General features: G+C 42.6%; 47 protein-coding genes and 3 tRNA genes. 41 read left to right on the top strand and 9 right to left on the bottom strand.

The features are described from left to right. On the top strand, nt 1–798 hold a 798-nt coding region (locus tag O3629_RS08595; protein ID WP_371609033.1), incomplete at its 5' end, for a hypothetical protein. A 212-nt stretch (nt 799–1,010) separates the two neighbouring features. Then, nucleotides 1,011–1,970: a hypothetical protein gene (locus O3629_RS08590; RefSeq protein ID WP_021153102.1), complete on the top strand. Its 960-nt coding sequence runs from the start codon at nt 1,011–1,013 to the stop codon at nt 1,968–1,970. Between the two features lie 121 nt (nt 1,971–2,091). Here the strand turns inward: O3629_RS08590 and O3629_RS08585 are convergent, their stop codons facing one another. Beyond that, nucleotides 2,092–3,000, bottom strand: coding sequence for a LysR family transcriptional regulator (locus O3629_RS08585; RefSeq protein WP_003007102.1), 909 nt, complete (start codon nt 2,998–3,000; stop codon nt 2,092–2,094). Between the two features lie 241 nt (nt 3,001–3,241). On the opposite strand from O3629_RS08585, the gene O3629_RS08580 reads away from it, so the two are divergent. From O3629_RS08580 to O3629_RS08480, 21 genes are all read left to right on the top strand, one after another. Beyond that, nucleotides 3,242–4,678, top strand: a complete 1,437-nt coding sequence (locus O3629_RS08580; RefSeq protein ID WP_371609032.1) for a DUF6688 family protein — start codon at nt 3,242–3,244, stop codon at nt 4,676–4,678. A 184-nt stretch (nt 4,679–4,862) separates the two neighbouring features. Next, nucleotides 4,863–5,669: a dihydroorotate dehydrogenase electron transfer subunit gene (locus O3629_RS08575; RefSeq protein WP_195423141.1), complete on the top strand. Its 807-nt coding sequence runs from the start codon at nt 4,863–4,865 to the stop codon at nt 5,667–5,669. Nucleotides 5,670–5,678: 9 nt separating this feature from the next. After that, nucleotides 5,679–6,617, top strand: coding sequence for a dihydroorotate dehydrogenase (locus O3629_RS08570; RefSeq protein WP_021153106.1), 939 nt, complete (start codon nt 5,679–5,681; stop codon nt 6,615–6,617). Nucleotides 6,618–6,796: 179 nt separating this feature from the next. Next, nucleotides 6,797–7,489, top strand: a complete 693-nt coding sequence (gene pyrF / locus O3629_RS08565; protein WP_003014774.1) for an orotidine-5'-phosphate decarboxylase — start codon at nt 6,797–6,799, stop codon at nt 7,487–7,489. 437 nt (nt 7,490–7,926) lie between these two features. Next, nucleotides 7,927–8,559, top strand: a complete 633-nt coding sequence (pyrE, locus tag O3629_RS08560) for an orotate phosphoribosyltransferase (protein ID WP_003003338.1) — start codon at nt 7,927–7,929, stop codon at nt 8,557–8,559. Nucleotides 8,560–8,701: 142 nt separating this feature from the next. After that, nucleotides 8,702–9,301, top strand: a complete 600-nt coding sequence (locus tag O3629_RS08555) for a hypothetical protein (RefSeq protein ID WP_371609031.1) — start codon at nt 8,702–8,704, stop codon at nt 9,299–9,301. A 55-nt stretch (nt 9,302–9,356) separates the two neighbouring features. Beyond that, nucleotides 9,357–9,848, top strand: a complete 492-nt coding sequence (locus tag O3629_RS08550; RefSeq protein ID WP_371609030.1) for a DUF3592 domain-containing protein — start codon at nt 9,357–9,359, stop codon at nt 9,846–9,848. Between the two features lie 121 nt (nt 9,849–9,969). Beyond that, a complete protein-coding gene (locus O3629_RS08545; RefSeq protein WP_371609029.1) occupies nt 9,970–11,475 on the top strand; it encodes a glycosyltransferase family 39 protein in 1,506 nt (501 codons plus the stop codon). Between the two features lie 130 nt (nt 11,476–11,605). Continuing rightward, nucleotides 11,606–12,259: a uracil-DNA glycosylase gene (locus O3629_RS08540; RefSeq protein ID WP_371609028.1), complete on the top strand. Its 654-nt coding sequence runs from the start codon at nt 11,606–11,608 to the stop codon at nt 12,257–12,259. Nucleotides 12,260–12,268: 9 nt separating this feature from the next. Further along, nucleotides 12,269–12,733 carry an 8-oxo-dGTP diphosphatase gene (locus O3629_RS08535; protein WP_195529506.1) on the top strand — a complete coding sequence of 155 codons (465 nt, stop codon included), beginning with the start codon at nt 12,269–12,271 and terminating at the stop codon, nt 12,731–12,733. A gap of 11 nt (nt 12,734–12,744) precedes the next feature. Beyond that, a complete protein-coding gene (locus O3629_RS08530) occupies nt 12,745–14,013 on the top strand; it encodes a dihydroorotase (protein ID WP_013903504.1) in 1,269 nt (422 codons plus the stop codon). 14 nt (nt 14,014–14,027) lie between these two features. Next, a complete protein-coding gene (locus O3629_RS08525) occupies nt 14,028–14,870 on the top strand; it encodes an SGNH/GDSL hydrolase family protein (protein ID WP_371609027.1) in 843 nt (280 codons plus the stop codon). Continuing rightward, nucleotides 14,839–15,471, top strand: coding sequence for a YpmS family protein (locus tag O3629_RS08520; RefSeq protein ID WP_134974481.1), 633 nt, complete (start codon nt 14,839–14,841; stop codon nt 15,469–15,471). The genes O3629_RS08525 and O3629_RS08520 overlap by 32 nt, the downstream gene beginning before the upstream one ends. A 656-nt stretch (nt 15,472–16,127) precedes the next feature. After that, nucleotides 16,128–17,690, top strand: a complete 1,563-nt coding sequence (locus O3629_RS08515; RefSeq protein ID WP_371609026.1) for a 2-isopropylmalate synthase — start codon at nt 16,128–16,130, stop codon at nt 17,688–17,690. Between the two features lie 12 nt (nt 17,691–17,702). Beyond that, a complete protein-coding gene (gene leuB, locus O3629_RS08510; RefSeq protein ID WP_371495094.1) occupies nt 17,703–18,740 on the top strand; it encodes a 3-isopropylmalate dehydrogenase in 1,038 nt (345 codons plus the stop codon). A gap of 1 nt (nt 18,741) precedes the next feature. Next, nucleotides 18,742–19,020, top strand: a complete 279-nt coding sequence (locus tag O3629_RS08505) for a DUF1294 domain-containing protein (protein ID WP_195529509.1) — start codon at nt 18,742–18,744, stop codon at nt 19,018–19,020. Between the two features lie 24 nt (nt 19,021–19,044). After that, nucleotides 19,045–20,427 (top strand): 3-isopropylmalate dehydratase large subunit, encoded by a 1,383-nt coding sequence (gene leuC, locus O3629_RS08500; RefSeq protein WP_049486216.1) that lies wholly within the window; start codon nt 19,045–19,047, stop codon nt 20,425–20,427. A gap of 11 nt (nt 20,428–20,438) precedes the next feature. Next, on the top strand, nt 20,439–21,029 hold the full coding sequence (gene leuD / locus O3629_RS08495; RefSeq protein ID WP_049486217.1) for a 3-isopropylmalate dehydratase small subunit: 591 nt from the start codon (nt 20,439–20,441) through the stop codon (nt 21,027–21,029). Between the two features lie 98 nt (nt 21,030–21,127). Next, nucleotides 21,128–21,913, top strand: coding sequence for an L-threonylcarbamoyladenylate synthase (locus O3629_RS08490; protein ID WP_003003291.1), 786 nt, complete (start codon nt 21,128–21,130; stop codon nt 21,911–21,913). Nucleotides 21,914–22,012: 99 nt separating this feature from the next. Then, nucleotides 22,013–22,378: a hypothetical protein gene (locus O3629_RS08485; RefSeq protein ID WP_049486218.1), complete on the top strand. Its 366-nt coding sequence runs from the start codon at nt 22,013–22,015 to the stop codon at nt 22,376–22,378. A 56-nt stretch (nt 22,379–22,434) separates the two neighbouring features. Further along, on the top strand, nt 22,435–22,845 hold the full coding sequence (locus O3629_RS08480) for a hypothetical protein (protein ID WP_049486224.1): 411 nt from the start codon (nt 22,435–22,437) through the stop codon (nt 22,843–22,845). 57 nt (nt 22,846–22,902) lie between these two features. Here O3629_RS08480 and plsY read toward each other — a convergent pair whose 3' ends face one another. After that, nucleotides 22,903–23,547: a glycerol-3-phosphate 1-O-acyltransferase PlsY gene (gene plsY / locus O3629_RS08475; protein ID WP_049486219.1), complete on the bottom strand. Its 645-nt coding sequence runs from the start codon at nt 23,545–23,547 to the stop codon at nt 22,903–22,905. Between the two features lie 187 nt (nt 23,548–23,734). On the opposite strand from plsY, the gene parE reads away from it, so the two are divergent. The 10 genes from parE to O3629_RS08425 all read left to right on the top strand — a co-directional run bounded on the left by parE (nt 23,735) and on the right by O3629_RS08425 (nt 33,093). Continuing rightward, a complete protein-coding gene (gene parE / locus O3629_RS08470) occupies nt 23,735–25,684 on the top strand; it encodes a DNA topoisomerase IV subunit B (protein ID WP_371609025.1) in 1,950 nt (649 codons plus the stop codon). A gap of 56 nt (nt 25,685–25,740) precedes the next feature. After that, nucleotides 25,741–26,559, top strand: coding sequence for an aminoglycoside 6-adenylyltransferase (locus tag O3629_RS08465; RefSeq protein ID WP_371609024.1), 819 nt, complete (start codon nt 25,741–25,743; stop codon nt 26,557–26,559). Between the two features lie 172 nt (nt 26,560–26,731). Beyond that, nucleotides 26,732–29,185 (top strand): DNA topoisomerase IV subunit A, encoded by a 2,454-nt coding sequence (gene parC / locus O3629_RS08460; RefSeq protein WP_371609023.1) that lies wholly within the window; start codon nt 26,732–26,734, stop codon nt 29,183–29,185. A gap of 175 nt (nt 29,186–29,360) precedes the next feature. After that, nucleotides 29,361–30,383: a branched-chain amino acid aminotransferase gene (locus tag O3629_RS08455; protein ID WP_070661419.1), complete on the top strand. Its 1,023-nt coding sequence runs from the start codon at nt 29,361–29,363 to the stop codon at nt 30,381–30,383. A 236-nt stretch (nt 30,384–30,619) separates the two neighbouring features. Beyond that, nucleotides 30,620–30,850, top strand: a complete 231-nt coding sequence (locus O3629_RS08450) for a DUF2969 domain-containing protein (RefSeq protein ID WP_003003589.1) — start codon at nt 30,620–30,622, stop codon at nt 30,848–30,850. A 52-nt stretch (nt 30,851–30,902) separates the two neighbouring features. Then, nucleotides 30,903–30,983 (top strand) — tRNA-Tyr (locus O3629_RS08445). Between the two features lie 49 nt (nt 30,984–31,032). Next, nucleotides 31,033–31,104 (top strand) — tRNA-Gln (locus tag O3629_RS08440). Nucleotides 31,105–31,272: 168 nt separating this feature from the next. Continuing rightward, nucleotides 31,273–32,472, top strand: coding sequence for a 30S ribosomal protein S1 (rpsA, locus tag O3629_RS08435; protein WP_003011990.1), 1,200 nt, complete (start codon nt 31,273–31,275; stop codon nt 32,470–32,472). Between the two features lie 76 nt (nt 32,473–32,548). Then, nucleotides 32,549–32,620, top strand: a tRNA-Arg gene (locus O3629_RS08430). Between the two features lie 56 nt (nt 32,621–32,676). Then, on the top strand, nt 32,677–33,093 hold the full coding sequence (locus O3629_RS08425) for an NUDIX hydrolase (protein WP_021153136.1): 417 nt from the start codon (nt 32,677–32,679) through the stop codon (nt 33,091–33,093). Nucleotides 33,094–33,138: 45 nt separating this feature from the next. Here the strand turns inward: O3629_RS08425 and O3629_RS08420 are convergent, their stop codons facing one another. Beyond that, nucleotides 33,139–34,125 carry an L-lactate dehydrogenase gene (locus tag O3629_RS08420; protein WP_021153137.1) on the bottom strand — a complete coding sequence of 329 codons (987 nt, stop codon included), beginning with the start codon at nt 34,123–34,125 and terminating at the stop codon, nt 33,139–33,141. 198 nt (nt 34,126–34,323) lie between these two features. Here O3629_RS08420 and gyrA point away from each other — a divergent pair, with 198 nt between their 5' ends. The 4 genes from gyrA to radC all read left to right on the top strand — a co-directional run bounded on the left by gyrA (nt 34,324) and on the right by radC (nt 38,723). Continuing rightward, entirely contained in the window at nt 34,324–36,780 is a 2,457-nt protein-coding gene (gyrA, locus tag O3629_RS08415; RefSeq protein WP_371609022.1) for a DNA gyrase subunit A, read from the top strand. Nucleotides 36,781–36,793: 13 nt separating this feature from the next. Continuing rightward, complete coding sequence (locus O3629_RS08410; protein ID WP_014713268.1) at nt 36,794–37,537, top strand: class A sortase; 744 nt, start codon at nt 36,794–36,796, stop codon at nt 37,535–37,537. A gap of 169 nt (nt 37,538–37,706) precedes the next feature. Beyond that, nucleotides 37,707–37,985, top strand: a complete 279-nt coding sequence (locus tag O3629_RS08405) for a hypothetical protein (RefSeq protein ID WP_049474901.1) — start codon at nt 37,707–37,709, stop codon at nt 37,983–37,985. A 54-nt stretch (nt 37,986–38,039) separates the two neighbouring features. Further along, the gene (gene radC / locus O3629_RS08400) at nt 38,040–38,723 is read left to right on the top strand and encodes a DNA repair protein RadC (RefSeq protein ID WP_371609021.1); all 684 of its coding nucleotides are present in this window, start codon (nt 38,040–38,042) and stop codon (nt 38,721–38,723) included. 201 nt (nt 38,724–38,924) lie between these two features. On the opposite strand, the gene O3629_RS08395 is transcribed toward radC, so the two are convergent. From O3629_RS08395 to O3629_RS08370, 6 genes are all read right to left on the bottom strand, one after another. Beyond that, on the bottom strand, nt 38,925–39,572 hold the full coding sequence (locus O3629_RS08395) for a redox-sensing transcriptional repressor Rex (RefSeq protein WP_024055729.1): 648 nt from the start codon (nt 39,570–39,572) through the stop codon (nt 38,925–38,927). A gap of 129 nt (nt 39,573–39,701) precedes the next feature. Then, complete coding sequence (locus O3629_RS08390) at nt 39,702–39,917, bottom strand: DUF4649 family protein (protein WP_049490891.1); 216 nt, start codon at nt 39,915–39,917, stop codon at nt 39,702–39,704. Between the two features lies 1 nt (nt 39,918). Next, nucleotides 39,919–40,266, bottom strand: coding sequence for a DUF1831 domain-containing protein (locus O3629_RS08385; RefSeq protein WP_009730974.1), 348 nt, complete (start codon nt 40,264–40,266; stop codon nt 39,919–39,921). A 9-nt stretch (nt 40,267–40,275) separates the two neighbouring features. Next, nucleotides 40,276–41,388: a cysteine desulfurase family protein gene (locus O3629_RS08380; RefSeq protein ID WP_371609020.1), complete on the bottom strand. Its 1,113-nt coding sequence runs from the start codon at nt 41,386–41,388 to the stop codon at nt 40,276–40,278. A gap of 9 nt (nt 41,389–41,397) precedes the next feature. After that, the gene (locus O3629_RS08375; protein WP_003007186.1) at nt 41,398–42,354 is read right to left on the bottom strand and encodes a ribose-phosphate diphosphokinase; all 957 of its coding nucleotides are present in this window, start codon (nt 42,352–42,354) and stop codon (nt 41,398–41,400) included. Between the two features lie 72 nt (nt 42,355–42,426). Beyond that, nucleotides 42,427–42,984, bottom strand: a complete 558-nt coding sequence (locus O3629_RS08370; protein WP_371609019.1) for a CYTH domain-containing protein — start codon at nt 42,982–42,984, stop codon at nt 42,427–42,429. A 95-nt stretch (nt 42,985–43,079) separates the two neighbouring features. On the opposite strand from O3629_RS08370, the gene O3629_RS08365 reads away from it, so the two are divergent. Genes O3629_RS08365 through pta form a run of 4 tightly spaced genes read left to right on the top strand, consistent with a single transcriptional unit; the run spans nt 43,080 to nt 46,439 of the window. Beyond that, nucleotides 43,080–43,751 carry a GTP pyrophosphokinase family protein gene (locus tag O3629_RS08365; RefSeq protein WP_023918039.1) on the top strand — a complete coding sequence of 224 codons (672 nt, stop codon included), beginning with the start codon at nt 43,080–43,082 and terminating at the stop codon, nt 43,749–43,751. After that, the gene (locus O3629_RS08360; protein WP_282188909.1) at nt 43,735–44,553 is read left to right on the top strand and encodes an NAD kinase; all 819 of its coding nucleotides are present in this window, start codon (nt 43,735–43,737) and stop codon (nt 44,551–44,553) included. Before O3629_RS08365 ends, O3629_RS08360 begins: the two co-directional genes overlap by 17 nt. Next, nucleotides 44,550–45,443, top strand: a complete 894-nt coding sequence (locus O3629_RS08355) for an RluA family pseudouridine synthase (RefSeq protein WP_371609018.1) — start codon at nt 44,550–44,552, stop codon at nt 45,441–45,443. The genes O3629_RS08360 and O3629_RS08355 overlap by 4 nt, the downstream gene beginning before the upstream one ends. A gap of 21 nt (nt 45,444–45,464) precedes the next feature. Beyond that, nucleotides 45,465–46,439, top strand: coding sequence for a phosphate acetyltransferase (gene pta, locus O3629_RS08350; RefSeq protein ID WP_070665862.1), 975 nt, complete (start codon nt 45,465–45,467; stop codon nt 46,437–46,439). The last annotated feature ends 143 nt before the right edge of the window (nt 46,440–46,582 follow it).

Here is a 46,582-nt window from a genome sequence, read left to right as displayed (position 1 = left end):
ACCTTACAGGATATTCATATCGAGTTTATTCATTTTGGAAAAAATAAATCTGTGGACGGTCAATGGAAAGAATCTACAAGAACAGACATAAAAACTGATGGGAATTGGCATTATAGTATTTTACATCTAACCTTTAGTGATAAAACTAAATTAGATATTCTATTTGACGAATATAAAACTGGTTATCTGTTTCAATCGGATAACAATAATTATAAACAATTTGAAAAGTTATCACTTCGTTTTCCAGGAATTGAGCAAGGTGATGGTAGAGGGTTTAGAAGCTATCTGATGATGTATCAGGGAGATACGATCTATCAAAATAATGATAATCAATATGTAGTTACAAGTTTCCAGATAAAAAATCCCAAAACTCATAAACTTCAAACATATTATGATTACGGTGTTGCACCAAAGTCTAATATTTTTCCACCAGTATATTTTTTACAAGATAAGAAAAATTCAGCAAAAGAACGCCAAGAATTTTTTGATGACTATCGACCTAATGATAGGATAAATTTTTGGAACCGAGGTCTTTATAATTCTGATAGCATTTTTAATAATCGGTTAAATATTGAGGCAGAGTGGTATAAGTCTCAATTATTTTATTCTGAACGGTTCGAGAACCTACCCATTTATCTTGGGATGACAGGTGATAAATTTAAGACGACTATCACAGATACCTATGTTATAGATGGTCAGAACGACACTAAAAAGGGAATCCGAGTTCAATCTAGATCAAAAACTTATACAGAGGAAAACAAAGACCAATTTGTAAAAGAAGTTCTTAACCAGAAATAAAACCAACTCCAGATCACAAACACGATCTGGAGTTATTTTTTTAGGTTATATTTCTCTTAAGAAATCTATAGCGATATATAAAGGTATTCCAATATGTATTTATTCAAGATCGTTTCATTTCAAAACTTAGTCTTAACTTTGAAAAAAGTAAGTGTTTATGGTTTAATGGAATGGAATCCTATTATTATCACATCATTTTTCAGGAGGTGAAGATGAAGAAGTTAAAACTTAAAAAGAGATATATTGTACTTAGTTTGATAGCAGCCTTGACAATTGTCTACTTCGGACTTCGGTATTACATTAGGCCAGACTGGTTTGATTCAAAGTATATTTACCATAAGGTTTATCAATACAAAGTTAGTACAATCAAACCCCAGAAAAAGATTATCAAAGAGATTAATATCGAAATTATTCACGATCGAAAGGAACAAAAACCTACGGAAGGACAGTGGCAAGAGTCCACCAGAACGGACTTAGTAGGCTTAAATGGCTTGCCTATCTTACATGTTACTTTTACAGACAAATCTAAGGCTGATATTCCCATAGAGACAGGTATAATTGGTCCTGCATTTAGTCAGACGAATGTGGACAGAAAATTATATCAAAAACTCTCATATCGCTTCCCGAAATTACAGCTACTAGGCGAAACTCATCGTGATGTACTCTCCACTCTTCTGATGCTTTACCAAGGTGATACCTTGTTTCAAATTCCTGAGGAAAGTACGGTTATTCAATTCCAAGTGAAAAATCCAAAGAACGGCAAGCTACAAACCTACTATCAGTATGGGTCTGATCCTGATTTTGATTATTTCCGCCCAGTATTCTTTTTACAAACAAAATCGAGTTCATCCAAAGAAAAACAAGAATTCTTTGATGATTATCACCCATCCACTCAAAAGAATTATTGGGATAGAAGTCTTGATTTTAGTTATGATAATTTATCTGTTTCACAAAATTCTCACTTTTATAAATTATTTTATTCCGATCGATTTAGCAATCTTCCACTAGGAGTCAGCCCAACAGGAAATACATTTAAAACTACAATTACAGATACCTATATCTTGCCAGATGAAAATCGAAATAGCGAAGGAGTAAGAGTAGCATCACAATCGAAAACATACACAGATAAAAATGAATACACAACTGAAATACTTAGTAAAAATGTTAACTAATTTCAGAAATTATGGATGTCGGAATAAGTTTGTGTATACAAGTTGTTGACCCATATTGATTTCTAAATATAGAGATGACCATAAAAAATATCTGAGTGAACATGGATCACTCAGATATTTTTTACTTATCAAACTTCACTTCCTCAAGCAAGTACTCGATGAATTTTTCTCCCATTTTTGAGAGGGCTGTTTTTTCATGTTTGATATAGACCAGCTCGATCGGGTCTTCGATATCAAGGGGGATGGAGACGATGTTATCGCCATTGAGATTGCTGTTGAGGATCCCGGTCGCAATGGTGTAGCCATCCAAACCAATCAAGAGATTAAAGAGGGTTGCCCGGTCACTGACGACGATGGATTTCTTATGATGCTCTTGAGAGAGGATCTCTTCTGAGAAGTAGAAGGAGTTGTGAGTCCCTTGGTCATAGCTAAGGTATGGGAAATCTTCCAGATCTGACAAGTGAACGATCTCTTTCTTGGCAAGAGGATTGGTCTTGCTGACAAAGATATGAGGTTGCGCTGTAAAGAGGTGGGTGGCAATCAGGTGATTATCATCCAGCATCTTAGAGAGGACATCGCGGTTGTAGCTATTCAAAAAGAGTACGCCAACCTCGCTGCGGAAGTTCTTGACGTCATCGATGATCTCCCAAGTCCGCGTCTCCCGTAGGAAGAGCTCGTATTTTTCCATGTCGCTTTTCTTCAATAGTGAAACGAAGGCCTCAACCACGAAGGCGTAGTGCTGTGAAGAGACGCTGAAAAGCTCACGAGAGCCCACAGGATTTTTATAGCGCTCGGACAAGAGGTCAATCTGCTCCACCACCTGGCGGGCATAAGAGAGGAACTCCATCCCATCGCGGGTCAAAGTGATCCCTTTGGGATTTCGGATAAAGATTTCAATTCCCATCTCATTTTCCAAGTCCTTGACAGCATTGGAAAGGCTAGGTTGAGTGATGAAGAGTTGTTTTGCGGCCTCATTCATAGAGCCGGTTTCGACGATTTTGATAATGTATTGTAATTGTTGTATTCTCATGCTTTTATTTTAACATAAAATAGCGCGTTTTTCCCGTAAAATGTGGTCTTTCAAGGACTGTATGAGAATAAGACAGGCTGAGGTAGGTAATAGGAAGTAGGCTAGATCAAATAGTTAAAAAATAGAAGATTGGAAACAAAATCTACATCTGGGGACTGATTTTGATGGAAAAATACAGTTTTGCCTTGCTGAAGGTAAGATCTGATTGATAGAATGGTAAAAAATTGATTGAGGAGATCTTATGAAAAAACTCGTTTCCTGGTATAAGAAAAAGGATAAGGAATTGGAAACCCATTTCACAGCTGGTCTGTTGCAGATCAATTTTGTGACCAATGCTCTGATTCTATTGGCCTTTTACATCTATTTGGTTATTAGTCAGTCGCTCTACGCAATAAAGGATCCATTCATTCAATTTAGTGTTTGGGAGGTCATTGCCTTCACCATGGAGATCTTTCCTTACGGTTTGACTCTGGCCCTCTTTGTCCCCAATATTTTTGTCATCATTTATGGGATTGGTCGGTGGTCTAGCCTCCAGTTCAAAGAATCTGAGGAAGAAGCTCTCAAAGATCCAGAACTGTTTGAGGATAGAGGGCCAAAAGAAGGAGAAAGGACAAGAGAAGATGACGCATTCCTTATGAAGGAAAAGCAGGAATCACCTAGTCCTAAGCCTGTCAAAAAGAAAAAGCAACAGCCTACAATTGTTCTTTGGTTTGGTCTCTTTGGTTGCTTTCTCGAAGCGATTTTCATTTACATCGTCAAGGAGATGACTTTTTACGATTGGAGTGAAAGTTTGATCAATTCGCAGAAGCATGCCCTGATCTGGTCTGGCGCCTATCCGACCTTCTTCACACTGGCAGCTCTTACTTTACTAGCCTTGATTATCTATTCCTACCGGGATGCGAATTCACTCTCGCCGTTAGCAAATGTCTTCTGCATCAGTGGCATTCTAGGAGGAGTGGTTCTTCTCTTAGTTTCTGATAATCAACTGCAGGTAGCAAGTTTTCACACCTTTTTCTTACTGATCTATTCCATCCATCTTTTATGGGTTCGCATCAGGGAGTGGCAGGAAGATCGAACAGAGATAAGCTATGAGAATCGTCTGTTTCAATGGCTCCATCAGCTCTTAAACAAGTCGCGTAACTGGCCATGGCTAGCAGTTCTGGTTGCCCTTCCGACCCTAGCCCTTGTTGTCCTCGTTCTCATGCTCTTTGGGCAGCAGCCGGATTCCATGATCAAGGCCTGGACCAATACAGCTGACTGGGCCTTCTCACAGAAGATCCCTCCTCAGAATCTCATCATTGATGAGCACTATCTCTGTACAGTTGCGGCTGGTGGCCATGAAAATGTTGTCAAGCCCCAGCGGATGGGCGTCCGCCACGGACATCCAGTTGTTGTCAATCGCCAGCTTTGTATTGCCAACGCTTTTGAGCAGGTGCTGGAAGAAAAGACGCCACGTTTCCATCGCTTCTTGCGTCGCAATTATGACCGCTATGGCTATCCCTTTGCCAAACATATTAAGAAAAAATGGGCTATGGACCTGATCTACTACCTGATGAAACCGTTGGAATGGCTCTTTTTACTGGTTCTTTATCTAGTTGACCGCAAGCCTGAAAACCGAATCGCCATGCAATACATCAAACCGATCCCAGAAGATTTTGACCCTAAGAAAGCTTCCTAAGTTACTGATTTTACTTGACAAGCGAGAAGGAGCGCGATATAATGAGACAAATTTAACCTTTAAGAGGTCCAGAGAGGCCTGCAAGGAAAGACAGAAAAAAGATCAGCGGACGGAGTCTAGCTGATCATTTGTAGGACCTTGCTTTTGCGAGGTCTTTTTTGCTGAAAGAAAGAAGAGGAAACCAATGGTCAGTGACAGTTGTAAAAAACGCTTTGGCAAAATCATGATGGAGGAGATGGAGCTCGTCGCTCAAGAAGAAATCGCTCCCCGCATCTATTCTATGATCTTGAAGGGGGAAATGGTGGCGCAGATGCTGCCAGGTCAATTCCTTCATATCCGCGTCCCTGATGGGGCCAAGCTCCTTCGCCGTCCGATTTCAATTTCTGAGATTGATCCTGAGACACAGACGTGTCGCTTGATCTACCGCATCGAAGGTGGGGGGACAGCAATCTTTTCCCAATTGCCAATCGGTAGCAAACTCAGCGTCATGGGGCCACAGGGAAATGGCTTTGATCTTACCAATCTCGGCCAAGGTCAGAAAGCCTTGATCATCGGTGGCGGTATCGGTGTTCCTCCTTTGGTCCAAGTGGCCAAACAACTCCATGAGCAAGGGGTAGAAGTTGAAGTGGTTGTCGGCTTTGCGACCAAAGAAGCCGTCATTTTGGAAGAAGAGCTTTCTCAGGTTGCTCATGTCACTGTAACGACAGACGATGGGACTTATGGCACTAAGGGCTATGTTTCTACGGTCATTGATCAGATGGACCAGAAGTTTGACGCTATCTATTCTTGTGGAGCACCTGGCATGCTCAAATATGTCAATACCAAATTCCATGACCATCCCCGCGCCTACATTTCCATGGAATCCCGTATGGCTTGTGGGATGGGGGCTTGCTATGCCTGTGTAGTGCATCTGGAAAATGAAAGCCAAGCAGCCAATAAGCGCGTGTGTGAAGACGGACCGGTTTTTGAAACCGGTACGATTGTGATGTAGGAGGACCTTATGACAGCAAATCGACTAGCCGTATCCTTACCTGGTTTAGACTTGAAAAACCCGATTATTCCGGCATCTGGCTGTTTTGGTTTCGGTCAGGAATATGCTAAATACTATGACTTAGACCTGCTTGGATCCATCATGATCAAGGCGACGACTGCGGAGGCTCGCTTCGGAAATCCGACTCCACGAGTTGCTGAGACGCCGGCAGGCATGCTCAATGCCATTGGACTCCAAAATCCAGGGGTAGACGTGGTCCTAGCAGAGAAACTCCCTTGGTTGGCCCAACATTATCCAGATCTACCGATTATTGCCAACGTAGCCGGCTTCTCCAATGAAGAGTATGCGACGGTATCTAGCAAGATCTCGCAAGCGCCAAATGTCAAGGCCATTGAGCTCAATATCTCTTGTCCAAACGTAGACCATGGCAACAACGGTCTCTTAATCGGGCAGGTTCCTGAATTGGCCTATGCGGCTGTGAAAGCAGCGGTAGAAGCGTCCTCCGTCCCTGTCTATGTCAAGTTAACGCCTAGTGTGGCAGACATTACGCAGGTCGCAAAAGCAGCAGAGGATGCAGGGGCGACCGGCTTAACCATGATCAATACCTTGGTCGGCATGCGTTTTGACCTCAAGACTGGTAAGCCCATCATTGCCAATGGAACCGGAGGCATGTCGGGTCCAGCTGTTTTTCCAGTTGCATTAAAACTCATCCGTCAGGTTGCCCAATCCACTAAACTTCCGATTATCGGAATGGGAGGTGTGGATTCAGCAGAAGCAGCCATAGAAATGATGATTGCAGGTGCCTCTGCGATTGGAGTTGGAACTGCTAATTTCACCGATCCTTATGCATGTCCAACCATCATCGAAGATCTGCCACAGGTCATGGATCGATACGGTATTGACACCCTTGAGAACTTCCGTAAACATGTACGGGAAAATCTACTGTAAATCCTTGACTTTTCCCAAATATCGTACTACAATAAATAAAAACCTTTAAAGCAGTCCAGAGAGGCTCCTAAGGTCTAGACGTTGAATCATGGTAGTTGTTCCTACCTAATTTTCGTGTAACCTTGCCTCGGGCAAGGTTTTTTTGTAGACAAAATGATCAATCAAAAAAGGAGTAATCCATGCGTGAAGAACGTCCTATTATCGCCCTTGACTTCCCAGCTTTCGAGGATGTCAAAAATTTTTTAGAGCATTTTCCAGAAGACGAAAAATTATTTGTAAAAATCGGAATGGAATTTTTCTATGCAGTTGGTCCTGAAATTGTACATTACCTCAAAGGGCTTGGACACAGTATTTTCCTTGATTTGAAATTGCATGATATCCCAAATACAGTCAAATCAGCCATGTCCGTACTGGGGACCTTCGGAGTAGATATGGTGACGGTCCACGCAGCCGGTGGTGTAGAGATGATGCGCGAAGCCAAGGCAGCTCTTGGTGAAGGAGCTAAATTGGTAGCCGTGACCCAGTTGACTTCTACCAGTGAAGAAGACATGCGTGATTGCCAAAACATCCAAACAACGGTCCAAGAATCTGTAGTTAATTACGCTCGCAAGGCTCAAGAAGCAGGCTTGGATGGCGTTGTTTGTTCAGCCCATGAAGTAGCCTTGATCAAGGATGCCACTTCATCAGACTTTGTCTGTGTCACACCAGGGATTCGTCCTGCTGGAGCTGAAATCGGTGACCAAAAACGGGTCATGACGCCACAAGAAGCTCATAAAATTGGATCTGACTATATTGTCGTTGGACGCCCAATCATCCAAGCAGAAAACCCATGGGACGCTTACCATGAAATTAAGAGACAGTGGAATGCGTAAGAGCTACTAAAAGTGAAACTTTTGTAGCTCTACGGAAAGTCCTATGGGACCTTTCCTAACGCACTCACTAGATTTAGAGTATAAAAATAATCATGTTATCCTCTAAATCGTCGGAATACCAATCGCTACTAAAAGTGGGATTTTTTGTAGCTGTACGGGAAGTCCTACGGGATCTTCCCTAACGAGTTCACTAGATCACAGAAGAGAAAATGATCGTTTCTCTTCTGTAATCGTCGGAATAATCGGAGCCCGATAGGGCCTTCTCTAAACTATTCACTAACTTAGTTGAAAGAAAATTATCGTTTCTTTCAACTAAGTGTCGGAACTTAAAAAGTCCATGGGATCTTCCCTAACGCATTCACTAACCTGTAATGTTGTTGTTTAAATCAATAATTGATTTAATTCGTATATGATTAAAATCGTAAAAAGGAGTCGTTATGTCATTAGCTAAAGATATTGCTAGCCATCTTTTGAAAATCGAAGCGGTTTATTTGAAACCAGAAGAACCTTTCACTTGGGCATCTGGGATCAAATCCCCTATTTATACAGATAACCGTGTAACCCTCGCTTATCCTGAAACTCGTACCTTGATCGAAAATGGATTTGTAGATAAAATCAAGGAAGCTTTCCCTGAAGTGGAAGTTATTGCAGGTACAGCAACTGCAGGAATTCCTCACGGTGCGATTATTGCGGACAAGATGAATTTGCCATTTGCCTACATTCGTAGCAAACCAAAAGACCACGGTGCTGGTAATCAAATCGAAGGCCGTGTACCACAAGGTCAAAAGATGGTCGTAGTGGAAGATTTGATTTCTACTGGTGGATCTGTCTTGGATGCTGTCGCAGCTGCCAAGCGTGAAGGAGCGGATGTTCTTGGTGTGGTTGCTATCTTCACCTACCAATTGGAGAAGGCAGATAAGAAATTTGCGGAAGCTGGCGTTCAACTTGAAACTTTGTCTAACTATACAGAATTGATCCACTTGGCGGAAGAACAAGGTTACATCACTTCTGAAGGTTTAGAGTTGTTACACCGTTTCAAGGAAAACCAAGAAACTTGGCAAAATAAATAAAACAACTGAAGCGTTTTTAACGCTTCTTTTTTATACTCTTTTCACTAGTTGGTGGTTAACTTGATTCTCAAAGTAAAATCCGGTATGATAGTAGTAATTGTTTTTATGGATGAAGGAAAAACTATTTTTAAGGGAGAATAAGATGACAAAAGAACATTATTTGCAAATGAAGAAGCAGGCTCGGGTCTGGTTTACCGTCAATATCATCATCAGTTTGATTGCTATTGCAGGAGGAATTTTAGTGGTCATTAGTAAATCACGTCATATCCCATTTCTATTGATGGCCTTGGGGGCACTGACTTTGATGAACCAAGTCTTGGTTACCCCTGCTTTCAACGCCAAAAAAGAAGCTGAGGAAGAACATCCAGAATGGAAGAGTTTGTCTACTAAAGATACTAAAATAACTGCGGAGAATCTGCAAAAAGGTTTTTTGGCATCAGCTACGGCTCTTCTGGTTGTGATTATTGGTTTCTTTATGTTTTATCGTCCTCTTCCGACAACAGACGCAGGAACTGAAGTGATCAATACCTATCGCGAGATCCAGTCTGTGCCAGAAAATTCAACAGAAAAAGGATCTAGCACAGTCTCTAATTTAACTCCGAAAGATGTTCAAACCTTACAAGAATTAAAAGAAGAAATCGAATCCAATGCCCCATCAGATTCAAACTCACTAGATATAAACAAAGCAAAAGATCTTGCAGAAAAAGCGCAGCAACAGAATTGGTTGAAAAGGGGAGAATAAAAATTTTTTCAAGGGATTTGAAACCAACTAGTTTATGTGAAAGGGTAAAAAATCAATGATAGTAACAACATTCTGGCTTAGTTTGGGCATTCTGACACTTGTTTTCTTGATCATGCTGCTTATCTTTTACACCTTGTATCGTCGTGAAATAAAAGTGAAAACAGAATCAACCGCAAAAGTTATGGGAGAAGTAGTTGCTTTTGATTCAAAAAATCAACTGCTTATTTTTCTGCCTGTGGTGGAGTATCAAGTCGAGGGTGAAAGATACCAGAAGAACTTTACCTACGCTTATTTCAGAGAGACTTTTTCTAAGTCAAGACAAACCAATGTTTTCGATAGAACCTATGTTCTTGGAACCGGCAAAAATCTGGATTTGCGGATGATATTCCCAATCGGGTCTCCCATGACAGTCTTTTATAATCCAGTCGACCCACAGATCGGTTTTGTCGAACGATATGCCGGCTTAGTCGGTTTCTATAAAATCGGAATGATTCTAACAGTTGGGATTTATCTTGTTTTATTATGTATTCTAATCCTAGTGTTTTAGGTTAGTTAAGGTTAAGAGTTAAAAATTGGTTGGATAAAATGAATGTATCCATAATTACCATTTTACAGTTGATAGTCACCCCAAAACAGCAGAAATGCTGTTTTTTTGATATAATGGACCTATGTTATCGAAAAGTAAACGTATTCTATTTGGGATGCTTCATGTTGTCATGTTGATAGTGATGGTCCACTGGTTCTTGATCAGTGTGACCTATCTGAGAGAGATTTCATGGCTAGCCATTTTAGGTGCTGGATTGCTATTTCTGCTAGCCTGGCTGAAACGCGATGGGCTAAAGAGTGCCTTTGCTTGGTTGACTCGGCATAAAAAAGGCTTCTTGTTTGGAGCCCTTGTCTTTCAGGTGATTGTCATGGTCTGTGCGGAGCTCTTTATCCGTCGGGATGCCGCGGTTGTTTTCAAAGGGGCTTTTGATCTTCTTAAGCAATCCTCTATCACCAACTACCTCAGTCGCAATCCCAATAACATTCCGCTCTTTCTTTACGAGAAGTTTTTCTATGTTTTATTTGGCTCTAGCGGTCTGTGGGTCATGCAGGCTCTCAATATCCTCTATGTCAATCTGGGTGCAGTCCTCTTGTCCAAGCTGTCCCAGAAGCATTTCAATCAAAAAACGGCTGATCTAGTCTATCTCTTCTATGTGAGCTTGATCTGTTACTCGCCTTATTTCTATTCCATGTATACGGACATTCCGCTGCTTCCTTTGATCGCTCTTCAGTTATGGTGGGCCTTGGATCTCTTGAAGGAAGACCAAGCAAGCATCTCTTGGAAAAAGATAGTTGGCTTGGGCATCTTATCTGGCCTATCCATGTTGATTCGTCCAACGACAATTATTGTCATGATTGCCTTTTGGGCTGTGCTTTTCTTTAGAGGAAATTGGAAGGCCTTTGGAAAGATTGCTACGGTGACCGTGGTGATGACGGGCTTTGTCTTTGCAGGATTGAATACGGCGGTCAATCATCAAAGAGTTGTACCGATCTTGAAACAAGAAGGGCTGGCTAAAGGACCTCTCTTGTTTATCAATCTGGGCTTGACGGATATGGGCCACAATCAAGAAGATATGAAAGAAGGCTTGCTAGCCTATATTGATGAGGATAAGCGCTCTGATTACAACAATGGCCTCTTTAAAAAAGAAAATGTGATCAAAGAAATCAAGCGCCGTCTCAAGGAGTACGGTCCGTTCGGTTTGATCGGGCATATCTACTACAAGCAATCCTTGACGGTAGCAGAAGGGACCCTGGGCTGGCTCTACCGAGATGTAGAGTATGAGAAGACGCCTTTTATCAATCCTCTCTATGCACCCCTGACTAAAAATAATGGTCTGGCAAAATGGGTGCGGACCTATTTCCTCAGCATTGATCGCCCGCAGTACAAGTATTATGAATTTGTCAAGCAGGTGATTTGGATCGTCCTATCGGCTGGTTTGGTTGGAGCTTATCTCAAACGTAGAGATACAGATGACTTTAACTTCCTTTCCTTAGCGGTCTTTGGTGGCTTACTCTTCTTGACCATCTTTGAAGGCGGGAAGACCCGCTACCTCATCCAATTCTTACCGCAAATTTTACTAGTCGCTTCGATCGGTCTAGCAGGATTTATTAAGAAAGAAAATATCTAAAAGCTCTCGCTTGTTTGACAGGCAGAAATAGAGGTTGGATAAAAATGTCCAGCCTCTTTTTTATCCAGTGGATCTGCGCCAAATGTGGTATAATGGAAGGTAAGAATTTATTGGATAGCGGAGAGTTTCCATGCAGCATTCACCTTGGCATGAAGCCATCAAATCCCATCTTCCAGAAGGGTATTTTCACCAGATCAATGACTTTATGAATGAAGTCTACAGCAAAGGAGTGGTTTATCCATCGCGTGACAAGGTCTTTAAGGCCTTGCAGACGACAGAGATGGATCAGGTCAAGGTTTTGATTTTAGGCCAAGATCCCTACCATGGACCGGATCAAGCGCAGGGCTTAAGTTTTTCTGTTCCGGATCATGTACCAGCGCCGCCTTCTTTGCAAAATATTCTCAAAGAATTACGCTCAGATATCGGAGAGAGGCGCTCCCATGATCTGACCTCTTGGGCAGAGCAAGGAGTGCTCTTGCTCAATGCCTGCTTGACGGTGCCAGCTGGTCAGGCCAATGGCCATGCAGGACAAATTTGGGAGCCTTTCACAGATGCTGTGATCAAGGTGGTTAATGAGTTGGAGGAGCCTGTTGTCTTTATCCTCTGGGGATCTTATGCCCGTAAGAAAAAGCCGCTGATTACCCAAGATCGACATTTGGTCCTTGAATCAGCTCACCCAAGTCCCTTATCGGCCTACCGAGGATTCTTTGGTTCCCAACCCTTTTCAAAAACCAATCAATTTTTGAAAGAGGCGGGACGCGAGCCGATTGATTGGTTAAGATAGGAGAAAGAAATGCCACAATTAGCAACGATTTGTTACATTGACAATGGGAAAGAATTTCTCATGTTACATCGCAATAAAAAGCCCAATGATGTCCATGAAGGTAAATGGATCGGAGTTGGTGGAAAATTAGAACGCGGGGAAACCCCACAGGAGTGTGCTGCGCGTGAGATTTTTGAAGAGACAGGCCTTAGAGCCAAGCCAGTCTTAAAAGGGATCATTACCTTTCCGGAGTTTACTCCAGATTTGGACTGGTACACCTATGTCTTCAAGGCAACAGATTTTGAGGGAGAACTGATCGAGTGTAACGAAGGGACCTTGGAGTGGGTACCTTATGATCAAGTCCTCTCAAAACCAACCTGGGAAGGGGACCACACCTTTGTCGAGTGGTTGTTGGAGGATAAACCCTTCTTTTCAGCAATGTTTCGCTATGACGGCGACCGCTTGTTAGAGTCGCATGTTGATTTTTATGAATAAAGGAGAATGCAATGGTTGTCATTAAAAATGGTCGCGTAATGGATCCCAAGACTGGCTTGGATCAAGTCTGTGATCTTCGCATTGAAGGAAAGAAAATCGTAGAGATCGCTGAAAACCTCCCAACGGATGGACAAGAAGTCCTTGATGCTACTGGTCTGGTGGTTGCTCCTGGTTTGATCGATGTACACGTGCATTTCCGCGAGCCCGGTCAAACCCATAAAGAAGACATCCATACGGGTGCCTTAGCCGCAGCTGCTGGTGGTTTTACTCGAGTGGTCATGATGGCCAATACCAATCCGACCATTTCAGATATTACGACCTTAGAGGAAGTCTTAGCTTCTGCAGCCAAGGAAAATCTTCACATTCATACGGTTGCGACGGTGACTAAGAACTTTGACGGTCAACACCTGACAGATTTTGAAGGACTGCTTAAGGCCGGTGCAGTAGGATTTTCAGATGATGGGATTCCTCTTCAAAGTACTAAGGTTGTCCGTGAAGCCTTGGAAGAAGCTAAGCGTCTAGGAACCTTTATTAGTCTGCATGAAGAAGACCCTGAGTTGAATGGCATTCTTGGTTTGAATGAAAACATTGCTAAGGAACACTTCCATGTCTGTGGGGCGACGGGTGTGGCCGAATACTCGATGGCTGCGCGTGATGCCATGATTGCCCATGCGACAGGTGCGCACCTCCATATCCAACACCTTTCCAAGGAAGAAAGTGTCAAGGTGGTGGAATTTGCCCAAGGATTAGGAGCTCATGTGACGGCAGAAGTGGCACCTCAACACTTTTCGAAAACAGAAAGTCTGCTCTTGACTAAAGGAAGCAATGCTAAGATGAATCCACCTCTTCGCTTGGAATCTGACCGTCTAGCAGTGATTGAAGGCTTGAAGTCAGGCGTCATCTCTGTGATTGCGACGGACCACGCGCCTCACCATGCGGATGAGAAGAATGTTCCTGATATTACCAAAGCACCATCTGGCATGACTGGGCTTGAAACCTCGCTTTCTCTTGGTTTGACCTACTTGGTGCATGCAGGCCATTTAAGCCTGATGCAATTGCTTGAAAAGATGTCCTATAATCCAGCACGTCTCTATGATTTTGATGCTGGCTATATCGCAGTGGATGGACCGGCAGATTTGACCATCTTTGATCCAGAAGCAGATCGTCTGGTATCGGATCATTTCGCTTCAAAAGCTGGTAATTCACCATTTGTGGGTGAAACACTAAAAGGAAAAGTCGCTTATACGATCTGTGATGGACAAGTGATTTTTCAAGGATAAGCGATCGTATTCATATGAATCTTAAAAAAATGATGCAAGGCTTGGTTTTCTTTTTAACCAGCCTTCTTGTCTTTGTCTTTCTATTTCGTGCTCTGCTACCAACTGCATCCCCTCGTATGACCAAGCCCAAAATGGCTACGAAAGAAGTCACCTATACTTATGTAGCTCTAGGAGATTCACTGACCGAAGGAGTAGGGGATAGCACCAAGCAAGGGGGCTTCGTGCCCATCCTTGCCCAAAGTCTGTCCAATGAAAATGACGGCCAGTATCAGCCTGTCAACTATGGAGTAGCTGGGAATACAAGTGCTCAGATCTTAGATCGGCTCAAGAAGCAAACAGACCTTCAGAAGGATCTCAAAAAGGCGCGTGTCATGACCTTAACGGTTGGGGGAAATGATTTGCGCAAAGTCGTTGTCGATCATCTGAGTGATTTTTCTCTATCAGATATCCAAAAGCCGCTCAAGAGTTATACAGCGAACCTCAAAGAAATTATCACTAAGGCCAGAAAGGACAATCCCCATCTTCCCATTTATGTAGTGGGGATCTACAATCCTCTTTACCTGAATTTTCCTGAATTAACTAGTATCCAGACGGCTGTAGATCGTTGGAATGAGACGACGGAAGAAACCATCGTGCAATTTGATCAGGCCTATTTCGTCCCTATCAATGATCTGCTTTATAAAGGAATTGATGGGAAAATGGGCGTATCAGAAATCAGTGATGGGAAGACAACCGTTATCAATGATGCCCTGTATGAAGAGGATAGTTTCCACCCCAACAATACGGGCTATGAAAAGATGAAACAAGCAATATTGGAGAAAATCAATGCCACGAAGAAAACTTGGAGTCAAAAATAATCCCATCAAAGAGAAGGTCCCCTTCCTTCAAAAAATCAATATTTGGAAATGGTTATTTTTAGGTTTGGTCAGCCTTCTCTTAGCCTTCGCTATAGTTGTGCAAGGACGCTTAGCGATGCCAAGAGAAGATGTTAGTCAGCTTCATCAAACAGCTGGCACCAAAGATGTCAAAGTTGGAACCATGACAACGACTCGAGATCAACTCAATGACACCATCAAATCGCTTCTGAAAAAATATAAGCTGTCCGACTACAAGGTCTATGCAGACAATCAGCAAATCCTATTAGAAGGGCAGTTGAGTCTCTTAGGGAAGGATTATCCCTTATACATTTACTTTCAACCATCCAAATTGGAAAATGGGAACATCCTCTTGACGGTGAAAGATTTTTCAGTCGGAACCTTTCAAATTCCACAAAGGATGGTCTTGCAGCTCTTGAGTAAAAATAAAAATATCCCAAAATTTGTTCAGATCTCACCCAAGCAGTCTACCATCACCATTGTATTGCCAGAAATTGACAATGACTTTGGAATCTATGTCAAGGCCAATACCATTGACCTCTATAATGACAAGATCGTTTTCGATTTGTATCAGAAGAAGTAGGGTGAAAGAGGCTATTCAAATTGAATTCACAATCATCTTAAAAACTTTCCTTAGGTTCAATAATTCCGAGAGAGTGGGACAGAAATCGGTAATTCGTTAGAATTCGATTTCGTCGTCCCACCTCCGCACAGTTGAGTAGGGCTGTAAAAGCTGATGAAATCAGCGTAGTAGAGCCCACTCAACCACTGCGTCTTGCTCGACAATCCAAAAACAATTGAGAGGCTAGGACTTTTGTCCCAGCCTCTTTTCTCACGGCGGAAAGTTTCATTACATGATGTGTTTGAGTGAGCATAATAGTATATGTCATTATAAATTTTTTAATAGCACCTAGGTTTTCTTATACAAAAACAGGCTGTCTATAGTCTAATTAGAATTGAAAACTCTATTTTGTTTCTATTCAAAAAATTCAGAATATTGTAGAAAATTCTTGACATTGCTTTTTCCCTATGCTAAAATACTAAACAAGACATTGAACAAAGGAGAAAGTCAAACATGAAAACAGCTAAGTTTATTCAATTTGCTTTGTTGTTGAGGTATAAGGGCTAGTGCAGAAGCATTAGTCCTGTTTGGCTTACCAAGCGGGCAACAACATCTCGCTTGGTTGACCGAGTGAGATGTTTTTCTTTATATCCACTACATAGAAATGAGGAGACCCTATGCGTAAAGTTGAATTTTTAGATACCAGCCTTCGGGATGGCGAACAGACTCCAGGAGTTAATTTTTCTATCAAAGAAAAGATTGCCATTGCTAAACAATTGGAAAAATGGGGCATTTCTGCTATTGAAGCAGGTTTTCCTGCAGCTAGTCCTGATTCCTTCACAGCTGTGCAGGAGATTGCCAAGGTCTTGACCAAGACAGCCGTGACAGGTTTGGCCCGTTCTGTCAAATCAGATATTGATGCTTGCTATGAAGCCTTGAAGGATGCTAAGTATCCACAAATTCACGTCTTTATCGCAACCAGTCCGATTCACCGGGAGTTTAAACTCAACAAGACAAAGGAAGAAATCCTTGAAACGATCAAAGAGCACGTTTCTTACGCTCGCTCAAAATTTGAGATTGTGGAATTCTCGCCAGAAGATGCTACCCGGACAGAATTGGATTTCCTCTTGCAAGTCGTACAGACTGCAGTCGATGCTGGTGCTAGCTATATCAACATTCCTGATACAGTCGGTTTCACGACACCAGCGGAGTATGGTGCCATTTTCAAATACTTGATTGACCATGTCAAGACAGATCGCGAGATTATCTATTCACCTCATTGCCATGATGACCTAGGAATGGCCGTGGCGAATAGCCTCGCTGCTGTTAAAAATGGTGCCCGTCGTGTCGAAGGAACCATTAATGGGATCGGGGAGCGGGCCGGCAATGCGGCACTTGAAGAAGTAGCAGTTGCTCTCAATATTCGCGAAGACTATTTCCAAGTGGAAAGTCCGATTGTCCTTAATGAAACCATCAACACTTCTGAGTTGGTCTCTCGGTACTCTGGTATTCCAATTCCTAAAAACAAGGCGGTTGTTGGTGGCAATGCCTTCTCACACGAGTCTGGTATTCACCAAGACGGGGTTCTTAAAAATCCTCTTACTTATGAAATCATCACCCCTGAGCTGGTGGGTGTCAAGAGCAATAGCCTCCCTCTTGGAAAATTGTCTGGTCGCCATGCCTTTGTCGAAAAACTGCATGAGTTGGGACTGGAATATACAGAAGAGGACATCAAGCCGTTGTTTGCTAAGTTCAAATCTCTGGCAGACAAGAAACACGAGATCACAGATGCCGATATCCGCGCCCTTGTTGCCGGTACAGCAGTGGAAAATCCAGAAGGATTCCAATTTAATGATCTCCGCTTAACCACCAATGCAGACGAAACGATTACAGCAGCGGTTAGCCTCCGCAATGAAGAAGGGGAAGTACTTGAATTCCTTGCCAATGGTCAAGGGTCGGTTGAAGCCATCTTTAATGCGATTGATAAATTCTTCAACCAAACCGTTCGCTTGACATCTTACAATATCGATGCAGTGACAGATGGGATCGATGCCCAAGCCCGCGTCTTGGTATCCGTGGAAAATGTCGATACAGATACGATTTTCAATGCCTCTGGTTTGGACTTTGACGTATTGAAAGCCTCTGCTATCGCTTATATCAATGCCAACACGCTGGTTCAAAAAGAGAATGCGGGTGAGATGGGACGAGCTGTCTCCTACCGTGATCTTCCACAAGCCTAAGAGGAAATAAACATGACGAAGAAAATTGTAACACTTGCAGGAGATGGGATTGGCCCTGAGATCATGACAGCTGGACTAGAGGTCCTCGCAGCCGTTGCTCCCAAAATTGGCTTTGATTATAGTCTAGAAGACAAAGCTTTTGGGGGTGCTGGGATTGATGCTGCTGGCCACCCACTTCCCCAAGATACTCTACAAGCAGCTAAAGGAGCGGATGCTATTCTTCTTGCAGCCATCGGAAGTCCTGAGTATGACAATGCTCCTGTTCGTCCAGAACAAGGCTTACTTGCTATTCGCAAGGAATTAAATCTCTTTGCCAATATTCGTCCTGTACGGATTTTTGACGCCTTGAAACACCTGTCTCCTTTGAAACCAGAGCGTATCGAGGGTGTCGACTTCGTGGTCGTGCGTGAATTGACAGGTGGGATTTATTTTGGAGAGCATATCTTAAAAGAAGATACAGCGCGCGATATCAATGATTACAGTGCGGAAGAAATTCGTCGGATTATGCACCAAGCCTTCAAGATCGCGCGAGGACGTGGCAAGAAAGTGACCAGTATCGATAAGCAAAATGTCCTTGCAACTTCTAAATTGTGGCGCCAAGTGGCAGAAGAAGTTGCCAAAGAATTTCCAGATGTGACCTTAGAGCACCAGCTTGTCGATAGTGCGGCCATGATCATGATTACCAATCCAGCCCGCTTTGATGTTGTAGTGACAGAGAATCTATTCGGAGATATCTTATCTGACGAATCGAGCGTCCTTCCTGGAACACTAGGCGTGATGCCGTCTGCCAGTCATTCTGACCAAGGACCAAGTATGTACGAACCGATTCATGGTTCAGCACCAGATATTGCAGGTCAAGGCATTGCCAATCCGATTTCCATGATCCTCTCTGTTGCCATGATGCTCCGAGACAGTTTTGGAGAAACAGCAGGTGCAGAAATGATCGAAGAAGCTGTCAATCAAACCTTGAATCAAGGAATCTTGACACGGGATCTAGGTGGTCAGGCTTCTACTGCAGAGATGACTGCAGCCATTATTGGGAATCTCTAAGATGACTTGGATAGATCGCTGTTTAGTGCTAATCGCAATTTGGAATAGTATCGTATTTCTGACCTATGGCTTAGATAAACGAAAAGCTATCCAAAACAGGTGGCGGATTCCTGAAAAGGTCCTGTTACTCGAGAGCTGGGTGCTTGGTGGATTCGGAGCTCTACTAAGTGGATATCTCTTTCACCACAAGGTGCGGAAATGGTATTTTCAAGCCACCTGGTGGGGCAGTAGCCTTCTTTTAGCAGGTGCCCTCTTTCTAATCCTTCAATGGATTTCTTAACAACAAGATAAATGGAGAAAGATGATGAGTGGAAAATCTATCTTTGATAAACTTTGGGACCGCCACGTGATTACAGGAGTGGAAGGGCAACCCCAACTCATGTATGTGGACCAACACTACATCCACGAAGTGACGAGTCCGCAAGCCTTTCAAGGATTACGGGACGCAGGACGCAAGGTCCGACGACCTGATTTAACCTTTGGAACCTTTGATCACAATGTTCCAACGGTCAATATTTTTGATATTAGAGATGTGATTTCAAAAGCCCAGATTGATAAATTAGCTGAGAATGTGGTGGACTTTGGGATTGATCATGCTGCCCATGGTTCTGCTAAGCAAGGAATCGTTCATATGGTGGGCCCTGAAACCGGTCGGACCCAGCCTGGGAAATTTATTGTCTGTGGAGACAGCCATACCGCAACCCATGGAGCCTTTGGAGCCATTGCCTTTGGGATTGGAACCAGTGAAGTGGAGCATGTCTTTGCCACCCAAACCATCTGGCAAGTCAAACCAAAGAAAATGTTGGTTGAATTCACCGGAACCCCACAAAAAGGGATCTATTCAAAGGATTACATCCTAGCTTTGATAGCGCGCTACGGTGTTGCTTGTGGAGTTGGCTATGTCGTAGAGTATCGGGGAGAAGCAATTGATCGCTTGACCATGGAAGAACGCATGACCATCTGTAACATGTCGATCGAGTTCGGGTCCAAAATGGGGATCATGAATCCAGATGAGACGACCTTTGACTACCTCCGAGGACGCGAATGTGTGCCAGATGATTTTGAGGACGCAGTAGCTGATTGGAAGACTTTGGTTAGTGATGACGATGCCGTTTATGATAAGGTCATCCGTTTGGATGTATCTGATCTTGCTCCAATGGTGACTTGGGGGACCAATCCTTCTATGGGAGTGGACTTTGAGACTCCTTTTCCAGAGATTCGAGACATGAATGATGAACGGGCTTATCATTATATGGATCTCAAACCTGGCCAAAAACCAGCAGACATTGAATTAGGCTATATCTTTATCGGTTCTTGTACCAATGCGCGTCTCAGTGATTTGGAGTTGGCAGCCAAGTTTGTGAAAGGCAAAAAAATTGCACCAAACTTAACTGCTATTGTGGTACCTGGCTCTCGTCCGGTTAAGCAAGCCGCTGAAAAATTAGGCTTAGACAAGATTTTTATGGATGCGGGCTTTGAATGGCGTGATCCAGGCTGCTCCATGTGTCTAGGAATGAACCCAGACAAGGTTCCAGATGGGGTCCACTGTGCGTCAACTAGCAACCGAAACTTTGAAGACCGCCAAGGATTTGGGGCTAAAACCCATCTCTGTAGCCCAGCAATGGCCGCTGCAGCAGCAATCGCCGGTCGCTTTGTCGACGTGCGCCAAATGCCAGAAGTCGAGTAAATGGAGGAAGCATGGAGAAATTTACCATTTATACGGGAACAACAGTTCCTCTGATGAACGATAATATTGATACCGACCAAATCCTCCCCAAGCAATTCTTGAAGTTGATTGATAAGAAAGGTTTTGGGAAATACCTCATGTATGCTTGGCGCTATTTGGATGACCAGTATACTGAGGATCCAGATTTTATCTTTAACAAGCCTGAATACCGCAAGGCAACCATTTTGATCACTGGTGACAATTTTGGCGCTGGTTCCTCTCGGGAGCACGCAGCCTGGGCTTTAGCTGATTATGGCTTTAAAGTCGTTATCGCCGGATCCTTCGGAGATATCCATTACAATAATGAGCTCAATAATGGCATGCTGCCGATTGTCCAACCACTAGAGGTTCGTCAAAAATTGGCAAGTTTGAAGCCGACAGATCCAGTGACAGTAGATTTGGAAGAACAGAAGATCCTCTCGCCTGTTGGAGAGTTTCGCTTTGAGATCGATCAAGATTGGAAGCACAAATTGCTCAATGGTTTGGATGATATCGGGATTACGCTTCAGTACGAAGACTTGATCGCAGCTTATGAGAAGAATCGGCCAGCCTACTGGCAATGATAAAATTGTATATCAAATTACGAATTTTCTGAAAATATATTGAATTTGAGACTATTTTTTGATACAATACTAAAAAGAATAGAAAAGGAAAGAGACTTATGACAAAACACATTCAATGGGACGGACAACTTTCACAAGAAGGATTTGATATTCTTAAAGGAGAGGGTGGCTGTATCGTCTGCCCTACCAAAGTTGGCTATATCATCATGACCAGTGACAAGGCTGGCTTGGAACGGAAGTTCGAAGCCAAAGAACGTAACCGCAACAAACCAGGTGTGGTTCTCTGCGGAAGCATGGATGAACTTCGTGCCCTTGCGCAATTGAATCCTGAAATTGAAGCCTTCTACCAAAAACATTGGGATGAAGATATCTTGCTTGGTTGTATCCTTCCTTGGCGTGAAGATGCCTATGCAAAATTGCAAGCCTTCGGAGATGGACGTGAAGAACTCATGACAGACGTTCGTGGAACTTCATGCTTTGTCATCAAATTTGGTAAAGCTGGTGAGCAAATCGCCAAAGAAATGTGGGAAAAAGAAGGCAAGATGGTTTACGCTTCTTCAGCCAACCCTTCCGGTAAAGGAAACCGCGGGAAGGTTGAAGGAATCGGTGAGCGTATCGAAGGTGCTGTGGACTTGGTCATCGAAGCCGATGATTATGTAGCTTCTATCCAACCAGACAAGACCATTGAAACTCGCTATGAACAAGGTGTGATGGTCTCTATGGTTGATGCGGAAGGAAAACTCATCCCAGAACAAGGAGCAGGTAGCCGTTCTGTCAATACTTGTCCAGTCGTCATCCGTAAAGGATTGGATATCGATAAGATTATGATGCACTTATCTGATCATTTCAACTCTTGGAACTACCGCCAAGGGGAATACTATTAAGAAACAGAAAACAGCATTCCATTTGGGATGCTTTTTTTGTGAAAGGATAAAAGGTGGTATAATAGAGTCAAACGATGATCCAATAGAAGGGAAAGTGGTATGGTCTCCAGAAAAGCATTTATAGATAAAGCCAATCAGGAAGGTTTTTCCTTCAACATCCAAATCCCATGGTGGCGGTACACTAACTTCAAGTCATTGGTTTGGAGAAGAAGGCTCTCTGAGGAGCAACTCTATCAGATCTTTCTTTCACTTTGTAGAGAGGTAGAAGACCGGCAAATGCAAGCTGTAGCGGGTAAGAGGAAGTATCAGACCGGATTTTATGTAGCTGCATGTAATGGTCGCGAGTTTCGCTTTGAGTTTGTATTCAAAAAGAATCAACAACTAAGAGTTTATAATTTATTTGAGACTGTCAATGGTCGTAAGAAACTTACTTTGATGGATCTGCTTGATTACATTATGGATTGATGATGTATAGAAACAATAAGGGTTCACTACAGATTGATAAAAGAAAGAGTGGTTCTATGATTTCAAGAGATGAATTTTTAGAAAGAATGAATCGGGAGGGATTTTCATTTAGCATTGAAATCCCGCGCAGAAGTTTTTCGGATTTTACATCATTAGTTCGGAGAAGAAGAATTTCAGAAGAAGACCTCTATCAGCTGTTTTATAACTATTGTCAAGAACTAGAAAATTGTTTGAAAGAAGCAGGGGAGAAACGACGATTACTCTTCAATAAATTTCCAGTTAGCCCCGTTCATGATAAATATAAAACGAAATTTGATACAGTGGCACCCAACGGACGGGAGTTCCGCTTTGAGTTTGTCTTTAGCAATGACAATCGTTTAAAAGTTTATCATCTTATCGAAACGGTTAATGGTCGTAGGAAAAAAACACCAATGGAAATACTGATGGACCTAGTCGATGCTTTATAATGAGGATCTGTTCAAAAGTATAAGGGGGATCCAATCAAAAAAACTAGAGGATGTGCTCTAGTTTTTTGGTTGTTGATGGGTGATGTTTTTTCCCCAAGGGATGAGATTTTCTTTTTTCTCTTTGATCCGTTGGATATTGTCCTTGTGACGAAGAATGATCAAGGTAGCTAAGGCCAAGACAATGATTGTAAAAAGTGGATCATAGTTGTGCAAGATCCATCCAGTCAAAGGGAGAAGGAGGACCGATAGAATGGCGAGTAGCGCAACAGTAACACTCGAAAACGAAATCATGCTGGTTAAATACAGGCTGGCTACAAAATAAACAGCTAAAATGAGCAGCAGGATAGGCGAGAAACCAAGTAAGACACCAGCACTCGTCGCCACCGCTTTTCCACCCTTAAATCCAGCAAAAATTGGGAAAGTGTGCCCCAAAACAGCTAAGAGACCAAAGACCATCGGCGAGATCCCCTGAATTCCAAAGAAAGTCGGAAGGAGAACGGCCAAAGTTCCTTTCAAGAAATCAATCACAAAGACGATGATCCCAGCTTTCTTCCCTAAAATTCGAAAGGTATTGGTCGTTCCAGTATTGCCCGAGCCATGTTCCCGTAAATTAATATGGAAAAAGATTTTCCCAATCCATAATCCCGAAGGAATGGAGCCTAACAGATAGGCTAAAATTAAAACACTTATTTCTTTTATCATAGTTTCATTATATCAAAAAGCCAACGATAGAAAAAGCAATTTCTGGAGTTCAAGTGTGACATCTGAAGAAAGTGTTCAGCTGGCTTTTTTTACTGGGTTATAGAAATCTCCATATAAAGAGAAAAAATTTTGCAAAATTTCCTAAAAAACTGTAATATAGAAAAGATGAACAAACAGGAGGTTCCTTGTGGCAAAAAAGGAAATCAATATTAATAATTATAATGACGATGCCATTCAGGTACTAGAAGGGTTGGATGCGGTCCGTAAACGTCCAGGGATGTATATCGGATCGACCGATGGAAATGGCTTGCATCACATGGTCTGGGAGATCGTGGATAATGCGGTCGATGAAGCCTTGTCTGGCTTTGGATCACAAATCGATGTAACGATTAATAAAGATGGTTCTCTATCGGTAGAAGACCAGGGACGTGGAATGCCGACCGGGATGCATGCTATGGGTAAACCAACCGTTGAGGTGATCTTTACGGTCCTCCACGCCGGAGGGAAGTTTGGTCAAGGAGGCTATAAGACATCTGGGGGTCTTCACGGAGTGGGATCTTCTGTTGTCAATGCCCTTTCTAGCTGGCTTGAGGTAGAAATAACCCGTGATGGAGCTGTCTACAAGCAACGTTTTGAAGATGGGGGAAAACCAGTTACAACCCTCGAAAAGATCGGCACCGCTCCCAAGTCAAAGACAGGGACCAAGGTCACCTTCATGCCAGATCCAACCATTTTTTCAACGACAGATTTCAAATTCAATACCATTGCTGAGCGAATCAAAGAATCAGCCTTTTTGCTAAAGGACGTGACGCTGACGCTGACCGATCTCCGTAAGGAAGAAGACAACCATGTGGCCTTTCACTATGAAAATGGTGTCCAAGATTTCGTAGAGTACTTGAACGAAGATAAGGAAACTTTAACACCTGTTCTCTACTTTAGTGGCGAATCAGATGGTTTCCAGGTAGAAGTGGCCATGCAATACAATGATGGCTACTCAGATAATATCTTGTCCTTCGTTAATAATGTCCGCACTAAAGATGGGGGAACCCATGAGACGGGTCTGAAGACAGCCATTACCAAGGCTATGAACGACTATGCAAGAAAGACAGGACTTCTCAAAGAAAAAGACAAGAATCTGGAAGGATCAGACTACCGTGAAGGTTTGTCTGCTGTTCTTTCGATCTTGGTTCCAGAAGCTCATTTGCAGTTTGAAGGACAAACCAAAGACAAATTAGGAAGTCCCTTGGCTCGTCCAGTCGTCGATAGCATTGTTTCTGATAAATTGACCTTCTTCCTCATGGAAAACGGGGAGTTGGCTTCTAATCTCATTCGTAAGGCTATTAAAGCCCGGGATGCGCGTGAAGCCGCTCGAAAAGCGCGGGATGAAAGTCGAAATGGCAAGAAGAGCAAAAAGGACAAGGGACTTTTATCTGGTAAATTGACACCAGCCCAGTCTAAAAATCCTAAGAAAAATGAACTCTATCTAGTCGAAGGAGACTCAGCCGGCGGTTCTGCCAAACAAGGACGGGATCGCAAGTTCCAAGCGATTCTCCCTCTTCGTGGGAAGGTTCTCAATACTGAGAAGGCCAATATGAGTGATATCCTCAAGAACGAGGAAATCAACACCATGATCTACACCATTGGTGCAGGAGTTGGGGCAGATTTCTCTGTGGAAGATGCCAACTACGATAAGATCATTATCATGACCGATGCGGATACAGATGGTGCTCACATTCAAACCCTTCTCTTAACCTTCTTCTATCGCTATATGCGACCTTTGGTAGAAGCTGGACATGTCTACATTGCGCTTCCTCCTCTTTATAAGATGTCCAAAGGCAAAGGAAAGAAAGAAGAAGTGGCCTATGCTTGGACAGATAGCGAATTAGAGGAGTTGCGTCGGAGCTTTGGCCGTGGAGCAACCCTCCAACGATACAAAGGGTTGGGGGAAATGAATGCGGATCAGCTTTGGGAAACGACCATGAATCCAGAAACTCGTACCTTGATCCGTGTCACCATTGATGATCTAGCTCGTGCAGAACGCCGCGTCTCCGTCCTAATGGGCGATAAGGCTGCCCCTCGCCGCCAATGGATCGAAGATAACGTTAAGTTTACCTTGGAAGAAAATACGGTATTTTAATCACTTTCTACTTATAAATTAAATAAGCTGGGATGTAGAAATGGTAAGGAATCGACATGAGAACTGATACAGAAATGATGAATCTGATTTTGCAAATAGCTGATACTCTAGAAGTAGAGGCAATTGCCTTATCCGGATCACGAACGAATCCTCGGGCACCCAAAGACGAGTTTCAAGATTATGATGTGGTCTATATAGTTGAAAATCTGAACGACTTGTTATCTGATTTATCTTGGCTAGACCAGTTTGGAATGCGTCTGATTGAACAGCACAATGTCCTTGGACACCGTCGTCTGTATCTCATGCTCTTTGAAGACGGCAACCGTATCGATTTGACCCTCTGCCCCAAGGAGTCTATCCAAGAGTGGGTGGACAGCGAAGCAAATTTTGAAGTTATAAAAGACGACAAAGGCTTGTTTGAAGCCTATCAGCCTAATTCCAAGCGCTATTGGACAGCTCCGCCTACTGAAGAGGAATTTGCAGCATCCTGCAATGAATTTTGGTGGGTATCGGCTTATATCGTAAAGGCCATTCGAAGAAATCAGCTTATCTATGCGACCGACCACCTCTATGGCATTTGTCAGCAAGAACTCCTCAAGGTCTTAGCTTGGCAGGTGACAAGCGATAGGGGAGTAGTTGACATCGGAAAGAACTACAAGTACCTCTTCCAGTATCTTCCAGCTGAGCAAGAGAAGGAGTTCTCAGTTTTGCTTGATTTATCCAGTTTCGATAAAATCACTCAGTCTTTATTTGCTACCATGGGGCTATTCAATCGAGAAGCTCAAATTCTGGCCCAAAAGATGGGGTTTACTTACGATAAGGAAGTAGCAGAAAAAATGACTTCTTATGCTAAAGAGAAACTTTCTAATCATTAATGAATCTATTTTAAACATCGGAAAGGAACGTTTGGTTACTTGGTGTAACTGAATTCCTCTATATATAAAAGACTACTCAACATTCTTTGAAAGGAGTTGAACACTCCCTAAGTGCTGTGTGAAAAAGATAAATTTCTTATTTTCACTTTGTATTTTACGGGCTTTGTATCTTATGTCTAATATTCAAAATATGTCCCTGGAGGACATCATGGGGGAGCGCTTTGGTCGCTACTCCAAATACATTATTCAAGAACGGGCTCTTCCTGATATTCGGGATGGCTTGAAACCAGTTCAACGGCGGATTCTTTATTCGATGAATAAGGATGGTAATACCCATGACAAGGGCTACCGCAAGTCTGCCAAGTCTGTCGGTAATATCATGGGGAATTTCCACCCTCACGGGGACAGTTCTATCTATGATGCCATGGTTCGTATGTCTCAAGACTGGAAGAACCGTGAGATTCTAGTCGAAATGCACGGAAACAATGGTTCCATGGACGGTGATCCACCGGCAGCCATGCGTTATACCGAGGCGCGTTTATCTGAAATTGCTGGTTATCTTTTGCAAGATATCGAAAAGAATACAGTGCCATTTGCCTGGAACTTTGACGATACAGAAAAAGAGCCAACGGTTTTGCCTGCCGCTTTTCCAAATCTCTTGGTCAATGGGGCAACAGGGATTTCGGCTGGTTACGCGACTGATATTCCACCACATAACCTTGCTGAAGTCATTGATGCCGTGGTCTACATGATCGACCATCCATCTGCCAAGGTAGACAAACTCATGGAGTTTTTACCTGGACCTGATTTCCCAACTGGTGCCATTATCCAAGGCCGGGATGAGATTAAGAAAGCCTATGAAACTGGTAAGGGTCGGGTGGTTGTCCGCTCTAAAACTGAGATCGAGCAGCTAAAAGGCGGTAAGCAACAAATCGTTGTCACCGAGATTCCTTATGAGATCAACAAGGCTGTTTTGGTCAAGAAGATCGACGACGTCCGTGTTAACAACAAGGTGGCTGGTATCGCAGAAGTTCGGGATGAGTCTGACCGAGATGGTCTTCGCATTGCGATTGAGTTGAAGAAAGATGCCAATGCATATTTGATTTTGAACTACTTGTTCAAGTATACAGACTTGCAGGTCAACTACAACTTCAATATGGTGGCGATTGACAACTATACCCCTCGTCAAGTGGGGATTGTGCCGATTCTCTCTAGCTACATTGCACACCGTCGGGATATCATTGTCGCTCGCTCGCGCTTTGATAAGGAAAAGGCAGAACGACGGCTCCACATCGTAGAGGGCTTAATCCGCGTGATTTCTATCCTGGATGAAGTCATCGCCTTGATCCGCGCTTCTGATAACAAGGCAGATGCCAAGGAAAACCTCAAGGTCAGCTACGATTTCACGGAAGAACAAGCAGAAGCTATTGTTACTTTGCAATTGTACCGTTTGACCAATACGGATATCGTGACCTTGGAAGAAGAGCATGCCAGTCTCAAGGAGCAAATCGCGACCTTGGCAGCCATCATTGGGGATGAACGGACTATGTTTAACCTCATGAAGAAGGAATTGCGTGAAGTCAAGAAACTCTTTGGCAATCCGCGGCGTAGTGAGTTGCAAGACACTGCTAAAACGATTGAGATCGATACAGCTAGTCTGATCGTTGAAGAGGAAACCTTCGTCAGCGTGACCCGTGCGGGTTACATTAAACGGACCTCTCCTCGTTCCTTCAATGCGTCGACAGTGGAAGAAGTCGGTAAGCGGGACGACGATGAATTGATTTTCGTAGAGCCTGCTAAGACCACTCAGCATCTCTTACTCTTTACCAACTTGGGGAATGCCATTTATCGACCAATTCATGAATTGACAGATACCAAGTGGAAGGATATCGGAGAGCACCTCAGTCAGACCTTGACCAATTTCGAGCAAGAGGAAGAAATTCTCTTTGCGGAGATTGTGGATCAGTTTGAGGGAGTAACCTATTTTGCAGCAACTCAACAAGGACAAATCAAGCGCTTTGAACGCAAGGAATTGAGCCCATGGCGGACCTATCGTTCTAAATCGACTAAGTACGCTAAGCTAAAAGACCAAGATGACTGTATCGTAGCAGTTGCGCCAGTTGTCCTTGAAGACATCATGATCATTACTAAAAATGGTTACGGGTTGCGCTTCAATATTGAAGAGGTCCCTGTCGTAGGAGCTAAAGCAGCAGGGGTCAAAGCCATTAACCTCAAAGACGGAGATCAAGTTGCTGCCGCCTTTAAGTCGACGACTCCAAGCATGTACATTCTGACCCAGCGAGGCAGTCTCAAAAGGATGTTACAAGACGATATTCCTGTGACCAGTCGGGCTAAACGGGGACTACAGGTCTTGCGTGAGTTGAAAAATAAACCACACCGCGTCTTCAAGGCGGGTCCAGTCTTCACTGACCAGGGAGATTTTGATCTCTTTACGAGCCAAGAAGAAGTGGCAGAACAAGATCAAATTCTTCAGATCACTTCTACAACAGGTCAGGTAACAGAAGTTGATTTAACACAATTAAGCATTTCTGAAAGAACAAGCAATGGATCCTTTGTCAACGATACCATTTCGGATCAAGAAGTTTTTTCAGCTACTATCAAATAAAAGAAAGCGTCGGTCCATTCTAGGACTGACTTTCTTTGAAAATAAATTTTCTGAAAATTGAAAATTTCGCTTGAAATTCTCATGAAATGGTGTACAATAGTGTACATAGATTGAGAAACTGAATCGACCTACATCAGATCGACAAGGAATAGAAAGAATTAAAAGGAGCACTATCATGACAGTATCACTTGATTGGGAAAACCTTGGCTTTTCATATATGAAATTACCTTATCGCTATTTGGCACATTATCGCAATGGAGCTTGGGAAAAAGGGGAATTGACAGAAGATGCGACTTTGCATTTGTCCGAATCTTCTCCAAGTTTGCATTACGGTCAGCAAGCTTTTGAAGGGTTGAAAGCCTACCGTACAAAAGATGGAAGCGTCCAATTGTTCCGTCCAGATCAAAACGCTAAACGTTTGCAACGCACAGCAGATCGTTTGCTGATGCCTCAAGTACCTGTTGACATGTTTGTGGATGCTTGTAAGGCAGTGGTGAAAGCCAATGAAGAGTATGTTCCACCATATGGTACTGGAGCTACCCTTTACCTTCGTCCACTTTTGATTGGGGTTGGTGATATTATTGGTGTGCATCCAGCAGATGAGTATATCTTTACCATCTTTGCCATGCCTGTCGGTAACTATTTTAAAGGTGGTTTGGTTCCAACGAACTTCTTGATTCAAGATGAGTATGACCGTGCTGCACCAAATGGTACTGGGGCTGCAAAAGTTGGTGGGAACTACGCAGCTAGTATGTTGCCAGGTAAGATTGCGCATGATCGTAACTTCTCTGACGTGATTTACCTTGATCCAGCGACGCACACCAAGATTGAAGAAGTTGGTTCTGCAAACTTCTTTGGTATCACTGCTAATAACGAATTTGTGACACCATTGAGTCCGTCTATTTTGCCATCTATCACCAAGTACTCTTTGCTTTACTTGGCAGAACACCGTCTTGGTATGACACCAATTGAAGGGGATGTCTTTATCAATGACTTGGATCGCTTTGTAGAAGCAGGAGCTTGTGGTACCGCTGCTGTCATCTCTCCGATCGGAGGCGTTCAACATGGGGATGACTTCCATGTCTTCTATTCTGAAACAGAAGTAGGTCCTGTCACACGGAAGCTTTATGACGAGTTGACCGGTATCCAATTTGGTGATGTCGAAGCACCAGAAGGATGGATTGTCAAAGTCGATTAAACCGAAAGCGTCTGAGACCAAAGTGTCCAGGCTTCAATGAGAACAAGTCTTAACGAAAAGACGCAGTAGCTAATCTTTCTCTTCATTCGCTTTTAGGAATAGAAGAGTGTCGAATGACTCTTGCGGGGGTGGGATAAAGAAGGAATTTCTAACTAAATTCTTTCTGACCCACTCCCTTTTCTCTTGCGTCATCAAGAGAATTTTTGTAAAATAGAAAAAGTGAAAAGAGGGTTGAAATGAGTAAAAAAGATAAGAAAATTGAGATTCAAATCGTTGATAGTAAAGTAACCGTCGGAAAAGACACTTTTGATGGTTTCACTTTGTCCATTGGAAAGAAAACGATTGGTGAAATTGCAGACATGGCTGGGCAATTTGCCATTATCAAAAATGGAAATGTGGATTCTCTTTACAAAAAACTTGAAAAAGCCGTTGAAATTTTAATAGAAAATTATAATTTGAATAAATAAGGGCTTGCAATCATAATAAATCAATGGTATAATAGATCCTGTTGATTTATATGGAGAGATAGCGAAGAGGCTAAACGCGGCGGACTGTAAATCCGCTCCTTCGGGTTCGGGGGTTCGAATCCCTCTCTCTCCATTAGCGTTCATTGTGACGATGATAAAGTGACTGATGTCAGCGCTCTTTTTGGGGTATAGCCAAGCGGTAAGGCAAGGGACTTTGACTCCCTCATGCGTTGGTTCGAATCCAGCTACCCCAGTTCTTAGGTAATATCAGATAAGTGATAAAATATCTATCCAGGTATTTTATTTCTTTATAGGATGAGTCGTTAAAGATTGTAGTTGATCTCATTGCGAGTGCTTGCTTAGGAAAAATAATTATAAGTATGTCAAGTTTTAGAAAACTTGATTGTTGGAGGATTTTTTAGATGAATGAATTTGAAGATTTGCTAAACAGTGTTAGCCAAGTTGAACCAGGTGACGTTGTTACTGCTGAAGTATTGACAGTTGACGCGAACCAAGCTAACGTTGCAATCTCTGGAACTGGTGTCGAAGGTGTCTTGACTCTTCGCGAATTGACAAACGATCGTGATGCTGACATCAACGACTTGGTAAAACCAGGTGAAACACTTGAATTGCTTGTTCTTCGTCAAGTAGTTGGTAAAGATACTGATACAGTAACTTACCTTGTATCTAAAAAACGTTTGGAAGCTCGCAAAGCATGGGACAAATTGGTTGGACGTGAAGAAGAAGTTGTTACTGTTAAAGGAACTCGCGCTGTTAAGGGCGGACTTTCAGTAGAATTTGAAGGACTTCGTGGATTTATTCCAGCTTCAATGCTTGATACTCGTTTTGTACGTAACACTGAACGTTTCGTAGGTCAAGAATTTGATGCTAAAATCAAAGAAGTAGATCCAAAAGAAAACCGCTTTATCCTTTCACGTCGTGAAGTTGTTGAAGCTGAATCAGCTGCAGCACGCGCAGAAGTATTTGGTAAATTGAACGTTGGTGATGTCGTAACTGGTAAAGTTGCACGTATCACAAGCTTCGGTGCTTTCATCGACCTTGGTGGTGTTGATGGATTGGTTCACTTGACAGAATTGTCACACGAACGCAACGTATCACCTAAATCAGTTGTAACTGTTGGTGAAGAAATCCAAGTGAAAGTTCTTGACTTGAACGAAGAAGAAGGTCGGGTATCACTTTCATTGAAAGCTACAACACCTGGACCTTGGGATGGCGTAGAACAAAAATTGGCTGCTGGTGATGTGATCGAAGGAACTGTTAAACGTTTGACTGACTTCGGTGCATTCGTTGAAGTATTGCCAGGTATCGACGGACTTGTACACATCTCACAAATTTCACACAAACGTGTTGAAAATCCAAAAGATGTTCTTAAAGTTGGACAAGAAGTAACTGTTAAAGTTCTTGAAGTAAATGCTGCAGATGAACGTGTATCACTTTCTATCAAAGCCCTTGAAGAACGTCCAGCTCAAGAAGAAGGCGAAAAACAAGAAAAACGTCAATCTCGCCCACGTCGTCCAAAACAAGAAAAACGCGACTTTGATCTTCCAGAAACTCAAACTGGATTCTCAATGGCTGACTTGTTTGGCGATATCGAATTGTAATATTCAAAAAGCTTACCTCTCGGTAAGCTTTTTTTACTTGTAAAATTCTCGAGAATTTGATATACTATAACAGTTGCCACCCTTAGTGTAATGGATATCACGTAAGATTCCGGTTCTTGAGATGGGGGTTCGATTCCCTCAGGGTGGATGATTCATAACGAGGCTCCTCGGAGTCTTTTTTGCTCTTTCTTGGAGGAACATGCAATGACAGTAAAATTAATCGCCCATACCTTGATTGAGAAAGACGGGAAGTATCTGCTTATCAAACGCTCGAAAATAAAGCGAGGTCTCCCTAATGTCTATCCATCTTATTGGGATATTCCAGGTGGAAGTGTAGAAGAGAATGAATTGCCCAGAGAGGCTGCTCTACGTGAGGCTATGGAGGAGGTTAATCAAAAGCTTCGGATTAATAAGATTATCCACGAAGATAGTCAATTTGATGCCAGCAAAGATACTGTCTTTACACGCCTAGTTTATGCTGGCGAGATTTTGGAAGAGCGTGATTTTATATTAGATCCAGAAGAGCATACAGACTTTAAATGGATTTCTTCTTTGAAAGACATAGAGAGCAATCTCGTTGTGCCTTATTTGCTTGAAATCCTTGCTGACAAATCCAAATAAAGCAGCTAAAAAACATCCCCTTTTTAATAAGGAGATGTTTTTTTCTTAGTTTTTAGAAGCTTCTTGGAATTCAGGGTTTTTCCATGCTTCATCAATGATTGCTTGCAATTCATCAGCAGAAGCTTTCATTTTTTGTTGTTCCGCATCGTTCAATGGGATGTTCACTGGACGTACAATACCGTGTGCACCTACGATGGCAGGTTGACCGATAAAGACGTTGCTAACACCATATTGACCTTCTTGGAATACAGAAAGTGGAAGTACTGCATTTTCGTCATCAAGGATTGCTTTAGTGATACGAGCAAGGGCAACAGCGATACCGTAGTATGTAGCACCTTTTTTATTGATGATGGTGTAAGCAGCATCACGAACACCTTCGAACAATTCGATCAATTCAGTTTCTTGAACGTTTTGAGTGTCTTTAAGGAATTCTTCAAGGTTTACACCAGCGATGTTAGCGTGTGACCATACAGCGAATTCTGAGTCCCCGTGTTCACCCATGATGTAGGCGTGCACTGAACGAGCATCAACATCCAATTTTTCAGCAAGTGCTTGACGGAAACGAGCTGAGTCAAGAGAAGTACCAGAACCGATAACGCGTTCTTTAGGGAATCCTGAGAATTTCCATGTAGAGTATGTCAAAACGTCAACTGGGTTAGCAGCTACAAGGAAGATACCGTTGAATCCTGATTCAATAACTTGTGTTACGATTGACTTGTTAATGGCAAGGTTTTTACCAACAAGATCAAGGCGAGTTTCACCTGGTTTTTGAGGAGCACCTGCAGTAATTACAACAAGGTCAGCATCCGCACAGTCAGCGTACTCAGCCGCATAGATCTTCTTAGGTGAAGTGAAGGCAAGGGCGTGGCTAAGGTCAAGCGCATCTCCGACAGCTTTTTCGTGCAATTGAGGAATTTCGATAATTCCAAGCTCTTGTGCAATTCCTTGGTTGACAAGTGCAAATGCATAAGATGAACCTACGGCACCGTCACCGACAAGGATAACTTTTTTGTGTTGTTTAGTCAAATCCATGAGTCTAAACGTCTCCTTCATTTTTTTTTGAGATAGATTCTCATACGATTTCATTCTACCACTTTTGAAAGTCTTTGTCATCTGAAACAGTATGAATCCTTGATGTAAACGTTTTTACGTTTGTGTTCCTAAGAAGAAAAATAGGCTAAAATGTGTTATAATAGTATGGTGAATTAAGTAAAGAGAGGCATTTTTTGAATGCAGGATAAGAATCTAATTGATGTGAATTTAACATCAGAAATGAAGACGAGTTTTATCGATTATGCCATGAGTGTTATCGTTGCTCGTGCCCTCCCTGATGTTCGGGATGGTTTAAAACCCGTTCACCGTCGTATTTTGTACGGAATGAATGAATTGGGTGTTTCGCCAGATAAACCACATAAGAAGTCAGCCCGTATCACAGGGGATGTTATGGGTAAATACCACCCACACGGTGATTCCTCTATTTATGAAGCCATGGTTCGGATGGCGCAATGGTGGAGTTATCGCTACATGTTAGTGGACGGTCATGGAAACTTTGGTTCCATGGACGGTGATGGTGCCGCTGCACAACGGTATACCGAAGCCCGTATGAGTAGGATCGCTCTTGAAATGTTGCGGGATATTAACAAAAATACAGTTGATTTCACTGATAACTATGATGCCAGCGAGCGCGAACCTTTGGTCTTACCTGCACGTTTTCCTAATCTTCTTGTCAATGGTGCTACTGGGATTGCTGTTGGGATGGCCACAAATATTCCTCCTCACAATTTGGGAGAAACTATTGACGCGGTAAAATTGATGATGGATAATCCTGATGTAACAACCCGTGAACTTATGGAAGTTCTTCCAGGTCCAGATTTTCCGACAGGTGCTCTCGTTATGGGGAAATCAGGTATCCACAAAGCCTATGAAACAGGAAAAGGATCGATCGTCCTTCGCTCTCGTACAGAGATTGAAGTGACTAAAAGTGGTCGTGAACGGATTGTCGTTACCGAGTTCCCTTATATGGTCAACAAAACCAAGGTTCACGAACATATCGTTCGCTTGGTGCAAGAAAAACGGATCGAAGGGATTACAGCTGTACGTGATGAGTCTAACCGTGAAGGGGTTCGATTTGTGATCGAGGTTCGTAGGGATGCTTCGGCTAATGTCATTTTGAACAACCTATTTAAGATGACGCAAATGCAAACTAACTTTGGCTTCAATATGTTGGCGATTCAAAACGGTGTTCCAAAGATCCTTTCTCTTCGTCAAATTTTAGGTGCGTATATCGAGCACCAAACAGAAGTGGTGACTCGCCGGACCATCTTTGATAAAGAAAAAGCTGAAGCTCGTGCCCATATTTTAGAAGGCTTGCTTATTGCTTTGGATCACATTGATGAAGTAATCCGAATCATCCGCAATAGCCAGACAGACGCTGAAGCACAAGCTGAGTTGATGTCGAAGTTCAAGCTCTCTGAACGTCAAAGTCAAGCCATTTTGGACATGCGTCTTCGTCGTTTGACCGGTTTGGAACGAGACAAGATCCAGAGTGAATATGACGACTTGGTTGCCTTGATTGCTGATTTGGCTGATATTTTGGCTAAACCAGAGCGTGTGGCGACTATCATCAAGGATGAATTAGAAGAAGTCAAACGCAAGTTTGGCGATGCTCGTCGAACTGAGTTGATGGTAGGGGAAGTTCTTTCTCTTGAAGATGAGGACTTGATTGAAGAAACAGATGTCTTAATTACCCTTTCTAACAAAGGCTACATCAAACGTTTGGACCAAGCTGAATTTACTGCACAAAAACGTGGTGGACGTGGTGTCCAAGGAACTGGTGTGAAGGATGATGACTTTGTTCGTGAATTGGTTTCTACGAGCACCCATGATCATTTGCTCTTCTTTACGAATAAGGGGCGAGTTTATCGTTTGAAAGGTTATGAGATTCCCGAATATGGCCGGACAGCTAAAGGATTGCCAATTGTCAACCTCCTAAAATTGGACGAAGGTGAATCGATTCAAACCATTATCAATGTGGAGCAAGATCGCAGTGATGAGTCTTATCTCTTCTTTACGACGCGACAAGGTATAGTCAAGCGCACTAACGTAGCAGAATTTTCAAATATCCGTCAGAACGGTCTGAAAGCTCTGAACCTACGGGACGAGGATGAATTGATCAATGTCTTCCTTACAGATGGCAATACTGATGTCATTATCGGTACCAAATATGGATATTCAGTCCGCTTTAATGAGGCAGTAGTTCGGAATATGGGACGTTCTGCTACAGGTGTACGTGGTGTGAATCTCCGTGATGGAGACAAGGTTGTTGGGGCAAGTGCTATCACCGACCAGGACGAAATATTGGTCATTACTGAAAAAGGGTATGGTAAGCGGACAATGGCTGGCGAATACCCAACCAAGGGCCGTGGTGGTAAAGGAATCAAAACAGCCAATATTACAGAGAAAAATGGTCCCTTAGCTGGTCTTTTAACCGTTAAAGGGGATGAAGATCTGATGATCATTACCGATACCGGAGTTATGATCCGGACAGGTGTGGCTAACATTTCTCAAACGGGTCGTTCAACTCAGGGTGTGAAAGTCATGAGACTGGATCAAGATGCGAAAATTGTGACCTTTACAACAGTCCAACCCGAAGAAAAAGATGAAGAAGTAGTGGAAGAAAACGAATAGATAAGGGGACAGCATGTCACGCAAAAGAAAAAAGAAAAAGAGTTTACGCAATACTCTTATCAACATCGTTGCAACACTTTTGATTATTCTCTCGCTTCTCTTGATTTTCAATGCTCCGATCCGAAACATGATTATGGTTTGGCATACCAACCAATACCAGGTTAGCAAGGTCGATAAAAAAACCATTGATAAGAATAAAGAAGTGAAGACGAGCTTTGATTTCCAACATGTCCAGTCACTTTCGACGGAAGCCGTCATCAATGCCCAATGGCAAGCTCAAAAGCTACCAGTAATTGGGGGGATTTCGATTCCTGAATTAAACATGAACCTTCCGATCTTTAAGGGGCTTGAAAATGTAGCCCTCTACTACGGAGCAGGGACTATGAAGGAAAACCAAGTCATGGGGCAAGGCAATTATTCTCTTGCTAGTCACCATGTATTTGGCCTAACTGGAGCAAATGCCATGTTATTCTCACCATTAGAGAAAGCCAAGGCGGGAATGAAGATTTACATCACGGACAAAGAAAAAATCTATACTTATGTCATCTCGTCTGTTGAGACAGTGACTCCAGACCGTGTAGATGTTATTCAAGATCGTGAAGGTGTCAATGAGATCACCTTGGTGACTTGTGAGGATGCTGCAGCGACTTACCGTACGATTGTAAAAGGAAATTTGGAAACCTCTGTTGACTATGATAAGGCTCCAAAAGACATCCTGGATTCATTCAGCAAGTCTTATAATCAAATGCAACTTTAAGAAAATAAAGCCTGAGACAGAAATGTCTGGGCTTTTTCTATGTAGGAAGCTAGGAGAAATTCTTGTAAAATTGTAAGAGATTGGTAATATAATGTAAGGAACTTGTCATAATATTGAGGGAAATTCAGTATATAATAGAGGAGAAAGAGTATGATAAGGAGGTAGAATAGTGACGAAAGAGCGAATTTATCATCTCTTACATCATTTCTACAATCTCTTAGTAAATGATTTTCCACGAAATGGTTTAATTACGAAAGGAATCTACGAAGTAGAGCAGGTCTACCAAGCTTTAGAGGCCATTCCTCAGAGCCAGGAGTACTTGATCCGCTGTGAAATTCAACAGTTTTTAAAGGAGCTTGAACAAGTTCAAACAGGTTACCAGATCCGCTTTAATAAAGATGAAGTCTTAGTGTTAGATGATTTGAAGGAAGAAATCGCCTGTAAATAATGAAAGGTTGTCGTTTTCTCTATTTATTACGAATTAATAAGTGAGGAGGAAATTATGTACGACATATCATTAATTGAACCATCTTTGCTTCCTAGAGAACGTTTGGTTTCTGAAGGGGTAGATAAGCTGAGTCATCAAGAATTGTTATCCATTCTCTTACGGACAGGCAATAAGCAAAAAAGCGTTTATGAGATTGCACAAGGTCTTTTGAGCTCCGTTAATAGTTTAAAGGAGTTAAGTCAATTAACCCTAGAGGAGCTACAGGAAATCTCTGGCATTGGCCGGGTGAAGGCTATCGAACTTCAGGCTGTGATTGAGTTTGGACGAAGGATTCATAAAGACGAATTGATGAGTTCTGAACAGATCATGAGCAGTCAGAAATTGGCCCATAAAATTCAACAGGAAATCGGCCATAAGAAACAGGAGCACCTGGTTGCCCTCTACTTAAATACGCAGAATGAAATTATTCATCAGCAGACCATTTTTATTGGAACCGTGAATCGAAGTATTGCGGAGCCACGTGAAATCCTGCATTATGCACTAAAACACATGGCAACCTCCATCATTTTGGCTCACAATCATCCATCTGGTGCCGTATTTCCCAGTAAGAACGATGATGAAGTAACTCATCGAGTCTTAGAGGCCTGTGAAGTGATGGGCTTAACCTTATTGGATCACTTGATTGTATCTGAAGAAAACTATTATAGTTACCGTGAAGAAACTGATTATTTGGTATAAAAAGAGAGTGGGACAGAAATCGGTAATTCGTTAGAATTCGATTTCGTCGTCCCACCTCCGCACAGTTGAGTAGGGCTGTAAAAGCTGATGCAATCAGCTTAGTAGAGCCCACTCAACCACTGCGTCTTGCTCGACAATCCAAAAATAATTGAGAGGCTAGGACTTTTGTCCCAGCCTCTTTTCTTGTTAAAGTATAAGTTTTTATTCTTCGTTTTTTCGCATGAAATAAAGGAGTGTTTGCAATTCACTGGTGAGATCGACATATTGGACGACGACATCTTTAGGGACTGTCAGATGCACTGGTGAGAAGCTGAGAATTCCCTTGACCCCAGCGTCTACCAAAAGGCTAGCCACTTCTTGAGCCTTGACGCTTGGAACAGTCAGGATGGCTGTTTGAATGCCTTCTTGTTTGAGCTTTTCTTTAATAGAGGAAATACCGTAAATAGGAATTCCGTCCTTACTTTTAGTATTAATCAGTTCATGATCGTCTAGATCAAACGCCATAACAATTTTCATCTTATTGCGTTCATGGAAGCGATAATTGAGGAGCGCACTTCCCATATTTCCAATCCCCACAATAGCGACATTGGTAATAGCATTATCATTTAAGAGATCCGCAAAGAAGTTCATCAGTTTTTTTACGTCATAACCAAATCCCCGTCTTCCTAATTCACCAAAATAAGAAAAATCTCGGCGAACGGTAGCAGAGTCAATCCCAATTGCATCAGCAATTTGCTTGGAATTGGCGCGCTCTATTTTTTCAGAGTTAAAGCGTTTAAAAATGCGGTAGTAGAGCGATAAGCGTTTTGCTGTTGCGCGTGGAATTGGAGTATTTTTATCATGTTTCACAATATCACAACCTTTCCCTCTTATTGTATAGGAAGATTGTGAAAAAATCAACTATCTAGAGCGGTTTTTAAAAAATATTTTTGTCTAAAGAAAAAGCTGATGGCGATGGAGAGTTCCATCAGCATCAGCTTAGTTTTCAGCTTGTTCTACCTTTTTCAAAAAAGCATAAAGTCCATCGACTCGTCCTGTATAGGGGAGCTTTTCCCCCTTGTATTCAATGGATACGATTGAGTAAGAGTCAGGCAAGGTTACACAGCCTGAAAAAGCTAGGATACAGGCTGCAAGGTCAGGATAAGTAGTCGTTCGTTCTACTTGGTAAGCATCGATATAAGTTAGGGTTACCATATTAGGCCTCTGTTTTGTTGAAAATTTCTCTTTCGACAAGACTATCCATTAAGAAATAGAATTTTTGTTGGATAATGTCATTTTCTGGATTTTTAAAGATATTAACCAGGCGAAGCCCAGACTTGTCTGTAATATTGATCTTAAAACCTGTCAAATCTTTATTGAAAATGATTTTAAGTAGGAAGCCTTCGCCGCTATTTGGAACGGCTTCGAGCAAACGATTTAACTCGTAATTTCCAACTTTTGTAACAGCAAATGTATTGTCACGTAAGGTATATTTTTTAACATTTGGGTGTAGACTATAGGTATATTTGCAGTCTTTCAATGAAACACTTGTTTCAAAAGCCATATTGTTCTCCTATGATAAAATTTCTTTAAGTTTTGAGAGGAAGTCTTGAACCTCCTCTACGCTATTGAGTTCTGAAAAACTAATTCGAAGGGATTCTTTTAGGCGTGAGCTATCTTTTCCATAGAGCGCCTCAAGGACATGGCTGGGTTGAACTGTACCAGCGGTACAAGCAGAACCTGTAGAGACAGAAATTCCAGCAAGATCGAGTCGCATCAGTAAAACGTCATTTTGGACACCCGGAAAGCCAAGGTTCCAAACAAATGGAAGATGATCCTCATTCGCATTTACGTAGTAGTCGAAGGCTGCTAAACCATTGACTAGTTCCTGGCCGAGTTTTTGAACCTGGTTGAAATTTTCTTCTTGATATAGTGTAGCTTGCTGAAGCGCGATTGCCATCCCGACAATAGAAATAAGATTTTCCGTACTGGCTCTCATCTTACTTTCCTGATCCCCACCATGGATGAGATTATCAAAATCTGGGGCAGCTGCATAAAGGAAACCGACGCCCTTTGGTCCATGGAATTTGTGGGCAGAAGCACTGAGAAAATCAATTCCCAACTCTTCGGGATAGACAGGGACCTTTCCAATTGCTTGAACCGCATCAACGTGAAAGGCAGCTGGATGATCTTTTAAGAGTTCTCCGATTTCTTTAATCGGTAGAAGATCGCCTGTCTCGTTATTGGCAAACATGGTAGAGACAAGAATGGTATCCGGTCTAAGTGCAGCCTTGATATCACTAGCCTGAACGCGTCCATCTCTTGGTTGGACGATCGTCACTTCAAATCCGAAACGTTCTACAAGGTATTCGATGGGTTCGAGAACCGCATGGTGTTCCAAAGCGGTCGTAATGATGTGTTTGCCATCTGCTTGGTGTTTCAAGCAGTAGCCTTTTATAACGGTATTATTACTTTCTGATCCACCTGAAGTGAAGAAAATACGATTTGGAAGAGTATGGAGAGACTGAGCAATCTGCTCGCGAGATTCTCGGAGGAGTTTACTAGCCATCCGTCCATGAGCATGAAGGCTCGATGGATTTCCAAAAGTGGTTTTCATGGTTTCAGACATTTTATCAATGACTTCAGGTAGAAGGGGAGTTGTTGCGGCATTATCAAAATATATCACATTAAGACCTTATTTCTTGTGGTAGGCAAATAGAGGACTAACAGGTTTTCTTTCTTGAATGCGAACAATAGCTTCAGCGATCAGTTCGCTAGCTGTCAGATAGTTAATATTTTTTGGTGTTGGTCCATTTGGAGCAACAGAATCGGTTACTAAGATTTCTTTGATCGGAGCTTGGTCTAATAATTCAACAGCTCCTTTTACAAATAAACCATGGCTTGATACAGCATAAATTTCAGTAGCACCTTCGCGTTCGACGATTTTCGCAGCTTCTGAGAATGTCTTACCAGTATTGAGGATATCGTCAATCAAGATCGCTTTCTTATCTTTGACATCCCCGATAATATAGCCATAATCACGGTTTGCATCATCTTGCTCGTAATCAATGATCGCAATCGGTGCATCAAGATATTCAGCTAAACTACGAGCCCGTTTGACACCTGAATTTTTAGGACTGACGACGACGACATCAGGACCAGTTAGACCTTTGTTGATGTAGTGCTCTGCAAAAAGTGGAATGGTAAAGAGGTTATCCACGGCAATATCGAAGAAACCTTGAACCTGCACTGCATGGAGATCCAGTGTGACGACACGATCCACCCCAGCTTTGACCAACATGTTTGCGACGAGTTTAGCAGTGATTGGTTCACGAGGAGCAGCAGTCCGGTCTTGGCGAGCATAACCGAAGTAAGGCATGACCACATTGACAGTATTTGCGCTGGCCCGTTGGCAAGCATCTACCATAATTAACAGTTCCATCAAGTGATTGTTGACAGGGAAACTGGTTGATTGAATGATATAAATATCATATCCACGAACACTTTCCTCAATATTGACTTGGATTTCACCATCTGAGAATTGACGGGATGAAATTTTCCCAAGTGGAACCCCAGCATGATCCGCAATCTTTTGCGCAATCTCTGGATTTGAATTGAGAGAGAAGAGCTTCATATTTTTTTTATCTGACATGTGATTCCAACCTCATTTAGATTTTTGATCTTAGCACTATTTTAGCAAAAATTTGCGATAATTTCAGCTATTTTACAATCTTTCCGCCAATCTGGCGATTTTATTTTTAGCAGCTTTGTAGACGATTCCATGCTCTTTGATGAACTGATGGAAATTTTCTTCCTGCTCAGCAGTTTCGACCTCGATTTCTAATTCATAATCTTCAGTGTCTAGATAGAGACTGTGGTCTAGTGCCACCAATCCTGCAGTTGTTTCTTTTTCGAAGCGTTCTGTTGTAAGGCTTCCCCAGACAGCGAGTTGTTCAACGGGGATTTCTTTAGAGATCAAGAGGTTTTTGATTTCTCCGTCAGGAAACTGTTGGTGTTGAAGGATCGCCTCGGTTTCTTCTGGGCTGAGGTTCTGATTGTACTCGAAATGGCCAACTGCTTCAGGGACCTTGAGAGTCAATTCAGCCTGATCTGTGAAAGTACGCACCCGCAGGGCCATTTTTTCCTTACGCATGAGCTGGTCGGGTGTATCGATATAGTGATTGGTTTGGACAACCAATTCTGTATCAGCAAAAAGTGGAAGGAGGGATTGGTATTCCTCCTTGTCTAGCAAGGTTTTGTATTCAATTTCTAAATGGTTCATTTTGTAGTCCTTTGCTTTTTTTCGAAAGCGATTCATGATATAATAAGAGATGTGTTTATTGTATACAAAAATGGTTCAGATTACAAGGTGGTAGGATGGCAATTGATTGGGAAAACTTCTTAGATCCCTATATCCAAGCAGTTGGGGAATTAAAAATCAAACTGCGTGGGATTCGTAAGCAATATCGTAAGCAACAAAAGCATTCTCCAATCGAGTTTGTCACAGGTCGTGTTAAGCCGATTGAGAGCATCCGCGAAAAGATGATCCGAAGAAATATTTCTGAAGAAAATTTGGCTCAGGATATGCAAGATATTGCTGGTCTTCGCATCATGGTCCAGTTCGTAGATGACGTCGAAGAGATCCTAGAGGTTCTGAGACAACGGCAGGATATGCGCGTGGTCCAAGAGCGAGACTACATCCGCCATAAGAAATCAAGTGGCTACCGGAGTTACCACGTTGTGGTCGAGTACCCGGTCGATACCATTGATGGAAATGAAACGATCTTAGCAGAGATTCAAATTCGGACTTTGTCCATGAATTTTTGGGCAACCATTGAACACTCGCTCAATTATAAATATAAAGGAGACTTTCCAGACGAGATCAAAAAACGCTTAGAGACGACAGCAAACCTGGCCTATCTCTTGGATGAAGAGATGGGGGCAATTCGGGATGCGATTCAGGAGGCTCAAGCCCTGTTTGATCCACTTCATCGTAAGTTAAATGATGGCGTTGGAAATAGTGATGACACAGATGAAGACTACAGGTAAAAAAGTATCCATTATTCGCAATCGCAAGCGTCAAAGTGAAGAGGTTTTTCAGCAGTTGCGCTATAAGCTTCGGAAAAATAATTTTATTTTGACGGAGAAGCACCCGGATATTGTGATTTCAATTGGTGGCGATGGGATGTTGCTATCGGCCTTTCACAAGTATGAACACCAGTTGGATCGGGTGCGATTTGTTGGCGTCCATACCGGACACTTAGGATTCTATACAGATTATTTAGACAGTGAAATCGATAAGCTGGTTGAGAACTTAAAATATGATACTGGAGCTAAGGTTTCTTACCCTATTTTGAATGTCAAGATTACTTTCGAAAATGGGGAAACCCGTACCATGAGGGCTTTGAACGAAGCAACGATTAAGAGAAGCGACCGGACCATGGTTGCCGATCTTACGATTAATGGAGTGGATTTTGAGCGCTTCAGAGGAGACGGCATTACTGTTTCGACTCCTACAGGAAGTACGGCTTACAACAAATCCTTGGGAGGAGCAGTCCTTCACCCAACTATTGAGGCGCTACAGATCGCTGAGATCGCCAGTCTCAACAACCGCGTTTATCGTACCTTGGGTTCTTCTGTCATTGTCCCTAAAAAGGATAAGATCGAGATTACACCGACGAGACCTGGCTTCCACATTATCTCTGTTGACAATTCAACCTATTCTTATCGCAATATTGCAAAGGTAGAATACCAGATTGACAACCATAAGATTAATTTTGTGGCAAGCTCCAGTCACACCAGTTTCTGGAATCGGGTCAAGGATGCCTTTATCGGAGATGATAGAGAATGAGATTTGAATTCATTGTCGATGAGCATGTCAAGGTCAAGACCTTCCTGAAAAAGCACGAGGTTTCTAAGGGCCTCTTAGCAAAGATTAAGTTTCGTGGTGGCCAGATCCTTGTCAATGGACGTCCGGAGAATGCAATTTATTTGTTGGATATTGGGGATCGCTTGGTCATTGATATTCCAGCAGAAGAAGGTTTCGAAACCCTAAAGCCCATGGATCGGCCTTTGGATATTTTGTTTGAAGATGATCATTTTTTGGTCTTAAACAAACCCTTTGGGATTGCTTCTATTCCAAGTGCGATTCATTCCAATACCTTAGCCAATTTTGTAAAAGGCTATTATGTGAAACAGGGCTACGAGAACCAGCAGGTTCACATTGTCACTCGCCTGGACAAGGATACTAGTGGCGTCATGCTTTTTGCCAAACATGGCTATGCCCATGCCCGCTTGGATAAGCAATTGCAGTCTAAAACGATTCAGAAACGCTATTATGCCTTGGTCAAGGGATCTGGGAAGCTTGATCCTGTCGGAGAGATTATTGCTCCGATTGCGCGTGATGAAGATTCAATTATCACCCGAAAGGTAGCTAAAGGTGGCAAGTATGCTCATACAAGCTACCAGGTTGTTCAATCTTTTGGTGATATTCACCTAGTGGATATTCAGTTACACACAGGTCGAACCCATCAGATCCGCGTTCATTTTTCCCATATTGGTTTTCCGCTCTTGGGAGATGATCTCTATGGTGGAAGTTTAGAAGACGGCATTGAGCGCCAAGCCCTTCATTGTCATCGTCTATCCTATTATCATCCATTTCTAGAGGAAGAATTGGTCATAGAAAGTCCACTGCCTCCAGATTTCCAAGCTGTATTAACACAGCTTCAAATAAGTTATTAATTATTAAAAGGAGTAAAACTCATGGAAGTTTTCGAAAATCTCAAAGCCAACCTCGTTGGTAAGAATGCACGTATTGTATTACCAGAAGGTGAAGAACCTCGTATCCTCCAAGCGACAAAACGCATTGTGAACGAGACAGAAGTAACCCCTGTCTTGCTTGGTAATCCGGATAAAATTCGGATTTACCTTGAAATCGAAGGGGTTTTGGATGGATATGAAGTCATCGATCCTCATTCTTATCCAGGTTTTGAAGAAATGGTAGCTTCCTTGGTAGAACGTCGTAAGGGCAAAATGACAGAAGAAGAAGCGCGTCAAGTCTTGAAAGACGACGTTAACTATTTTGGTGTCATGTTGGTACACCTGGGAATTGTTGATGGGATGGTATCTGGTGCGATTCACTCAACAGCCGCAACTGTTCGTCCGGCCTTGCAAATTATCAAAACTCGTCCAAATGTAAAACGGACTTCAGGGGCTTTCCTTATGGTTCGTGGATCTGAACGCTACTTGTTCGGCGACTGTGCCATCAACATCAATCCAGATGCTGAAGGATTAGCCGAAATTGCTATCAACTCAGCTATCACAGCCAAGATGTTTGGAATTGATCCTAAAATCGCTATGTTGAGCTATTCAACAAAAGGATCTGGTTTCGGTGAAAGTGTTGATAAGGTTGTCGAAGCGACTAAGCTTGCCCATGAACTTCGTCCAGACCTTGAAATTGACGGGGAATTGCAATTTGACGCAGCCTTTGTCCCTGCAACTGCAGCCTTGAAGGCTCCAGGAAGCAAGGTAGCAGGTCAAGCCAATGTCTTTATCTTCCCTGGTATTGAAGCAGGTAACATTGGATACAAGATGGCTGAACGTCTTGGTGGCTTTGCAGCAGTAGGTCCAGTTTTGCAAGGGTTGAACAAACCAGTGAACGACCTCTCTCGTGGATGTAATGCAGATGACGTTTACAAATTAACCCTGATTACAGCAGCTCAAGCTGTGGAGCAATAAGAAATACATTTAGAGAGTGGGACAGATATCGGTAATTCGTTAGAATTCGATTTCGTCGTCCCACCTCCGCACAGTTGAGTAGGGCTGTAAAAGCTGATGAAATCAGCGTAGTAGAGCCCACTCAACCACTGCGTCTTGCTTGA

It is taken from the genome of Streptococcus sp. 27098_8_12 (assembly GCF_041432115.1).
GTDB classification, from domain to species: domain Bacteria; phylum Bacillota; class Bacilli; order Lactobacillales; family Streptococcaceae; genus Streptococcus; species Streptococcus parasanguinis_V.
This window is presented reverse-complemented; position numbering and strand designations above follow the sequence as displayed.

What these genes read in the sequence shown, in the direction of transcription:
- pyrE (WP_003003338.1), top strand. Translation starts at nt 7,927, where the DNA reads ATGTCATTAGCTAAAGATATTGCTAGCCATCTTTTGAAAATCGAAGCG.
- O3629_RS08530 (WP_013903504.1), top strand. Translation starts at nt 12,745, where the DNA reads ATGGTTGTCATTAAAAATGGTCGCGTAATGGATCCCAAGACTGGCTTG.
- O3629_RS08385 (WP_009730974.1), bottom strand. Translation starts at nt 40,266, where the DNA reads ATGGCTTTTGAAACAAGTGTTTCATTGAAAGACTGCAAATATACCTAT.
- O3629_RS08365 (WP_023918039.1), top strand. Translation starts at nt 43,080, where the DNA reads ATGGCAATTGATTGGGAAAACTTCTTAGATCCCTATATCCAAGCAGTT.
- O3629_RS08525 (WP_371609027.1), top strand. Translation starts at nt 14,028, where the DNA reads ATGAATCTTAAAAAAATGATGCAAGGCTTGGTTTTCTTTTTAACCAGC.
- O3629_RS08575 (WP_195423141.1), top strand. Translation starts at nt 4,863, where the DNA reads ATGGTCAGTGACAGTTGTAAAAAACGCTTTGGCAAAATCATGATGGAG.
- rpsA (WP_003011990.1), top strand. Translation starts at nt 31,273, where the DNA reads ATGAATGAATTTGAAGATTTGCTAAACAGTGTTAGCCAAGTTGAACCA.
- O3629_RS08580 (WP_371609032.1), top strand. Translation starts at nt 3,242, where the DNA reads ATGAAAAAACTCGTTTCCTGGTATAAGAAAAAGGATAAGGAATTGGAA.
- leuD (WP_049486217.1), top strand. Translation starts at nt 20,439, where the DNA reads ATGGAGAAATTTACCATTTATACGGGAACAACAGTTCCTCTGATGAAC.
- O3629_RS08455 (WP_070661419.1), top strand. Translation starts at nt 29,361, where the DNA reads ATGACAGTATCACTTGATTGGGAAAACCTTGGCTTTTCATATATGAAA.
- O3629_RS08490 (WP_003003291.1), top strand. Translation starts at nt 21,128, where the DNA reads ATGACAAAACACATTCAATGGGACGGACAACTTTCACAAGAAGGATTT.
- O3629_RS08480 (WP_049486224.1), top strand. Translation starts at nt 22,435, where the DNA reads ATGATTTCAAGAGATGAATTTTTAGAAAGAATGAATCGGGAGGGATTT.
- O3629_RS08370 (WP_371609019.1), bottom strand. Translation starts at nt 42,984, where the DNA reads ATGAACCATTTAGAAATTGAATACAAAACCTTGCTAGACAAGGAGGAA.
- gyrA (WP_371609022.1), top strand. Translation starts at nt 34,324, where the DNA reads ATGCAGGATAAGAATCTAATTGATGTGAATTTAACATCAGAAATGAAG.
- O3629_RS08570 (WP_021153106.1), top strand. Translation starts at nt 5,679, where the DNA reads ATGACAGCAAATCGACTAGCCGTATCCTTACCTGGTTTAGACTTGAAA.
- O3629_RS08540 (WP_371609028.1), top strand. Translation starts at nt 11,606, where the DNA reads ATGCAGCATTCACCTTGGCATGAAGCCATCAAATCCCATCTTCCAGAA.
- plsY (WP_049486219.1), bottom strand. Translation starts at nt 23,547, where the DNA reads ATGATAAAAGAAATAAGTGTTTTAATTTTAGCCTATCTGTTAGGCTCC.
- O3629_RS08520 (WP_134974481.1), top strand. Translation starts at nt 14,839, where the DNA reads ATGCCACGAAGAAAACTTGGAGTCAAAAATAATCCCATCAAAGAGAAG.
- O3629_RS08550 (WP_371609030.1), top strand. Translation starts at nt 9,357, where the DNA reads ATGATAGTAACAACATTCTGGCTTAGTTTGGGCATTCTGACACTTGTT.
- O3629_RS08585 (WP_003007102.1), bottom strand. Translation starts at nt 3,000, where the DNA reads ATGAGAATACAACAATTACAATACATTATCAAAATCGTCGAAACCGGC.
- O3629_RS08410 (WP_014713268.1), top strand. Translation starts at nt 36,794, where the DNA reads ATGTCACGCAAAAGAAAAAAGAAAAAGAGTTTACGCAATACTCTTATC.
- pta (WP_070665862.1), top strand. Translation starts at nt 45,465, where the DNA reads ATGGAAGTTTTCGAAAATCTCAAAGCCAACCTCGTTGGTAAGAATGCA.
- O3629_RS08360 (WP_282188909.1), top strand. Translation starts at nt 43,735, where the DNA reads ATGAAGACTACAGGTAAAAAAGTATCCATTATTCGCAATCGCAAGCGT.
- O3629_RS08535 (WP_195529506.1), top strand. Translation starts at nt 12,269, where the DNA reads ATGCCACAATTAGCAACGATTTGTTACATTGACAATGGGAAAGAATTT.
- parC (WP_371609023.1), top strand. Translation starts at nt 26,732, where the DNA reads ATGTCTAATATTCAAAATATGTCCCTGGAGGACATCATGGGGGAGCGC.
- O3629_RS08485 (WP_049486218.1), top strand. Translation starts at nt 22,013, where the DNA reads ATGGTCTCCAGAAAAGCATTTATAGATAAAGCCAATCAGGAAGGTTTT.
- leuC (WP_049486216.1), top strand. Translation starts at nt 19,045, where the DNA reads ATGAGTGGAAAATCTATCTTTGATAAACTTTGGGACCGCCACGTGATT.
- O3629_RS08420 (WP_021153137.1), bottom strand. Translation starts at nt 34,125, where the DNA reads ATGGATTTGACTAAACAACACAAAAAAGTTATCCTTGTCGGTGACGGT.
- O3629_RS08375 (WP_003007186.1), bottom strand. Translation starts at nt 42,354, where the DNA reads ATGTCAGATAAAAAAAATATGAAGCTCTTCTCTCTCAATTCAAATCCA.
- leuB (WP_371495094.1), top strand. Translation starts at nt 17,703, where the DNA reads ATGACGAAGAAAATTGTAACACTTGCAGGAGATGGGATTGGCCCTGAG.
- O3629_RS08355 (WP_371609018.1), top strand. Translation starts at nt 44,550, where the DNA reads ATGAGATTTGAATTCATTGTCGATGAGCATGTCAAGGTCAAGACCTTC.
- pyrF (WP_003014774.1), top strand. Translation starts at nt 6,797, where the DNA reads ATGCGTGAAGAACGTCCTATTATCGCCCTTGACTTCCCAGCTTTCGAG.
- O3629_RS08505 (WP_195529509.1), top strand. Translation starts at nt 18,742, where the DNA reads ATGACTTGGATAGATCGCTGTTTAGTGCTAATCGCAATTTGGAATAGT.
- O3629_RS08545 (WP_371609029.1), top strand. Translation starts at nt 9,970, where the DNA reads ATGTTATCGAAAAGTAAACGTATTCTATTTGGGATGCTTCATGTTGTC.
- O3629_RS08555 (WP_371609031.1), top strand. Translation starts at nt 8,702, where the DNA reads ATGACAAAAGAACATTATTTGCAAATGAAGAAGCAGGCTCGGGTCTGG.
- O3629_RS08465 (WP_371609024.1), top strand. Translation starts at nt 25,741, where the DNA reads ATGAGAACTGATACAGAAATGATGAATCTGATTTTGCAAATAGCTGAT.
- O3629_RS08390 (WP_049490891.1), bottom strand. Translation starts at nt 39,917, where the DNA reads ATGGTAACCCTAACTTATATCGATGCTTACCAAGTAGAACGAACGACT.
- radC (WP_371609021.1), top strand. Translation starts at nt 38,040, where the DNA reads ATGTACGACATATCATTAATTGAACCATCTTTGCTTCCTAGAGAACGT.
- O3629_RS08515 (WP_371609026.1), top strand. Translation starts at nt 16,128, where the DNA reads ATGCGTAAAGTTGAATTTTTAGATACCAGCCTTCGGGATGGCGAACAG.
- O3629_RS08590 (WP_021153102.1), top strand. Translation starts at nt 1,011, where the DNA reads ATGAAGAAGTTAAAACTTAAAAAGAGATATATTGTACTTAGTTTGATA.
- O3629_RS08425 (WP_021153136.1), top strand. Translation starts at nt 32,677, where the DNA reads ATGACAGTAAAATTAATCGCCCATACCTTGATTGAGAAAGACGGGAAG.
- O3629_RS08450 (WP_003003589.1), top strand. Translation starts at nt 30,620, where the DNA reads ATGAGTAAAAAAGATAAGAAAATTGAGATTCAAATCGTTGATAGTAAA.